Source organism: Variovorax monticola (assembly GCF_051216855.1).
Lineage (GTDB): Bacteria > Pseudomonadota > Gammaproteobacteria > Burkholderiales > Burkholderiaceae_C > Variovorax.
Map to the genome: position 1 here is coordinate 503123 of NZ_JBPJZP010000007.1, position 57671 is coordinate 560793.

Annotated in this window: 44 protein-coding genes (2 of these 44 running past the window's edge); 33 read left to right on the top strand and 11 right to left on the bottom strand. The window is 70.0% G+C overall.

The genetic code is table 11. The features are described from left to right. The 3 genes from ACSFA5_RS26360 to ACSFA5_RS26370 form a co-directional block, all read right to left on the bottom strand. A protein-coding gene (locus ACSFA5_RS26360) for a hybrid sensor histidine kinase/response regulator (protein WP_435447000.1) crosses the window boundary here: on the bottom strand, nucleotides 1-556 show its 5' end (the start). It extends 1409 nt beyond the left edge of the window; the window shows 556 of its 1965 coding nt (coding positions 1-556); the start codon lies at nucleotides 554-556; the stop codon falls past the left edge of the window. Next, on the bottom strand, nucleotides 553-1623 hold the full coding sequence (locus ACSFA5_RS26365) for an ABC transporter substrate binding protein (RefSeq protein ID WP_435447001.1): 1071 nt from the start codon (nucleotides 1621-1623) through the stop codon (nucleotides 553-555). Before ACSFA5_RS26365 ends, ACSFA5_RS26360 begins: the two co-directional genes overlap by 4 nt. Before the next feature lie 154 nt (nucleotides 1624-1777). After that, complete coding sequence (locus ACSFA5_RS26370) at nucleotides 1778-3727, bottom strand: ATP-binding response regulator (protein ID WP_435447002.1); 1950 nt, start codon at nucleotides 3725-3727, stop codon at nucleotides 1778-1780. 161 nt (nucleotides 3728-3888) lie between these two features. Between ACSFA5_RS26370 and phnD the strand changes: the two genes are divergently transcribed. The 31 genes from phnD to ACSFA5_RS26525 all read left to right on the top strand — a co-directional run bounded on the left by phnD (nucleotide 3889) and on the right by ACSFA5_RS26525 (nucleotide 48401). Then, nucleotides 3889-4929 carry a phosphate/phosphite/phosphonate ABC transporter substrate-binding protein gene (gene phnD, locus ACSFA5_RS26375; RefSeq protein WP_435447003.1) on the top strand — a complete coding sequence of 347 codons (1041 nt, stop codon included), beginning with the start codon at nucleotides 3889-3891 and terminating at the stop codon, nucleotides 4927-4929. Next, nucleotides 4926-5999: a phosphate/phosphite/phosphonate ABC transporter substrate-binding protein gene (locus tag ACSFA5_RS26380; protein WP_435447004.1), complete on the top strand. Its 1074-nt coding sequence runs from the start codon at nucleotides 4926-4928 to the stop codon at nucleotides 5997-5999. Before phnD ends, ACSFA5_RS26380 begins: the two co-directional genes overlap by 4 nt. Nucleotides 6000-6138: 139 nt before the next feature. Next, a complete protein-coding gene (tssK, locus tag ACSFA5_RS26385) occupies nucleotides 6139-7470 on the top strand; it encodes a type VI secretion system baseplate subunit TssK (protein WP_435447005.1) in 1332 nt (443 codons plus the stop codon). A 4-nt stretch (nucleotides 7471-7474) separates the two neighbouring features. Continuing rightward, on the top strand, nucleotides 7475-8812 hold the full coding sequence (locus ACSFA5_RS26390) for a DotU family type VI secretion system protein (RefSeq protein ID WP_435447006.1): 1338 nt from the start codon (nucleotides 7475-7477) through the stop codon (nucleotides 8810-8812). Next, nucleotides 8809-12411 carry a type VI secretion system membrane subunit TssM gene (gene tssM / locus ACSFA5_RS26395; RefSeq protein WP_435447007.1) on the top strand — a complete coding sequence of 1201 codons (3603 nt, stop codon included), beginning with the start codon at nucleotides 8809-8811 and terminating at the stop codon, nucleotides 12409-12411. The genes ACSFA5_RS26390 and tssM overlap by 4 nt, the downstream gene beginning before the upstream one ends. Continuing rightward, nucleotides 12408-13073 (top strand): type VI secretion system-associated protein TagF, encoded by a 666-nt coding sequence (gene tagF / locus ACSFA5_RS26400; protein WP_435447008.1) that lies wholly within the window; start codon nucleotides 12408-12410, stop codon nucleotides 13071-13073. Before tssM ends, tagF begins: the two co-directional genes overlap by 4 nt. Before the next feature lie 742 nt (nucleotides 13074-13815). Beyond that, on the top strand, nucleotides 13816-15762 hold the full coding sequence (locus tag ACSFA5_RS26405; protein ID WP_435447009.1) for a protein kinase domain-containing protein: 1947 nt from the start codon (nucleotides 13816-13818) through the stop codon (nucleotides 15760-15762). A gap of 57 nt (nucleotides 15763-15819) precedes the next feature. Next, nucleotides 15820-17400, top strand: a complete 1581-nt coding sequence (gene mltA, locus ACSFA5_RS26410; RefSeq protein ID WP_435447010.1) for a murein transglycosylase A — start codon at nucleotides 15820-15822, stop codon at nucleotides 17398-17400. A 23-nt stretch (nucleotides 17401-17423) separates the two neighbouring features. Next, complete coding sequence (locus tag ACSFA5_RS26415; protein ID WP_435447011.1) at nucleotides 17424-18182, top strand: hypothetical protein; 759 nt, start codon at nucleotides 17424-17426, stop codon at nucleotides 18180-18182. A gap of 27 nt (nucleotides 18183-18209) precedes the next feature. Beyond that, on the top strand, nucleotides 18210-19370 hold the full coding sequence (locus ACSFA5_RS26420) for a hypothetical protein (RefSeq protein ID WP_435447012.1): 1161 nt from the start codon (nucleotides 18210-18212) through the stop codon (nucleotides 19368-19370). Between the two features lie 155 nt (nucleotides 19371-19525). After that, nucleotides 19526-21529, top strand: a complete 2004-nt coding sequence (locus ACSFA5_RS26425; protein WP_435447013.1) for a caspase family protein — start codon at nucleotides 19526-19528, stop codon at nucleotides 21527-21529. Nucleotides 21530-21581: 52 nt separating this feature from the next. Beyond that, a complete protein-coding gene (locus tag ACSFA5_RS26430; RefSeq protein WP_435447014.1) occupies nucleotides 21582-22139 on the top strand; it encodes a type VI secretion system tube protein Hcp in 558 nt (185 codons plus the stop codon). Between the two features lie 32 nt (nucleotides 22140-22171). Next, nucleotides 22172-23005, top strand: a complete 834-nt coding sequence (locus ACSFA5_RS26435) for a type VI secretion system accessory protein TagJ (protein WP_435447015.1) — start codon at nucleotides 22172-22174, stop codon at nucleotides 23003-23005. Next, nucleotides 22998-23510: a type VI secretion system baseplate subunit TssE gene (gene tssE, locus ACSFA5_RS26440; RefSeq protein ID WP_435447016.1), complete on the top strand. Its 513-nt coding sequence runs from the start codon at nucleotides 22998-23000 to the stop codon at nucleotides 23508-23510. Before ACSFA5_RS26435 ends, tssE begins: the two co-directional genes overlap by 8 nt. 111 nt (nucleotides 23511-23621) lie before the next feature. Further along, entirely contained in the window at nucleotides 23622-25514 is a 1893-nt protein-coding gene (tssF, locus tag ACSFA5_RS26445) for a type VI secretion system baseplate subunit TssF (protein WP_435447017.1), read from the top strand. Then, nucleotides 25511-26629: a type VI secretion system baseplate subunit TssG gene (gene tssG / locus ACSFA5_RS26450; RefSeq protein WP_435447018.1), complete on the top strand. Its 1119-nt coding sequence runs from the start codon at nucleotides 25511-25513 to the stop codon at nucleotides 26627-26629. Before tssF ends, tssG begins: the two co-directional genes overlap by 4 nt. Before the next feature lie 72 nt (nucleotides 26630-26701). Then, nucleotides 26702-29428, top strand: a complete 2727-nt coding sequence (gene tssH, locus ACSFA5_RS26455; RefSeq protein ID WP_435447019.1) for a type VI secretion system ATPase TssH — start codon at nucleotides 26702-26704, stop codon at nucleotides 29426-29428. A gap of 391 nt (nucleotides 29429-29819) precedes the next feature. Further along, nucleotides 29820-32747, top strand: coding sequence for a type VI secretion system Vgr family protein (locus tag ACSFA5_RS26460; protein WP_435447020.1), 2928 nt, complete (start codon nucleotides 29820-29822; stop codon nucleotides 32745-32747). Between the two features lie 27 nt (nucleotides 32748-32774). After that, nucleotides 32775-35369 carry a DUF2169 family type VI secretion system accessory protein gene (locus ACSFA5_RS26465; protein WP_435447021.1) on the top strand — a complete coding sequence of 865 codons (2595 nt, stop codon included), beginning with the start codon at nucleotides 32775-32777 and terminating at the stop codon, nucleotides 35367-35369. Next, nucleotides 35366-36418, top strand: coding sequence for a pentapeptide repeat-containing protein (locus ACSFA5_RS26470; RefSeq protein ID WP_435447022.1), 1053 nt, complete (start codon nucleotides 35366-35368; stop codon nucleotides 36416-36418). Before ACSFA5_RS26465 ends, ACSFA5_RS26470 begins: the two co-directional genes overlap by 4 nt. A gap of 47 nt (nucleotides 36419-36465) precedes the next feature. Continuing rightward, entirely contained in the window at nucleotides 36466-37110 is a 645-nt protein-coding gene (locus ACSFA5_RS26475) for a DUF3540 domain-containing protein (protein WP_435447023.1), read from the top strand. A 29-nt stretch (nucleotides 37111-37139) separates the two neighbouring features. Further along, a complete protein-coding gene (locus ACSFA5_RS26480) occupies nucleotides 37140-37535 on the top strand; it encodes a DUF4150 domain-containing protein (RefSeq protein WP_435437781.1) in 396 nt (131 codons plus the stop codon). Nucleotides 37536-37623: 88 nt separating this feature from the next. Beyond that, complete coding sequence (locus ACSFA5_RS26485) at nucleotides 37624-39969, top strand: type VI secretion system Vgr family protein (RefSeq protein WP_435447024.1); 2346 nt, start codon at nucleotides 37624-37626, stop codon at nucleotides 39967-39969. Nucleotides 39970-39971: 2 nt separating this feature from the next. Further along, nucleotides 39972-40445 (top strand): DUF6484 domain-containing protein, encoded by a 474-nt coding sequence (locus ACSFA5_RS26490; protein ID WP_435447025.1) that lies wholly within the window; start codon nucleotides 39972-39974, stop codon nucleotides 40443-40445. Between the two features lie 9 nt (nucleotides 40446-40454). Beyond that, the gene (locus ACSFA5_RS26495) at nucleotides 40455-41489 is read left to right on the top strand and encodes a DUF2169 family type VI secretion system accessory protein (protein ID WP_435447026.1); all 1035 of its coding nucleotides are present in this window, start codon (nucleotides 40455-40457) and stop codon (nucleotides 41487-41489) included. After that, a complete protein-coding gene (locus ACSFA5_RS26500) occupies nucleotides 41486-42568 on the top strand; it encodes a beta-ketoacyl synthase N-terminal-like domain-containing protein (protein ID WP_435447027.1) in 1083 nt (360 codons plus the stop codon). Before ACSFA5_RS26495 ends, ACSFA5_RS26500 begins: the two co-directional genes overlap by 4 nt. 3 nt (nucleotides 42569-42571) lie before the next feature. Beyond that, a complete protein-coding gene (locus ACSFA5_RS26505) occupies nucleotides 42572-43537 on the top strand; it encodes a DUF4150 domain-containing protein (protein ID WP_435447028.1) in 966 nt (321 codons plus the stop codon). A 4-nt stretch (nucleotides 43538-43541) separates the two neighbouring features. Beyond that, complete coding sequence (locus ACSFA5_RS26510; protein WP_435447029.1) at nucleotides 43542-44489, top strand: type VI immunity family protein; 948 nt, start codon at nucleotides 43542-43544, stop codon at nucleotides 44487-44489. Next, complete coding sequence (locus ACSFA5_RS26515; RefSeq protein ID WP_435447030.1) at nucleotides 44486-45748, top strand: TIGR02270 family protein; 1263 nt, start codon at nucleotides 44486-44488, stop codon at nucleotides 45746-45748. The genes ACSFA5_RS26510 and ACSFA5_RS26515 overlap by 4 nt, the downstream gene beginning before the upstream one ends. A 122-nt stretch (nucleotides 45749-45870) precedes the next feature. Next, nucleotides 45871-47592, top strand: coding sequence for a type VI secretion system-associated FHA domain protein TagH (tagH, locus tag ACSFA5_RS26520; RefSeq protein ID WP_435447031.1), 1722 nt, complete (start codon nucleotides 45871-45873; stop codon nucleotides 47590-47592). A gap of 14 nt (nucleotides 47593-47606) precedes the next feature. Next, a complete protein-coding gene (locus ACSFA5_RS26525) occupies nucleotides 47607-48401 on the top strand; it encodes a PP2C family protein-serine/threonine phosphatase (protein WP_435447032.1) in 795 nt (264 codons plus the stop codon). Between the two features lie 25 nt (nucleotides 48402-48426). Here ACSFA5_RS26525 and ACSFA5_RS26530 read toward each other — a convergent pair whose 3' ends face one another. The 6 genes from ACSFA5_RS26530 to tssA form a co-directional block, all read right to left on the bottom strand. Continuing rightward, the gene (locus ACSFA5_RS26530; protein ID WP_435447033.1) at nucleotides 48427-49425 is read right to left on the bottom strand and encodes a peptidoglycan-binding domain-containing protein; all 999 of its coding nucleotides are present in this window, start codon (nucleotides 49423-49425) and stop codon (nucleotides 48427-48429) included. Between the two features lie 4 nt (nucleotides 49426-49429). Next, the gene (locus tag ACSFA5_RS26535; RefSeq protein ID WP_435447034.1) at nucleotides 49430-50290 is read right to left on the bottom strand and encodes a hypothetical protein; all 861 of its coding nucleotides are present in this window, start codon (nucleotides 50288-50290) and stop codon (nucleotides 49430-49432) included. A gap of 15 nt (nucleotides 50291-50305) precedes the next feature. Beyond that, a complete protein-coding gene (locus ACSFA5_RS26540; RefSeq protein WP_435447035.1) occupies nucleotides 50306-50779 on the bottom strand; it encodes an Hcp family type VI secretion system effector in 474 nt (157 codons plus the stop codon). A gap of 204 nt (nucleotides 50780-50983) precedes the next feature. Then, nucleotides 50984-52477 (bottom strand): type VI secretion system contractile sheath large subunit, encoded by a 1494-nt coding sequence (tssC, locus tag ACSFA5_RS26545; RefSeq protein ID WP_435447036.1) that lies wholly within the window; start codon nucleotides 52475-52477, stop codon nucleotides 50984-50986. A 58-nt stretch (nucleotides 52478-52535) separates the two neighbouring features. After that, nucleotides 52536-53051 carry a type VI secretion system contractile sheath small subunit gene (gene tssB / locus ACSFA5_RS26550; protein ID WP_435447037.1) on the bottom strand — a complete coding sequence of 172 codons (516 nt, stop codon included), beginning with the start codon at nucleotides 53049-53051 and terminating at the stop codon, nucleotides 52536-52538. Nucleotides 53052-53109: 58 nt separating this feature from the next. Further along, a complete protein-coding gene (gene tssA, locus ACSFA5_RS26555) occupies nucleotides 53110-54147 on the bottom strand; it encodes a type VI secretion system protein TssA (RefSeq protein ID WP_435447038.1) in 1038 nt (345 codons plus the stop codon). Nucleotides 54148-54218: 71 nt separating this feature from the next. Between tssA and tssJ the strand changes: the two genes are divergently transcribed. Next, nucleotides 54219-54731 carry a type VI secretion system lipoprotein TssJ gene (gene tssJ, locus ACSFA5_RS26560; RefSeq protein ID WP_435447039.1) on the top strand — a complete coding sequence of 171 codons (513 nt, stop codon included), beginning with the start codon at nucleotides 54219-54221 and terminating at the stop codon, nucleotides 54729-54731. A 22-nt stretch (nucleotides 54732-54753) separates the two neighbouring features. On the opposite strand, the gene ACSFA5_RS26565 is transcribed toward tssJ, so the two are convergent. Continuing rightward, nucleotides 54754-55902 (bottom strand): type VI secretion system protein, encoded by a 1149-nt coding sequence (locus ACSFA5_RS26565; RefSeq protein ID WP_435447040.1) that lies wholly within the window; start codon nucleotides 55900-55902, stop codon nucleotides 54754-54756. Between the two features lies 1 nt (nucleotide 55903). Next, nucleotides 55904-57232 carry a DotU family type IV/VI secretion system protein gene (locus tag ACSFA5_RS26570; RefSeq protein WP_435447041.1) on the bottom strand — a complete coding sequence of 443 codons (1329 nt, stop codon included), beginning with the start codon at nucleotides 57230-57232 and terminating at the stop codon, nucleotides 55904-55906. 241 nt (nucleotides 57233-57473) lie between these two features. On the opposite strand from ACSFA5_RS26570, the gene ACSFA5_RS26575 reads away from it, so the two are divergent. Continuing rightward, nucleotides 57474-57671: the start of a LuxR C-terminal-related transcriptional regulator gene (locus tag ACSFA5_RS26575; protein ID WP_435447042.1), read on the top strand. The gene runs 489 nt beyond the window's last position; only the first 198 of its 687 coding nucleotides appear in the window; its start codon is at nucleotides 57474-57476; the stop codon falls past the right edge of the window.

Here is a 57671-nt window from a genome sequence, read left to right on the forward strand (position 1 = left end):
GCGCGATGCCGATGCCCGCGAACAGCGAGCGGCTGCGCTCGCGCGTGTAGGCCGTGGTGTCGCGAAAAGTCTGCACCAGGCCGATGGGCGTGTCGCCCGCCGCGGTGGAGCCCGCGGGCGCGAAAGCGCTGGCGCGCGACGCCTCGCGCAGCGTGACCGGCGAGGTGAACATGCGCAGCTGCGCGAGCGACCCGGTCTTGGGCCCGGCCGTGACGTACACGCCAGCGCTGTTGCTGATTTCGACCCGCGTCACCTGCCCGCCGCGCAGCGCCGCATTGGCCACGTTCTGCAGCGCCGGCAGGTCGCCCGCATACAGGCTCAGGTCGGACATGGCCGCCACCTGGCGCGCCACGGCCTGGCCTTCGGCGTCGAACGCGGCTTCCAGGGTCTGCAGGCGGTTGTGCGTGAACCAGCCGGTGAGCGCCAGCGCCACCGCGGCGCACGGCACCACGCCCAGGCGGAACAGGTCGCGCTGCAGGTTGCCGCGCACCACCAGCGTGTGCGCGCCGGCGGTCCCTGCGGACCCCGGGCCTTCGGTGGGCGCGCCGGTGCTCATCGCGGGGCCGCGAGCCGCTCGGTCAGTTCCCGTTCCTCCGGCAGGCGCAGGCCGAGTCCGCGTGCCACGGTGGCGTTGACGCGCACGGTGGCGGGCGTGGCCGCCTCCACCAACGGAGCGTTGTTGTTGCCGTTGCCGGCCGTGGCCGCGCTCGCCACTTTCTGGCCGAGCAGCCGCGCCTGCTGTGCGAGCTGCGACGGCGTGGACACGGCCGCGGCCAGGCCGCCCGAGCGCACCATTCCCTCGCTGGCGCCGAACACCGGCAGGCCGGCACCCGCGCCCGCGCGCAGCACCGACAGCGTGGCCGCCTGGCTGTCGCCGATCAGGTCGGGCAGCACCATCAGCGCGTCGCTCTGCGGCACCACCTGGCGCAGGGCCTTGGCCAGGGACCCGGCATCGGGCGCGTATTCCACGCGCACGTCCCAGGCCGGGCTCGCGCCCTGCGCGGCGCGCTGCAGTTCGCGCACCAGCGGCTCCGACTCGGGCGTGGCCACCACGCCGATGCGGTGCTTCTGCGGCAGCACCGCGTTGATCAGCGCGAGCTGGTCGGCCATGGCCGGGTCGCGCAGCAGCACGCCCACGCGGCGGTCGCCGCGCCGCAGGGCCGGGCTGCTGGCCTTGAGGGTTTCGTAGTCGAGCCGGCTCAGCATCGCCAGCACCAGCGGTTCCTGGCCCGGCCGCTCGACGGCGGCGCGGGCGGCGGCGGGGCCCACCGCCATGGTGAGGGGCGCGTCGGCGGCGGTGCGCAGGCTGCGCGTGCGCACGCCGGCATTGGCCGCGCGTTCGATGTCGGAGCCCACGATTTCCGTGGCAGGCTGCGGCTCGGCGCCGCCGGGGGACAGCCGCACCAGGTCGAACTTGCCGTCCGGTCCCTGGTCCGCGCGCAGCTGCTGCACGAACTCCGACGACGCCGCGGCGTCGTCGCCCATCAGCACCGTGAGGCTGGTGGCCGAGGCGGCGCCGCCCAGGCATGCCGCGCCCACGGCCAGCGCCACGCGCACCGTGTGCGCGGCACGGCGCAGCCTTCCGGCAAAGGGCGACAGGACAGGGTTCAGGGCAACAGGCATGGACTGCTTTCGCAGCGAGGGGCGATGGTCCAATGTACGGACGGGCCCCGCGTCGCGCGATAAGGCAGAGGGCTTATGTCAGGCCCCGCGAGGGCCTGCCCGCGTGATGAATTTCACAGCGCGGCAGCCGCACGGCCTATGTCCGACGGACTACCTACGCCCCTACCTTCGGACCGGCATGCGCGCCGGCAGGCACGACGAGCTGCACGACGGCGACCGCGCCGGCCCCCTGCGCGGCCGCCGCGCGCTGCGCCTGGATGGCCTGGCGCAGCACGCGCGGCGACACCGGCTTGTAGAGCACCGTGATGCCCGCGCTCGCCACTTCGCGCAGCCGGTCGGGCTTGGTCTCGCCCGTCACCAGCAGGCGCGCGGTGTCGGCGCCGATGCCGCGCGGATGGCGCTCCAGGGCCGCAATCACGTCCAGCCCGTTGTCCCCGCCCTGCAGCAGCAGGTCGCTGATGACCACGTCGGGCGGCTGCGCCCAGGTGTCGGCCAGCGCCAGCACCTCGGCGCGGGTCTGCGCGGCCAGCACCTCGGCGCCCCAGTTGGCCAGCACCACGCTCAGGCCTTCGAGGATGGTGCGCTCGTCGTCGATGATGAGGATGCGCACCTGCGCCAGGCTTTCTTCCTCCTCGATGGCGGCCGCCGCGAGCGAGGCGCCCGGCGCGGGCAGCACCGCCTGGGCCGCGCGTACCAGCACCCGCACGCAGGTGCCCTTGTTGAGCGTCGAGCTGAGCGCCACGCGCATGTTCAGCAGCTGCGCGAGCCGCTGCACCGTGGCCAGGCCCAGGCCCATGCCGCGCGCCCCGCGTGCCGCCTGGCGGCCGGTGGGCTCCACCTGGTAGAACTCCTCGAAGACCCGCGCCTGGTGTTGCCTGGCGATGCCCACGCCGGTGTCGGCCACGTCGATGCGCACGCCCTTGCCCCGGCGCCGCGCGCCGATCAGCACGCCGCCCTCGATGGTGTGGCGCAGCGAGTTCGACACCAGGTTGTTCAGGATGCGCGAGAGCATCACGTAGTCGCAGCGCACCCACGCGTCGGTCTTGCGCACCACCAGCCGCAGGCCCTGCTGCTCGGCCATCGATCGAAAGTTGCGGCTGATCTCCTCGAACAGCCGGTCCAGCGGAAAGTCGGTCCACTGCGGCTGCAGCACGCCGGCGTCGAGCTGCGACAGGTTGAGCAGTTCGGAGAACAGCCGGTCGAGCGAATCGACGCATTCGCGGATGTGGCCGATGCGCTGCAGCTTCACCGGGTCGGTCTCGCCGTTGGCCAGGCCGTCGGAGAACAGCGTGAGCGCATGCAGCGGCTGGCGCAGGTCGTGGCTGGCAGCGGCCAGCAGGCGGGTCTTGGCCTGGCTGGCCACTTCGAGCTGCGCGTTCTTGCGGGCCAGCTCGGCCGTGGCCTCGTTGATGCGGCTTTGCAGCAGGCCGCGGCTTTCGGCGAGCGCACGGGCGGCCTGGTTGAAGCCGTGCTGCAGGTGGCGCACCTCGGACGTGCCCTCGATGGCCACGCTGGCGTCTTCGCCCGCGCCCAGGCGGTCGACCGCCTCGCCCAGCGCGCGGATAGGCTCGCTGATGCGCCGCGCCGCCCACCAGCCCGCCAGGCCCACGCCCACCAGGCTGATGGCCAGCACCAGCCCCACGTTGAGCCACACCGAGCGCCGCGCGCCCTGCACGGCGGCCAGACTCATCTCGACCATCACCTGGCCGGTGTGCACGCCGCTGTCGCTCACGATGGGCACCACCACCTGCAGGCCCTCGCCACGCGCGCGGTCCACCGTCTCGGAGTTGGCGACGATCTCGCCGTCCTCCGTCCAGATCTGCACCTGCTGCACGTTCGGCTGGTAAGTGCCCGACTGGGCGGTGCGCTGCAGCGCGCGGCGGTCCATGCGCGCCAGCGGGGCCTGCGCCACCGTGGCCACCTGCATCGCCACCGTCTGCGCGTTGGCGCGCATCAGCTCCGTGAGATTGCCCAGGTGTTGCCGCGTCAGCACGGCGATGGCCGCCAGCGTGGCCAGCGTCGCGGGCACCAGCGCCAGCAGGATCAGCTGCTGCGCGAAGGTGAGGCGGGCCAGGCCGCGCAGGACGCGGAAGTTCCAGTTCATGGGGGCAGTGCAGGCATGGGTGCCGAGCTTAGGGGGGTTCCCTGTCACAGGGAAGACATGAAAACATCACCGAAGAAGTTTGCATTTGTTATCTAATTGCAGCCGCTCTGACTTTGCCCGGTCCCGGCAGCCGTCGGGTTCCTGGGTCTTCCGGTTCAAAAATGCAGCCTTTCGCGCGCCGCTTCACCGATGCCCTGCGCACCCCGCGCAAGGCCATGCTCGCGCTGCTGCTGTGGCTGGCTGTTCCGCTGTGGGCCGGGGCGCAGGCGGGTGCGGCCGACACCGCCGTGCGCTTCGGCATCCTCCCGCTCGGCGGTGCGTTCGAGTCGCGCAGCGACTGGGACCCGCTGCTGGCCGAGCTCAGCCGCGCCATCCGCCGCCCGGTGAGCGTGTTGTCGGTCAACTCGTACGAGGCGCTGGAGCAGGCCATCCAGCGCGACGAGGTCGACATGGCCTTCCTGTCGGGAAAGATGGCGCTCGACGCCGTGACCCAGCGCCGCATGAAAGTGGTGGCGCAGGTGGTGCGCCACGACGGCCTGCCCGGCTACCGCGCGCTGCTGCTGGCGCGCAAGACGCCGCCGCTGAACACGCTCAAGGGCCTGCTGGCGCAGCCGGAGAACTGGCGCCTGGCGCGCGGCGAGAAGCAGTCGGTGTCGGGCTTCATCGTGCCGCAGCTGCAGCTTTTCTTGCCGAACCACATCGCCATGGAGACGCGCTTCCAGAGCGAGCTCGTCGGCACGCACCAGACCACCGCGCTGGCCGTGGCCAACAGCGAGGCCGACGTGGCCACCAACAACACCGCCGACTTCGAACGCTTCAGGCTGCGCTTTCCGGCCGAGGCCGAGCGGCTGCAGGTGCTGTGGGAGTCGGAGCTGATTCCGCATGCGCAGATCGTGGTGCGGCGCGAGTACCCGCTCGATCTGCGCAAGGCCCTGCAGGCCTTCCTGACCGGCTACGGCCGCGCCAAGGGCCCGCGCGGCGACGCCGAGCGCGTGGTGCTCAAGTCGCTGCACGACCTGGCCGGCTTCGTGGCGGCCGACAACAGCTCGCTGCAGCCCGCTGCCAAGCTGGCCTACCAGCTGGCGCGGCAGAACGCCATGACCGCGCAATGGGTGAACGACGCCGCCCGCGAGGCGCGCCTGCAGCGCATCGACAGCGGCTATGCGCAGCAGGTCGGCGTGCTGCAGGACGTGTCGCCTTGACGAAGACCGCATCGCGTCTGCGCGCGGGGCTGCCGGCGCTGGCGGCGCTGGCGGTGATGTGGGCCGGCATGTCGAGCGCCATGGCGCAGGGCGCCGGCGGCGCGCAGGAGAAAGCCGAAAAAGCCGAAAAATCTGCGCCGGCCTCCACCCGGCTGATCCGCTTCGGCGTGCTGCCGCTGGGCGGCACCGTCGAGTCGCGTGCGCTGTGGACGCCGCTCATGGCCGACATGAGCCGCGCCCTGGGCATTCCGGTGAGCGCCTATTCGGTGCCGTCGTACGAGGAGCTCGACCGCGCCATCGGCCGCGACGAGATCGACATGGCCTTCCTGTCGGCCAAGATGGCGCTGGACGCCGTGATGCAGCGGCGCATGAAGGTGGTGGCGCAGATCGCGCGGCACCCCAGCGTGCCCGAGCACCGCGCCGTGCTGCTGGCGCGCAAGGCGGGCCCGCTGAACACCATCGAAGGCATGCTCGCGCAGCCCGAGAAATGGCGGCTCGCGCGCGGCGACAGCCGCTCGGTCACCGGCTTCATCGTGCCGCAGAGCCAGCTCTTCCTGCCGAACCGCATCGAGATGGAGACGCGTTTTCGCAGCGAATTCGTCGGCACGCACCAGGCCACCGCGCTGGCCGTGGCCAACGGCGACGCCGACGTGGCCACCAACAACACCACCGACTTCGAGCGCTTCCGCCAGCAGTTCCCGGTGGAGGCCGAGCGGCTGCAGGTCATCTGGCAATCGGAGCCGCCGCCCGGCGCGCCGATGGTGGTGCGGCGCAACTACCCGCCCGAGTTCCAGGCGAAGCTGCAGAACTTCCTGACCGGCTACGGCAAGGGCAAGGGCGCGCGCGCCGATGCCGAGCGCAAGGTGCTGGAGACCCTGCGCGCGGCCTACGGCTATGTGGCGGCCGACGACAGCGCGCTGCTGCCCGAGGCGCGGCTGGAGTACCAGCTGGGCAAGCAGCGCGCCATGGCTGCTGCGTGGGTCAACGACGCGGCGCGCGAGCAGCGGCTGCAGCGCATCGAGAAGGTCTATGTGCAGCAGGTCGAGGCACTGCGCGGCACGCCCCCCTGACGACCGAAGCGCGCTTCCTACTCCCTTCGCCGTAGCTCCAAACCCCCCCGCCTAGACCTTTAGGCGGATTTGCCTCCTGCCCCCCGCGCCGGAAACTTCGTGTTTCTTTTCAGGCACCCTTGCCGTTGACGGAGTGCGGATGAGTTGGCGAACCAAAGTGGTCTGGAGCGAGGGGATGCTGCTGCAGCCTCAGCACCTGCAGCAAAGCGAGCGTCACGGCGACCATGCGCGGCATGTGCTGTTGCGCTCGACCACCCCTTGCGCCTGGGGCTTTGCCGAGCTCGAGATCGACACCGCCGCGCTCACGCTGGGCAAGCTGGCGCTGGTGCGCGCCGTCGGCATCTTCGGCGACGGCACGGTGTTCGACATGCCGGCGGTCGATCCGCTGCCCGAGCCCATCGACATTTCCCCTTCCATGCGCGACGAGGTCGTGGTGCTGGCACTGCCGCTGCGCCGCGCCGGCGCGCGCGAGGCCGACGCCGAAGACTACGAAGAGCTGGTGCGCCACCGCGTGCTCGAGTCGGAGGTGCCCGACTCCAACACCGCCGGCGAGCGCACCGCGATGCTGCAGCTCGGCCAGCTCCACACGCGCCTGATGCGCGCGGGCGAAGCCACCGACGCCTGGACCACGCTGGGCGTGGTGCGCGTGGTGGAGCGCCGCGTCGACAACCAGGTGCAGCTCGAGCGCGCCATGCTGCCGCCGCTGCTCGACGTGGCCGGCCACGCGGTCCTGCGCGCCTGGCTCGACGAACTGCTGGGGCTGCTGCGCCAACGCGGCGAGGCGCTGGCCGGACGCATGACGCAGGGCGGCACCGGCGGCGTGGCCGAGATCGCCGACTTCATGCTGCTGCAGGCCGTGAACCGCAACGAAGCCGTGTTCGCGCACCTGGCCCAAAGCGCCATGCTGCACCCGGAACGCTTCTTCGCGCAGGCGCTGGCGCTGGCCGGCGACCTGTCGAGCTTTCGCGACTCGCGCCGCGTGGCGCGCTTCGGCCCCTACATCCACGACGACCTGGCGCTGAGCTTCCGCCCGGTCATGGACGACCTGCGCCGCAGCCTGTCGATGGTGCTGGAGCAGTCGGCCATCCGCATCGACCTGCACGACCGCAAGCACGGCGTGCGCGTGGCGGTGGTCACCGACGTGGAGCTGCAGCGCAACGCCACCTTCGTGCTGGCGGTGAATGCGCACATGCCCAGCGAAGCCCTGCGCGCGCGCTTCCCCACGCAGGTGAAGATCGGCCCGGTCGAGCGCATCCGCGACCTGGTGAACCTCGCGCTGCCGGGCGTCACGCTGATGCCGATGCCCGTGGCGCCGCGGCAGATTCCGTTCCACGCGGGCGCCAGCTACTTCGAGCTCGACACGCGCAACAGCGACCTGTGGCGCCAGCTGGAGCAGTCGGGCGGCATCGCGATGCACATCGCGGGCGACTTCCCCGGCCTGGACCTGGCCTTCTGGGCAATACGGGCATGACCCCATGAGCACACCTCCCGATCCCTTCGCGGCCTTCGAATCCGAGCGCACGGTCATCAAGCCCAAGCCGCGCACGCCGGGCGGCATGCCGGGCGCACCGGCACCGGCGCCCGCGCCGTTCTTCGGCGGTGCCGACCCGACGCCCGCCGCCGAAGTCGGCGAGCTCGGCCTGCTCAATCCACTGGTCTCCGCCGCCGGCAAATTGCTGGTGCTCATCGGCAAACTGCGCAACCTTGCGCAGCCGCCGAACGTGCCGGCGTTGCGTGCGTCCACCGCCGACGCGGTCAACCAGTTCGACGCCGGCGCGCGCCGCGCGGGCGTGGGCAACGAATCGGTGCTGGCCGCGCGCTATGTGCTGTGCACCGCGCTCGACGAAGCCGTGGCCAACACCCCGTGGGGCGTGCAGGCCGGCTGGAACAAGCAGAGCCTGCTGGTGCAGTTCCACAACGAGACCTGGGGCGGCGAAAAGGTGTTCCAGCTGCTGGCCAAGCTCGCGCAGGACGTGCCCACGCACCGCCAGTTGCTGGAGCTGATCTACAGCGTGCTCGCGCTCGGCTTCGAAGGCCGCTACCGCGTGGTCGACAACGGCCGCGCGCAACTCGACTCGGTGCGCCAGCGCCTGGCCGACCTGATCGCCAAAGACCGTCCCGCCGTGGAGCCCGAGCTCTCGCCGCACTGGCGCGGGCAGGGCGCGGGCACGGTGCGCCTGCGCGAGTCGCTGCCGCTGTGGGTGTTCGCGGCCGGCTTCGCGCTGCTGCTGGCGTTCGCGTGGTTCGGCCTGCGGCTCACGCTGAACTACCGCTCCGACACGACGTATGCCGCGGTGTCCGGCCTGCGCGCGCCCAACCTGCAGATCGCGCCGCCTGCGCTGCCGGCGAAGACGCCGCGCCTGGCGCGCTTTCTGGAGCCCGAGATCAAGCAGGGCCTGGTCACGGTGACCGACGAGGCCGACCGCAGCGTGGTGCGCCTGCGCGGCGACTCGTTCTTCGGCTCCGGCAGCGCCGAGCCCATGTCGCAGTCGCTGCCCGTGCTGCGCCGCATCGGCCAGGCGCTGGCCGAGGTGAAGGGCGAGGTGCTGATCACCGGCCACTCCGACAACCAGCCGATCCGCTCGCTGCGCTACCCGTCGAACTGGCACCTGTCGGCCGCGCGCGCCGATGCGGTGAAGGGCGCGCTCACCACGCTGGTCGACCCCGCGCGCATGCGCTCCGACGGCAAGGCCGACGCCGAGCCGGTGGCCGCCAACGACACCCCTGCCAACCGCGCGAAGAACCGCCGCGTCGACATCGTGCTGCTGAGCGAGCCCGACCGTGTTGCTGCCTCCAACGGAGCGACGAAATGATCAAGAAAATCTTCGGCTTCCTGTTCAGCCCGTTGCTGCTCACGCTGCTGGCGTTGCTGGTCGTCGCGGTGCTGGTGTGGTGGATCGGGCCGCTGGTGAAGATCGGCTCGCTCGCGCCGCTGGAAAGCGAAACGGTGCGCGCCGTCGTCATCGGCGTCATCGTGCTGGTCGTGGTGCTGCGCGCGCTGTACCGCCGCTGGCGCGCGCGCCGTGCGAGCCGGCACCTGACAGACGGGCTGATGAAGGCGCCCGCCGCCAGGACGGGCGCTCCCGTCGATGGTGAGCAGCAGATTCTCGACACCCGCTTCAGCGAAGCCGTCGCCACGCTCAAGCAGATGCGCATGCACGCCGCCGGCAAGAAGCCGGGCTGGCGCGACTGGATGTCGATCTCGGGCGGCAGCTACCTGTACGACCTGCCGTGGTACGTGTTCATCGGCGCGCCCGGCGCGGGCAAGACCACCGCGCTCGTCAACTCGGGCCTTTCGTTTCCGCTGGCCGAGAAGTTCGGCCCCGGCGCCATCCGCGGCGTGGGCGGCACGCGCAACTGCGACTGGTGGTTCACCGACGAGGCCGTGCTCATCGACACCGCGGGCCGCTACACCACGCAGGACAGCCACCAGTCGGAAGACAAGAGCGCGTGGGAAGGCTTCCTGGGCCTGCTGAAGAAGGCGCGCCCGCGCCGGCCGCTGAACGGCGTGTTCCTGACCGTGAGCGTGGCGGACCTGCTGAGCCAGGGCCCGGAGGCGCGCACCCAGCTCGCGGCCTCGATTCGCGCGCGCCTGCTGGAGCTCGACAGCAAGCTCACCACCCGCCTGCCGGTGTACGTGCTGGTCACCAAGAGCGATTTGCTCTACGGCTTCACCGACTACTTCGACGACCTCGGCAAGGAGCAGCGCGCGCAGGTCTTCGGCTTCACGCTGCCGGCCACGGAGAACGTGCAGCTGGAAGAGAAGGGCCTGTCCGAGGCCTTCCAGCGCGAGTTCGCGCTGCTGCACAACCGCGTGAACGACGGCCTCATCGCGCGCATGCAGCGCGAGACCGACGGCACGCGCCGCGCGGCCATCTTCGGCTTTCCGGCGCAGTTCGGCTCCATCGGCTCGCTGCTGTCCGACCTGCTCGACCAGGTGTTCACCGGCTCGCGCTTCGCGCAGCCGCCGTGGGTGCGCGGCGTGTACTTCACCAGCGGCACGCAGGAGGGCAGCCCGATCGACCGCGTCATGGGCAGCCTGGCGCGCAGCTTCGGCATCGAGCGCGCGATGCTCGCGCCGCAAAAGAGCAGCGGGCGCAGCTACTTCCTCACCGCGCTGCTGCGCGAGGTGGTGTTTCCCGAGCAGCGACTGGCCGGCGCCGACGTGAAGCTGGAGCGCCGCCGCCACACGCTGCGCGTGGCCGGCGTCACCGCGATGACGCTGCTCACCGTGGGCCTGCTCGCGGCCTGGGGCTACAGCACGCTGCAGAACCTCAATTACCTGAAGTCGGTCGAGGCCCGCGTCGAGCCTGCCAGGCAGAACCTGGCCGCGCTGCCCGCGCGCGTGCAGAACCTGGTCGAGGTCGCGCCGGTGCTGCAGAGCCTGCGCGACATCTGGAAGACGCCCGACAACCGCCAGGGCGACGAGCCGTTGTCGATGACGCTGGGCCTCTACCAGGGCGACAAGCTCGACGCCGCCGCCATGCTCACGCACCAGCGCGCGCTGAACGACGCCTTCCTGCCGCAGATCGCCAAGCGCATCGAGGACCAGCTGCGCACCGCGCAGAAAGACAACCTCGAGTTCACCTACGAGGCGCTCAAGAGCTACCTGATGCTCTACCAGCCCGAGCACTTCGACCCTGAGGCGCTGAAGGCCTGGATCACGCTCGACTGGTCGCGCAACCTGGACCGCGGCATTCCCGAGGACCAGCGCAAGGCGCTGGAAGACCAGCTCGACGTGCTCATCGCCCAGGGCCCGCCGCGCTCGCCGCTCAAGATGGACGAGAACCTGGTGCGCAGCGTGCGCGCCGTGCTCGCCAGCTACCCGCTGGAGCAGCGCGTGTTCAGCCGCCTGAAGCGCCAGCGCGCCACCAAGGACATTCCGGGCTTCAGCGTGGCCACGGCCACCGGCCCCTCGGGCCCCCTGGTGTTCGAGCGCATCAGCGGCAAGCCGCTGACCGAGGGCGTGCCGGGCATGTTCACCTACGACGGTTATCACAAGCGCTTTCAGAACGAGGTGACGGTGCTCACCGGCCTGCTGGCCAACGAAGACCCGTGGGTGCTGGGGCAGGACCGCAGCGCCGCCGACCGCCTGCGCGACGTGGCCGCGCTCGGCGCGCTGACCGACCGCGTGCGCCGCCTGTACCTGGAGGAGTACGTCAAGCAGTGGGAAGCGCTGCTGGCCGACGTGCGCCTGATCCGCGCCACCGGCCTGGAGAAGAACATCGAGACCGCGCGCATTCTTTCGGGCGTCGATTCCCCGCTTGCGAACTTCCTGCGCGCGGTGGTCAGGCAGACCACGCTCATTCCCGCGGCCGATGCCGGCAAGGACGTGGTCAGCAAGGCGACCGAGACGGTGCGCAACACCCGCAAGGGCCTGGAAGACCTGTTCGGCAGCGACCCCGGCCGCCAGGTGGCACCGGGCAGGCGCATCGAGAGCATCGTGGACGACCGCTTCGAGCCGCTGCGCCGCCTCGTCACGGCCGGCGGCCCCAACCAGCCCGCGCCCATCGACGACGCGCTCAAGCTCTTCAACGAGGTGTACGTGTACCTCAACGCGGTCGACACGGCCGTGAAGGGCCGCACCTCGCCGCCGCCCGGCGACGTGGCCGGCAAGCTCAAGTCCGACGCGGGCCGGCTGCCAGAGCCCGTGCGCTCGATGGTCGAGAACCTGAGCCAGTCGGGCGCCGCGCAGGCGCAGACCGCCGAGCGCGGCAACCTGAGCCAGGACCTGCGCCCCGTGGCCGAGTTCTGCGCGCGCGCCATCGCGGGCCGCTACCCCTTCGTGGGCACCAGCAAGCGCGACGTGCTGCCCGAAGACTTCGGCCAGATGTTCGGCCCCGGCGGCCTGATGGACGACTTCTTCCAGAAGCGCCTGGCCGCGCTGGTCGACACCAGCACCAAGCCCTGGCGCTACAAGCCCGTGGCCGAGCGCGGCGCCGTCACCACGCAGGCGCTGGCGCAGTTCGAGCGGGCGGCGCGCATCAAGGACATCTTCTTTCGCGGCGGCGGGCGCGGGCCTGCGATGCGGCTGGACTTCAAGCCGGTGGAGATGGACGCGGGCATCACGCAGTTCATCCTCGACGTCGACGGCCAGCTCGTGAAGTACGCGCACGGCCCGGTGGTGCCGATGGCCGTGCAGTGGCCGGGGCCCAAGGGCAGCAACCAGGTGCGCATCCAGGTGAGCCCGCCGTCGGCCACCGGCAGTTCGGGTTCGGCGGTGGACGGGCCGTGGGCGCTGTTCCGTGCGCTGGACGACGGGCAGCTGGAAGCGGGGGATGCGCCGGAGAAGTTCTTCATCACCTTCCAGGTGGGGGCGCGCAAGACGCGCTTCGAGGTGACGACGAACAGCGTGCAGCATCCGATTCGCTTGCGTGAGCTGCGGGAGTTTTCTTGTCCGGAGGGGCTGTGAACTTGGCCTCTTCTTCTTTTTCTTCTTCTTCTTCGCTCTTCGTTTCGGCGGAGCTGCCCGGGTGGTACGGCAAGTTGCCGGGCATGGGGGACTTTGCGCACCGGCGCTTGCCCGAGTCGTTTCGCTCGGTGTGGGACGCGTGGCTGCAGCGCGGGTTGGCGCGGCTGCGGGATCGGCATGCGGACTGGACGGAGCGGTATCTGGAGGCGCCTGTCTGGTGCTTTGCTTTGGGGCCCCTGGTGGTTGGCGAGCGCGCTTGGATCGGGGTGCTGATGCCTTCGGTGGATGGGGTGGGGCGGTACTTTCCTTTCACGCTGGCTGTGGAGCTGGATGCGGCGGTGGGGGAGTCGCTTCAGGGTGAGGTGCTGGGCGTTGCGCTGCGGTGGTGGTTTCTTGCTGCACGGGCTGCGTTGGAAGGGCTCGAAGGGGATCTGGATGGGGTGCGGTTCGATGCTGTGCTGCAGAGGTTGTTTGTTGCTGCCGAGGCTTCTGAAGCCTTGAAGAGCAGCGTTGAGTTTGTTGCTTTGCCTGCTGCTGGGGATTCTGTTTGGTTGGGGGATCCTTCGGGTGTCGATGGGGTTCGGATGGGTTGTGCCGGGTTGCCTTTGGGGGCGGAGTTCGATGGGCTGTTCCTCGGCTTTGGGGGGGAGGGGTCTAGATGACGGGCTGTCTTCGTTTTTGCTTTCGAGGCCGGGTCTCGCCCCGGCGGGCGACCTACTTTTCTTTGCTTCGCCAAAGAAAGGTAGGCAAAAGAAAGGCGACCCCACTGGCTGCGACCCTCCGCTGCGCTACGGGCAACCTGCGGTGCTCGCGTTTCGCGGGGTCTCGCAGAACTCGCTGCGCTCAAACAGCTGCGAGCCCTCATCCGCGAAACGCTCCGCTCCTCGGCGCAGCCAGAGGGGAGGGAACCACACGGGCCATCGCTGCGCTCGGCACCGGAGTTGCCAACAGCCTTCAGCACCGGCACCAGCACCAGCACCAGCACCAGCACCAGCACCAGCATCAGCATCAGCATCAGCACCAGCACCAGCATCAGCATCAGCATCAGCATCAGTGCGAGCACCCTCGATACCAACCGTTGCAGGCGCAAAGCGCCTGCAACGGCTTGGTGGCCGAGCGAAGCGATGGCCTGTGTGGTTTGCAGATCCCCTCTGGCTGCGCCGAGGAGCGGAGCGTTTCGCGGATGAGGGCTCGCCCTTGTTTGAGCGAAGCGAGTTTGGGCGAGACCCCGCGAAACGTGAGCACCGCAGGTTGCCCGCAGCGAAGCGGAGGGTCGCAGCCAGTGGGGTCGCCTTTTCTTTGGCAACTTTCTTTTGGCGAAGCAAAAGAAAGTAGCTCGCCCGCCGGGGCGAGACCCGGCCCCGGGAAGCAAAGCCAAGCCAACGCCCAAAAAGGAGCCAGTCGATGACCGACTCCAACAAGCAAGACGACCGCACCCGAGTAGTGCCCCGGCCGGCGCAGCCCATAACCACGTCGAGCGACACATCCGCCACAGTCATCACAGCCGGCACCCCCACCAGCATCCCAGGCAGCCAGCAAGCAAACACAAGCCACGACGCAGGCCTCCTCCCCGTAGGCAGCCGCCTCGCAGAATTCGAAGTCACCAAAGTCATAGGCCAGGGCGGCTTCGGCGTCGTCTACGAAGCCTGGGACCACACGCTGGAACGCGTCGTAGCCATCAAGGAATACCTCCCGACGTCGTTGTCCACAAGACAGCACGACGGCACAGTCGCCCCCCTGTCGGAAAGACACAGGGAAACCTTCGACCTCGGCATGCGCAGCTTCATCAACGAAGCCCGCCTGCTCGCCCAGTTCGACCATCCGTCGCTGCTCAAGGTCTACCGCTTCTGGCAGGAGAAGGGCACCACCTACATGGTCATGCCCTTCTACCGCGGCGACACGCTCAGGGAGGCCCTGGTCGCCATCCCGGCCGGCGTGGACGAGGCCTGGCTCATCCGCATCATGGACGGCGTCACGCAGGCGCTGGCGGTGATGCACAACGCCAACTGCTACCACCGCGACATCGCGCCCGACAACATCATCCTGCTCGAAGGCTCGGGCCGCCCGGTGGTGCTCGACTTCGGCGCCGCGCGCCGCGTGATCACCGACAAGACGCAGGCCATCACCGTCATCCTCAAGCCCGGCTACGCACCCATCGAGCAGTACGCCGAGATGCCCGAGATGTCGCAGGGCGCGTGGACCGACGTGTACGCGCTCGCGGCCGTGATGCACGTGGCCGTATGCGGCCGCGCGCCGCCACCCTCCGTGGCGCGCCTGCTGTCCGACAGCTACGTGCCGCTCGCGGGCAACGAGATCCTGCGCCAGCGCTACAGCCTGGGCCTGCTGCAGGCGATCGACGCGGGCCTGGGCGTGCGGCCCGAGCAACGGCCGCAGTCGATGGCCGAGCTGCGCGAAGCGCTCGCCCTCGACGCGGGCCACAGCATCGCGCCGACACCGCGCACGCAGCCGCCGCGCCACACCGGCGCGACGAACGCCGAAGCCGCGACCGTCATCGCCGGCGGCAACAAGGCCATCAGCAAGGCGGGCGGAAAGACGCCGCCGCCGGCACCTGCGCCCGCAAGCAGCAACAGCAACGCAGGCAAGAAGGGCAACAAGACGATCGCAGCGCTCGCATCGGTCGCCGTCCTCGCGGCGGCAGCCGGCGGCGGCTGGTGGTGGCTGCAGGGGCGCGCGGGCGGTGGTGCGGACGCCAGCGGCGGCAAGCCGACCGTCGCCGTCACGCCGCCGCAGCAGCAGCAACAGCAACCCGACACCAAGGTCGCCGAAGCCCCGCCACCTCCAGCGCCACCACCACCTCCCCCGCCGACACCGCGCACGCCCACCGAATCGCTGCAGTCCCTCGCGGCCGGCGCCGCGGCGGGCTTCGACGTGACGGCCGCGCCGAAGAAGCCCGAGGTCGCCATCGGCAAGGACCGCCTGGCCTTCGAGGTGCGCAGCAAGCGCGAGGGCTTCGTGTACGTGTTCCTGCTGTCCAGCGGCGGCGAGATGTTCCTGCTGTTCCCCAACCTGCTGGACAAGTACAACAAGATCGCCGCCGGCGGCGCGCTCTCGCTGCCGCGCGCCTCGTGGCCGATGGACGCGGGCGGGCCGGCCGGCACCGACCAGTTCGCGGTGCTGGTGAGCGAGCACGAGCGCGACTTCAGCGCCGCGGGCGTGCGCAACGACGGCGTGTTTCCGGTGTTCCCGCTGCCGGTGCTCGCCGCGCTGGAGGCCGCGCGCGGCACCGGTCCGTCACCGCTGCTGGGCAAGCCCGTGTGCGGGCCTGGCGCGCCGGGCGCCCCATGCAACGACGTGTACGGCGTCGCGAATTTCAAAATCGTCGAGAAGTAATCGTCTGCAGAGGGTCGGCCTCTTTCGGGCCGCCGTTCTTTGGACAAGGAGGCTTTCATGAACACCCGGCAGCAGCAGCATCTCGTCACCTCAGCGCTTCGATGGGCCTCGGTCGCGGCCATGGCCTGCCTGGCCGGCTGCGCCGTGCCGCCACCGGCGGGAGGCGACGCCACGGCCACCGCGCCCGACGCCGCCACCCCGCGCCCGTCGGCGCCCGCCGGCGCCAGCGTGGCCGGCCAGGCGCGCACCTTCTCCACGCAGCTGGCCACCTACACCTCGGTCGGCTTCGACGCGGTGCCGGGCTGGTCGCGCGACGACTTCTCCGAAAGCTGGCCCGCCTTCCTCGGCAGCTGCAAGGTGCTCACCGGGCGCGGCGCCGAATGGAAGGACGTGTGCGCCCGCGCGCTGAAGATCGACGGCAAAAGCACCAACGCCATCCGGGGCTTCTTCGAAAGCGAGTTCTCGGCCTACCAGATCCGCGACGACGACCGCCGCCCCGACGGCGTGGTCACCGGCTACTTTGAGCCCGAGATCGCAGGCGCCCGCCAGTACGGCGCGCCATTCATCTACCCCGTGTACGGCCAGCCGGAAGACATGCTGTTCGCCGATGCGCGCAAGCTGCCCGCAGGCAACGGCACGGTGGCCGCGCGCGTGGAAGGGCGCAACGTGCTCGTGCAGACCGGCCTGAGCACGCGCGACATGGGCGCGCCGGGCCTGTACGCGCTCGACCTCTCGGGCGTTGCGCGCGACACGCTCGACCGCAAGGTGCGCCTGCGGGTCGAGGGCAAGCAGCTGCTGCCGTACTACACGCGCGAAGAAATCGAGACCAAGGGCGCGCCCAACGCCAAGGTGCTGGCCTTCGTGAGCAGCGCCACCGCGCTGTACGAGATGCAGATCCAGGGCTCCGGGCGCATCAGGATGGCCAACGGCGACGTCGTGCGCGTGGCCTATGCCGAGCAGAACGGCCAGCCCTTCCGCCCGACCATCGCGCAGGCCGCCAACGGCAAGCCGCGCAGCGCGGTGAAGGTGCGCGGCTCGTCCATCGAGCTGCAGCTGGACGACGGCAGCGACGACGACGACGCGGGCGCCGTCGACAGCAGCGCGATCCGCACGCGTGGCTTCACGCTCGCGCGGCCGGTGGCCAGCGGCCCGGTCGTGGTGCCGGGGCGGCGCACGGCCGGTGCGGTGGCGGGCTCGGGCATCAAGGACCCGAGCTACGTGTTCTTCAAGGAGGCCACCTCGCCCGTCGGCGGGCCGGTGGGGGCCTTCGGCGTGCCGCTGTCCGCCGGGCGCTCGATTGCGGTGGACCCGCGCAGCACGCCGCTGGGCTACCCGGTGTTCGTGTCCACGCGCACGCCCGGCAGCGGCGCGCCGATGCAGCGCCTGACGATTGCGCAGGACACCGGCGGCGCCATCCGCGGTGCGGTGCGGGCCGACTATTTCTTCGGCAACGGCCAGCAGGCCGCGACCAACGCGCGCCGCATGAAGGAGCGTGGCCAGCTGTGGATTCTTCTGCCGCGCGGCCTGGCCGTGGCGCAGGCCGCGGTGTCGTCCACCATCCGCACGCGCGGCGCCGCGGTGGGTGCGGACCTGCCGCAATGCCTGGTGCCTTCGGAAGGCAGCTGCGTCGACGACTGACCGATCGGGCGCTTCGAATCCCCATGCAAGAGACGCTCTCGTCCGCGGAAAGCTCCGAACTCGTCCGCCTCTGGCGGCGCAGGCAGACGCTGTCCCCGAACGACATGGGCTCGATGTACCGCATCGTGGGCGAGGCGCTGGGGGCCTGCAACCCGCCCGAGCTGCAGGTGCTGGGCGAGGGCCGGCAGGAGCTGGTGGCGCAGTTCATCTACGTGAAGGTGCTGCGGCTGAACACCGACCCTGCCGATCCCGACGAGGCCGAAGAGCGCGCGGGCCACAGCGCGCCGTCCACCGCCTTCGCCCTGTGCGCGTACTTTCGCCGCTACCTCATCGACTGCACGCGCGCGAGTTCGTTTCGCCGCAAGCTGTCCATCGGCGACCAGATCACCGAGGCGCAGCTCGAAGACGAAGTCGGCGCGGGCGAAGACCCCGAGGGCTGCCTGGCCGAGCACGGCCTGAGCGCGCAGCAGGTGCAGCTGGCCGCGCGGGCCTTCATCGCCGAACTGCCCGAACCCGAACGCCTGCTGCTGTGCGAGGGCTTCGGCAAGGAGGCGGAGGGCGGGCTGTCGGGCATCGCGTCTCGCCACGCCATTGCGTCGTACCACTACCGCGCGGGTCGCCTGGGCCTGGTGCACAAGCGCGAGGGGCTCACGGCCGACTACGCGAAGACCCGGCTCGGCGGCTGGCTGCAGCAGACGCTGGGCATTGCGCTGGAGCCCGGCAACATGGACGCGATCCTGCAGGTTTTCAAAATCCTGGGTGCTGAAGCGTCTTATGCCTGAAGACATAGCCATTCAGGAACAGACGCCATGACCCACGACCTCTGGCCCCCGCTCAGCGTGATCCGCAACGCGCTGGAAACCGGCGCGGCCGTGCCCGATGCCGAAGCGGACGACGGGCCTCTTGCCTCCGGTTCGGTGGTCGTGGCCATGCCGGGTGCGGCTCCCGGGACCAGGACCCCATCCGCATCGATGGCCACCGCCTCCGACCTGCTGCTGCCTTTGGCCGAACTGGCCCGGCGCCGCGAGGCGGTCGCGCGGCGCGCTTTCCCGGCGCGTTGGGCACCGGGGCGGCTCGTCAGCGTGGTGCATGAAGGCCGGCTGCTCGGCGTGCTGCTCGACCGCTGCATCCACCGCGAGCTCTGGCAGGGCTGGATGGCCGCGGGCGAGGCCGACTGGGCCGGCGTCTTCGACGTGCTGCTGGAGCCTGAGGACGAGCCCTTCGAGCCGATGTTCGGCGTCGTCCAGACCTGGAACGTGCTCACGCTCGAACCCCGGGCGCAGCTGTGCGCGCGCGTGCTCGGCGAGCTGTCGGCCACGCGGCTGGCGGCGGTCCGCGCGGTGCACGACGAATGGGCCGCGCACGCCGCGCCGGACATCGCGCCCGAGCCGGGGCGCATCGCGCTGCGCACCGTGGGCGGTGTGTTCTCCGTGCTGTCGGGCACGCCGCTGGGGCCGCAGGACCCGCGGGCCGACTACCAGGGGCTGTACCGCAACGCGGGGCTGCAGCTGGCCGGGGCGCTGGTGCCGCCGCCGGAAGAGGGCGCCGAGCCGTCCGTGCGTGCACGGCCGCAGGCTCGGCCCGAAGGCGGCTGGTGGGGCAGCATCCGCCGCTGGTTCGGCGCGGAAGGCTGGGCGCGCCCGGCGTTCGCGGTGCTGGCGTTGTTCGTGCTGGTGCAGAACATCGGGCTGCTCGGCGGGCGCGATGTGGCCGAAGACGACGAGGTGCGTTTTCGCGCCGTGCCGAGTGCACCCGCGCCCGCAAGGGCCGACCTGGTGGTGCGCTGGAAGGACGGCGTGCGCATGGACGAGGCCGACCGGCTGCTGCAGTCGATCTCGGCGGACGTGGTGGGCGGGCCCGGCGGGGGCGGTGCATGGCTCTTGCGCGTGCCGGAGCCGGTGGACGCGCTGGCGGTGCTGGCGGATTCGCCGCTGGTCGAGTCGGCCGGGCCGGCGTCGGAGCGGCCATGAGTTGCCGCGCCCTGCTTTTGTCTTTCTCCCTCCCCTTCCGGGGGAGGGTCGGGGTGGGGGCCAGCGGCGTATCCGTTGCTGTCGGCCCGTCCAACGCCGCCTGCCCCCATCCCAGCCTTCCCCCGGAAGGGGAAGGAGCAAGGCAGCAGCGTCTCTTGCAGGCCCTGCTCGTGCTGTGGCTGCTCGCCTGCGGCAGCCTCGCCTTCGCCACGCCGCGCGCGCTGCTCGTCGGCGTCTCCGAACTCGTCAACCAGCCGCAGGCCCTGTGGCTGCAGGCGCCGCGCAACGACGTGATGCTGATGCGCGACGCCCTGCTCAAGCAAGGCTTCGCCGCCCCCGACATCACCGTGCTGGCCGACGGCGTCGGCGGCGCCGCGTTGCCCGAATCGCAAGCCATCCACGACGCCCTCGCGCGCCTGCTGGCCCAGTCGAAAGGCGGCGACTTCGTGCTGCTGTATTTCTCCGGCCATGGCACCCGCCTGCGCGACACCGCCAAGCGCTACCAGGAGCCCGACGGCCTGTCCGAGAACTTCCTGGCGCGCGACGTGCGCGGCACGCTCGGCGCCGACACGGTGCTCACCGGCGACCTGCGCGATGTCGACTTCGATGCGTGGATCCAGTCCTTCCTCGCGAAGAACGTCTTCATCGCCTCGGTGTTCGACACCTGCTCCGCCAACTCCATGACGCGCGGCACCGCCGACGCACCGGCCACCGCCGAAGGCCCGCCCGGCGACGAGGTGCGCTGGCGCGGCCTGCGCGCGACGCAGCTTGCCGGCGGCAACGCACCCGCGCGCCTCATGCCGGTGCCCATGCCGGCAGAGGCCGTGCCGCGCGCCCGCTACGTCGCCTTCTTCGCCTCCGAGAGCCACCAGATCACGCCCGAGCTGCGCCTGCCCCGCAACGCGCGCAATGCCCGTCCGCAGGGCCTGCTGACCTGGGCCGTGGTCGAGGCGCTGTCGCGCAGGCCCGCCACCTGGCGCGACCTGTTCGAAAGCGTGCTCGCGCTGTACCCGCCGGTCATCGACGAACTGGCGCAGCGCTTTCCCACGCGCGAGCTGCCGTCGCCCGTGGCCGAAGGCAACCTCGACGCGCCGCTGTTCGCCAACAGCGGCGCACCCGCGTCCACGCGCCCGGTGTGGCGCGCGCAGCGCAGCGGCGACAGCCTGTCGGTCAAGGCCGGCCTGCTCGACGGCCTGGCGCCGCAACAGGAGGTGCGCGTGCTCGCCACGCTCGACGACGGCACGGTGCGCAGCGCCGCGGCCACCGTCGCGCAGATCAAGCTGGGCGGTGCGTGGCTCGCGGTGCCCACGGCGTTGAAGGAGGTGCCGGGCAGCGCCTTCTGGAGCGTCACGCCCTTGGGAGAACCCGCCGCCACCGCCTTGCGCGTGCGCACCGACAAGCCCTTGCCCGCCGGCCTGAGCCTGGATTACCCGGCTGCGATCCGCACGGCCGACGAGGCATCGGGTGCCGACGTGCGCTGGACCGACCAGGGCGCCTCGGGCCACCGCCTCGAACTGCTCGCGCCGATGTTCGGCGCCGCGCTGTCCACCGTGGCTGTGCCCGCTGTGCTCGTGCCCGACACCGCCGCGCTGCGCCGCCGCCTGCAGGCCCTGGCGCAGCTCAAGTGGCTCGGCCAACTGCAGGCCTACGGCAGCGGCGGCCAGCTCGACGGCTTCGATGCCGCGCTCGAAGTCTGGAACGGCGACACCCTGCTGCGCAGCACGAGCGTCGCGCAGGCCGCCAGCGTGCTGCCTTCGCTGCGCGCGGGCGAGCGCATGCGCCTGAGCGTGCGCAACACCGGCGGCCGCTCGCTCGACCTCGTCGTCGCCGGCATCGACGCACGCGGCACGCTGCAGTCGGTGTACCCCGACGCACTCGGCGACACCAACCGCTTCAAGCGCGGCACACCCGAACAGCCCGCGGTGCAGCGCTTCGAGCTGCCCTGGCTCGACGCGGCCGGCGACGCGCGCCTGCTGGTCATGGCCGTGCCGGTCGTGCCTTACAGCGCCCCGCGCCTGTTCGGCCTGAGCTTCGCGCAGGCCGATGTGTCGCAGGTGCGCGTGCGCGGCGGGCAGCCGCCGCCCGAACGCGGCGAGCGCGAGGTCTTCGCCGCGCTGCTGCGGCGCGACGGTACTGCAGGCAGCGGGGCGCGGCCATGAGGCCGGTGCCCCGGAGCCCGGTTCAGTCTTTTTTCCGAACACCGGAGGTGATATGGCTTTTCTCGACGACGGCTCCTGGAGCCCTGAAGACGCGCGGCAGTTCTACGAGTTGGTGGGTGCGGGCTCGGCCGACACCGACCTGGTCATGATGATCGAGAGCAAGGGCGCGCCGGTCGAAGGCGAGCTCGAGCGTTCGTTCGAGGACGGCAAGGCGCGCCTGAGCATCGGCGGCTACTACTGGTCGGTGCAGGTGCCCGAGTCGTCCGCGCAGAACCAGGTGGTGCCCAACAACCTGATCGTGGCGCGGCGCAGCGACGCGGCCACCGGCACCATCGCCAGCCTGCTGCGCGCGCAGGAGAAAGACCTGAAGGTGGTCATCAGCGCCTTCAAGTCGGGCGGCGACCAGCGCGCGCCCGACGCTCAGTCGACCTTCGAGATGGTGCTGGAGAACGCGCGCATCTGCCGCCTGGTGCTCAACTCCGGCGGCAACTGGGGCGTGCCCTCGGAGCTCATCTCCATCAGCTACCGCACGGTGAAGATCAAGTCGGCCCCGCAGAAGGCGACCGGCGCGCGCGGCGCGGTGCGCGAATGCCAGTTCACCCGCGCCTGAACGCATCAGGCACGCCGCAAGGACCACACGCCATGACGACCGCCGCCCAATTCCTCAAGGCCGCCGATCCGGTGGCCGCCCTCCAGGCCCTGAGCGACGATGTGCGCGCCAAGCCGGCCGACAGCAAGCACCGCGTGTTCATGGCGCAGCTGCTGTGCGTGCTCGGGCAGTGGGAGCGCGCGCTCAACCAGCTCACCGTCGCGGCCGAACTCGACGCGCTGGCCGTGCCCATGAAGCAGGTGTATGGCGAGGCGGTGCGCTGCGAAGGCCTGCGCGCCGAGGTGTTCGCCGGCACGCGCACGCCGATGATCTTCGGCCAGCCCGACGAGTGGCTGGCGCTGCTCATCGAGTCGCTGCTGCGCCAGGGCCGCGGCGAAAGCGCGCTGGCCGAAGACCTGCGCCAGCGCGCCTTCGACGGCGCGCCCGCCATCGCCGGCACCATCGACGGCGCGCCCTTCGAATGGCTGGCCGACGCCGACATGCGCCTGGGCCCGGTGCTCGAGGCCTTCGTCAACGGCAAGTACTACTGGATTCCCTACGCACGCCTTGCGCACATCAAGATCGAACCGCCCGAAGACCTGCGCGACTGCGTGTGGATGCCCGCGCACCTGCAGTTCGAGAACGGCGGCGAAACCCTGGCGCTCGTTCCCACGCGCTACGAAGGCACCGAAAAAAGCGAGGACGGCGAGCTGCGCCTGGCGCGCAAGACCGAGTGGCGCGAACTGCGCCCCGAGGTGTGGGCCGGCCACGGCCAGCGCGTGCTCGGCAGCGATGCCGGCGAGTACGCGCTGATGGACGTGCGCGAGATCCTGTTCACGCCGGCGGCCGATGGTGTCGAGGGCGCCGGGGGCCTTGTCGATGGCTGAGCTCACCGCGCAGGAGCGCCTGCAGCCCTCGCTGCTCGACCGCCTCGTCGACCATGCGCCCACCGAGCAACGCGAGGGCGACGACAAGCGCACGTTGACAAAGCAGGCGCTGCGCCAGGCCGTGCTGCGCGACCTGGGCTGGCTCTTCAATGCCACCGGCCACGGCCTTGCGATGGACGACAAGCAGTACCCGAACGTGGCGCGCTCGGTGCTGAACTACGGATTGCCTATGCTGTCTGGCCAGTTCACCTCGTCGGTGCAGCGTGTCAGCATGGAACAGGCTTTGAAGAACGCGATCCTGCAGTTCGAGCCGCGCATTTTGTCCCGCACCCTCGAAGTGGAACTCGTCATGGAAGGCGCCGCACTGGACTCCCACAACAGCATCGGCCTGCAGATCCGCGGCATGCTGTGGGCGCAACCCGTGCCGCTCGAGTTCCTGATGCGAAGCCGCGTAGACCTCGAAGAAGGCCGCATCGAGATCGTGGACATGGCGCAGAAATCATGAGCCCCCCGGCTTTTCACTGCGCTGCGCTCCGTGTAATTCGCCACCCCCCGAGGGGGAGGCGCGGCTCGCCTTGGGGCGGCCCGGCGGCGGCCGCCTTCCCGGAGAAATGACATGGACCCTCGGCTGCTGAGCCTGTACGAGCAGGAACTGCGCTACTTCCGCGAAAGCTCCGCCGAGTTCGCGCGCGCGTTCCCGAAGATCGCGCACCGCCTGGGCATCGAAGGCCAGGAAGTGGCCGACCCGTATGTGGAGCGGCTCATCGAGGCCACCGCATTCCTGTCGGCGCGCGTGGGCCTGAAGCTGGACGCCGAGTACCCGCGCTTCACGGGCCACCTGCTGGACATCGTCTACCCGCACTTCCTCGCGCCCACGCCGGCGATGGTGGTCGCGTCCTTCGTGCCCGACCCCGACGACGCGAACCTCGCGACCGGCCCCACGCTGCCGCGCGGCAGCGGCCTGCGCGCGCGCCAGGCGGTGGGGCAGAACACGCACTGCGAGTTCCGCACCGCGAGCGCGCTGCGCATCTGGCCCGTGGAGATCCAGCGCGCGCAGTACTTCACCTACGCGCCCGACCTGCCGCTGAACACGCACCCGCAGTCGCGCGCCATTCGCGGCGGCCTGCGCATCGCGCTGCGCGCAACGGCGGGCCTGAACTTCAGCCAGATCGCGCTGGACGACCTGGTGCTGCATTTCAGCGGCGCGGAAGACGTGGCCTGGCAGCTGCACGAATGCGCGCTGGGCCAGCCCGTCGGCGTGCTGGTGCGGCCGCTCGCGCCCGGCGGTGCATTGCAAGGCACGGCCCGAAGCCTGCCGGCCAGCGCCATCGGCGCGGTCGGCTTCGAGGAAGACGAGGCCTTGCTGCCCACCACCGCCACCGGCTTCTCGGGCTTTCGGCTGCTGCAGGAGTACTTCGCGTTTCCCCAGCGCTTTCAGTTCGTGCGCGTCGGCGGGCTGAAGGCACTGCTCGCAGCGATGCCGGTGACCGAGGTCGAAGTCGTGCTGCTGTTCTCGCGCGGCGATGCGGCGCTCGAAAAGCTGGTGAGCGCCGACAACGTGCAGCTGCACTGCGTGCCGGCCGTCAACCTGTTCACCAAGCGGCTCGACCGCGTGCCGCTGAGCGAGGGCGTGAGCCAGTTCCACCTGGTGCCCGACCGCACGCGCCCGCAGGACTTCGAGGTGCACACCGTCACCGAGGTCGTCGGCCACGGCGCGCCCGGCGCCGACGCCACCGCGGCGGAGCAGGCGTTCCGGCCCTTCTATTCGGCCTTCCACGGCAGCCGCAACAGCCACCCGGCCTACTTCACGACCACGCGCGAGCCGCGCATGCTGTCGGTCCGCCAGCGCACCGAGGGCCACCGCAGCAGCCACATCGGCTCCGAGGTCTACATGCAGATCGTCGATCCGCAGCAGGCGCCCTATGCGGCCACGCTGCGGCAGCTGGCGGTGACCGCGCTGTGCACCAACCGCGACCTGCCGCTGTTGATGCCGCTGGGCCGCGAGAACGACTTCGACTGCGTCGACTCCTTCCCCGTGCAGCGCGTGCGCATGGTGCGCGGGCCGTCGCGGCCGGTGTCGCCGGTGGTGAGCCAGGGCCTCGGATGGCGTGTGGTCGACCACCTCGCGCTCAACTACCTGTCGCTGTCCGACAGCACGCCCGAGCAGGGCGCCGCCGCGCTGCGCGAAACGCTGATGCTCTACGCGGTGCATGCGGACGAGATGCGCCAGGGCCAGGTGCGCGGCCTGCTGTCGGTGAAGAGCAAGCCGGTGGCGCGCCGGCTGCCGCTGAAAGGGCCGATCGCCTTCGGACGCGGCCTCGAAGTGACGCTCGAGGTCGACAAGGACGCCTTTCACGGCCACAGCGCCTTCCTGTTCGGCGCCGTGCTCGCGCGCTTTCTGTCGCGCCATGTCGAGGTGAACCATTTCGTCGAGACCGTGCTGCGCGTGGCGGGCCGGGGCGAGACCATGCGCTGGAGACCGCTGTGCGGGACGCGGCAGATTCTGTGAGCGCCGCCCGGCCGCCCGAAGGCGCTCGCTCCCTCGCTTGCGAGGGGGGAGGCGAAGTCCGCGAAGCGGCGAGCCCGGGGGAGTCGGTACGCGCAAGGGTCGATGCCGCGCTGCGCGCGTGGTCGGCGCAGCCGTGGGCCTTCGACTACTTCGCGGTGATGCGCCGGTTGGAATCGGTCGCCGCCACCACGCCGCGCTGGGGCCGCGCGCTGCTGCCCGGTGCCGAGCCGGTGCGCGTAGGGCAGGAGCCGTCGCTGTCCTTCGCGCCTGCCAGCCTCAGCCGCTTCGAGCCCGCCACCGCGCATTCGCCGCCGCGCCTGCGCCAGCAGTTCTTCGGCTACATCGGACCCAACGGGCCGCTGCCGGTGCACCTGAGCGACTTCATTCGCGAGCGCAGCCTGAACCACGGCGACCCGACGTGGCTGGCCTTTCTGGACAGCTTCTCGCACCGCTTCTCGCTGCACTTCTACCGCGCCTGGGCGCAGTCGCGCCCGGCCGTGGCGCTCGACCGGCCGGGCGAAGACCGCTTTCGGCTGCAGGTGGGCGCGCTGGTGGGCATCGGCACGCCGGGGCGCACCGACCGCGACGAGATCCATGACGACGCGCGCCTGCATTTTTCAGGCTGGCTCGCGCGCCGCGTGCACAACGTGGAGAGCGTGGAGCGCGTGCTGTGCAGCTACTTCGGCGTGCCCGTGACGCTGGAGCGCTGGGTCGGCCACTGGATGCGCTTGCCCACCGAAGAGCTCACGCGGCTGGGGCAGGGCGAGAGCTCGCGCTCGATGGGCATGGGCGCGATGCTGGGCACGCGCGCATGGGACCGCCAGCACCGCGTGCGCCTGCACCTGGGCCCGCTGACCATCGCGCAGTACCGCATGTTCCTGCCGACGGGCGATGCACGGCCCGTGCTGCAGCGCTGGATGCAGCAGCTGCTGGGCGACGAGCTCGAATGGGACGCCGAGCTCGCGCTCGAAAAGGCCCAGGTGCCCGCCACGCGGCTGGGCAGTGCCAGGGGCAATGCACCGCGCCTGGGCTGGGTCTCGTGGCTCGGCGAGCGCGCGCGCAGCCGCGATGCGGCCGATGTGCGCATCGGCAGCCAACCGGTGGGCGCGCGTTGATGCGGCCCGGTCTTTCAGCACGTCTTTCAATCCACCCAGCGTCATTCGTCCAGAAGAGATACGGAGTCCTCCATGAGTGAAATCAGCCGCGCCGCCCTGTTCGGAAAACTCAATTCGCTGGCCTACAAGGCCATCGAAGGCGCCACGGTGTTCTGCAAGATGCGGGGCAACCCCTACGTGGAGCTGGAGCACTGGTTCGCCCAACTGCTGCAGGCACAAGACTCCGACCTGCACCGCGTGATCCAGCACTACGGCCTGGACGTGTCGGTCGTCGCCAAGGACCTGACCGCCGCGCTCGACCGCCTGCCGCGCGGCGCCACCGCCATCAGCGACTTCTCGCCGCACATCGAGAACGCCATCGAGCGCGCGTGGACCTACGCCACCCTGCAGTTCGGCGAGGCGCAGGTGCGCACCGGCTACATCGTGGTGGCCATGCTGAAGACGCCGAGCCTGCGCAACCCGCTGTTCAACCTGTCGAAGCAGTTCGAGCGGGTCAAGGCCGAAGACCTGGCCGACAACTTCGCCAGGATCTGCGATGCGTCTCCCGAATCGCAGATGCGCGCGCAGGACGGCACCGGCTTGGGGCAAGGCGCCCCCGGCGAAGACACGGGCGCGATGGCGCCGGCTGCCATGGGCAAGGGCGACGCGCTGAAGAAGTTCGCGGTCGACCTCACCGAAAAGGCGAAGAAGGGAGAGATGGACCCGGTGACCGGGCGCGACGAAGAGATCCGCCAGATCGTCGACATCCTCATGCGCCGCCGCCAGAACAACCCGCTGCTGACCGGCGAGGCCGGCGTCGGCAAGACGGCGGTGGTGGAAGGCTTCGCGCAGCGCCTGGCGCGCGGCGACGTGCCGCCGCAGCTGAAGGACGTGAAGCTGCTCACGCTGGACATCGGCTTGCTGCAGGCCGGCGCGAGCATGAAGGGCGAGTTCGAGCAGCGCCTGCGCCAGGTGATCGACGAGGTGCAGAGTTCGCCGACACCGATCATTCTTTTCATCGACGAGATCCACACGCTGGTGGGCGCGGGCGGTGCTGCCGGCACCGGCGACGCGGCCAACCTGCTGAAGCCCGCCTTGGCGCGCGGCAACCTGCGCACCATCGGTGCCACGACCTGGGCCGAGTACAAGAAGTACATCGAGAAAGACCCGGCGCTCACCCGCCGCTTCCAGGTGGTGCAGGTGCCCGAGCCCGACGAGGTGAAGGCGATCTTGATGCTGCGCGGCGTGGCCAGCGTGCTGGAGAAGCACCACCGCGTGCAGCTGCTCGACGAGGCCATCGAGGCCGCGGTGAAGCTCAGCCACCGCTACATTCCCGCGCGGCAGTTGCCCGACAAGGCGGTGAGCCTGCTCGACACGGCGTGCGCGCGCGTGGCCGTGAGCCAGCACGCCACGCCGCCCGAGGTGGAAGACTGCATGCGGCGCATCGAGGGGCTCGCGGTGGAGCAGGAGATCATCGGGCGCGAGGAGGCCATCGGCATCGACGTGACCAAGCGCGCGGCGCAGGTGGTGGCGCTGCTGGCCGAATCGAATGTGCAGCTCGATGCGTTGAATGTGCGGTGGAAGGAAGAGAAGGGGCTGGTCGACCGGTTGCTCGAGTTGCGTGCGTTGTTGCGCAAGGGGAGCAAGCCGGTGGATGCGAAAGGCGAGGGCGATGCCAGCGCCGTCGTGCCCCCACCCCAACCCTCCCTCAGCGGGGGAGGGAGCGAAGACCGGGCGGCGCTGCTGGTTGAACTGCATGCGCTGCAGGCGAAGATCCAGGCGGTGCAGGGCGATAGCCCGCTGATTCTTCCCTCGGTCGACGAGCAGGCGGTGGCCTCGGTGGTTGCCGACTGGACGGGCATTCCCGTCGGACGCATGGTGAAGAACGAAGTCGAGGCGGTGTTGAAGCTCGCCGACACGCTCAACCTGCGCGTGATCGGCCAGAAGCACGGGCTGGAGATGATTGCGCGGCGCATCCAGACTTCTCGCGCGCGGCTGGACAACCCGCAAAAGCCCATCGGCGTGTTCATGCTGTGCGGCACCTCGGGCGTGGGCAAGACCGAAACGGCGCTGGCGCTGGCCGAGGCGCTGTACGGCGGCGAGCAGAACATCATCACCATCAACATGAGCGAGTTCCAGGAGGCGCACACCGTCTCCACGCTCAAGGGCGCGCCGCCGGGCTATGTGGGCTACGGCGAGGGTGGCATCCTGACCGAGGCGGTGCGCCGCCGCCCGTACAGCGTGGTGCTGCTCGACGAGGTGGAAAAGGCCCACCCGGACGTGCACGAGATTTTTTTCCAGGTGTTCGACAAGGGCTGGATGGAAGACGGCGAGGGCCGCATGATCGATTTCAAGAACACGATCATCCTGCTGACCACCAACGCGGGCAGCGAGCTGGTGATGAGCATGTGCCGCGACCCCGAGCTGCTGCCGGACTCCAATGCGTTGGCCGACGCCCTGAAGGCACCGCTCATGAAGGTGTTCCCGCCCGCGCTGCTGGGCCGCATCGTCACCATTCCCTACTACCCGTTGTCGCCGGACATGATGAAGAAGATCGTGCGGCTGCAGTTGGGCCGCATCAAGAAGCGCGTGGAGGCGAACCATGGCGTGCCGTTCGACTACAGCGAGGCGGTGGTGGACCAGGTGGTGGCGCGGTGCCAGGACCCGGAGTCGGGGGGGCGCGTGATCGACGCGATCCTGACCAACACGGTGTTGCCGACGATCTCTGTCGAGTACCTGCAGCGGCTGGCTTCCGGTGGAGAGATTCGCCGTGTTGCGCTGGATGTGAAGGACGCAGACTTCACTTACGCGTTCGACTGACATGGACTGCTGTTTTCCTGTTTGTCGCTGTAGGGGGCATTCGAGGCGCGCTCACGCCGACGGGGTACCTTGCTCCGCGAATGTCCCCCGGGGCTGCGCCCCTCCTCCTTTATTTCGCTGCGCAAGGCACCCCATCGACGTGAGCGTCTTCAGAACCGTCGTTGATCGCCGATCACCAGCAGCGAGCTCAGTGCTCAGAGCAGTCGTTGATCGGGACGCACCAACAGCGTGTCTCGTGAACAGGGCGTCGGGTACTCCCCGCAGCGAAATAAAGGAGGAGGGCGAAGCCCGGGGGACATTCGCGGAGGGGAGTACCCGGCGTCCTGTGCACACGCCCTGAACAGCAGATCAAAGAACAGCAGCGCAAAGAAGCACAGCAAATGAGAAAACAATGGCCGACAACGAGTTCCGCATAGACAGCGATTCCCCCGCCAAGGACGAGCTCATGTTCTGGCGCATCGTGGGCCACGAGGCCCTGGCGCGTGCGTCTGCCTACGAGCTCACGGTGCTGTCGAAGAACAAGGCACTCGACGCCAAGGACATTCTTGGCCATGCCTTCGACATCGTCATCGAATTCAAGGACGAAGACGGCGGTACGCACGAGCGGCACTGCCAGGGCCACGCCGTGCGCTTCGTGCGGACGGGCCACGTGGGCCGGCACTGCGAGTACCGAATCACCCTGCGCTCCTGGTTCTGGCTGCTCACCAAGCGCGTCAACTCCCGCATCCTGCAGGACAAGAAGATTCTCGAAGTGCTCGACGCCGTGTTCGAAGACAGCCCCATCCAGCGCTTCAAGAAAACCCGGGCCGACAACGTCATCGGTACGCACAACCCACGACGCTACTGCGTGCAGCACCAGGAAAGCGACTACCAATTTTTGTCGCGCCTGCTCGAGGACGAAGGCATCTACTACTGGTTCGACGCGCACGATGCGCCCGGCACCATGCACCTGTCGGACGCCAGCGACATCGCGCACGACAAGCTCCCCGCGGCCGACACCCTGCGCCACATGGCCACCAACGCCGCCGAGCCGCGCTTCAATGAAATCTCGCGCTGGGTGAGCGCACGCCAGTTCGACACCGGCAAGCATGCCTCGCGCGACAGCGACTTCAAGGCCATCAAGAAAAAGCTCGGCGCCGACATCGATTCGTCCGACGACCACGAGCTGGCCAACCTCGAAGTGTTCGAGTTTCCCGGCGGCTACTTCAGCGGCGACGACGCCGAAACCCGCGCCAAGCTGCGCGGCGACGAACTCAACGCGCGGCGCGACCGCCACTGGGCCGTGACGCCCTGGCCGGACGTTGCCGCCGGTCGCGGCTTCACGTTCGAGGGCGACCCCGACGGTACGCGCAACGGCGACTATGTCATCGCGGCATGCACCTTCGTGGCCAGCCACCGCGGCTACGAAGGCGTGAGCGCCGCGAACACCGCGGCGCGGTCGGTGCACGACGCGCTGGCCGACGTGCTGCGCGACGACGCCGTCAACGCCGACACGCTGCCCGTGCTGCAGGAGCTGATGGCCGCCACGCCCGCGCTGGCCGCCGCGCAGACCGGCGTCAGCATCTTCCTGCTCACCGTGATGCCGGCGCAGCGCCTGTTCCGCGCGCCGCGCCTCACGCCGCGCGTGACCATGCCGGGCCCGCAGACCGCCATCGTGGTCGGCCCCAAGGGCGACGAACTGCACGTGGACGACCACGGCCGCGTGAAGGTGCACTTTCACTGGGACCGCTACGACGAGAGCAACGAAAAGTCGACCTGCTGGGTGCGCGTGTCGCAACCCTGGAGCGGCAAGGGCTGGGGCGGGTACTTCATTCCGCGCATCGGGCAGGAGGTGATCGTCGACTTTCTGAACGGCGACCCCGACCGGCCCGTCATCGTGGGCCGCGTCTACAACGACGACCAGCCCATTCCCTACAAGTCGCCCACGCAGAGCGGCTTCAAGACCCGCTCCACGCCCGGCGGCGGGCCCGCGAACTACAACGAGATCATGTTCGAGGACAAGAAGGGCGAGGAGAACATCGTCATCCACGCCGAGCTCGACATGAGCCGCAGCGTGGAGCGCGACGACGGCACCACGGTGGACCGCGACCAGAGCATCACCGTCAAGCGCGACCAGACGAACCACGTGGACCGCGACCGCAAGAGCACGGTGACGCGCAACGACACCAACATGGTGGCGGTCGACCAGAAGAACACGGTCAAGGGCAAGCAGAACAACCAGGTGGTGGGCAACCGCGACAGCTTCGTCGACAGCAACGACACGCTCACGGTGACCGGCACGCACACCACCGACGTCACCGGCGCGCGCAAGGACACCTCGCGCGCCGGCGAAACCCGCAGCGTGATCGGCAACCAGACCGTCACCGTGAGCGGCAACCTGACGTACAAGGCCGCGAAGATGAGCTTCGAGGCCGGCCACATCGACTGGCTGGTGACGGGCGCCAGCTCCAAGTACATCACCGTGCCCACCGGGCCGCTGGGGCTGATGGCCAACAAGATCAAGATGATGAGCAACACCGGCATCGAGATGATGGCGGTGGGCAGCATCGACGCCACCTCGGTCGGGGCGAACACCACCATCCTCGGGCCCAACACCAGCGGCTACATCGGCATGAACAGCGAGGCCAACCTGGGCATCGCGCGCTCCACATTCATGGGCATGAGCATCGAGAGCGCGCTGGCGATCTCCATCTCCAACTTCGTGGGCGTGGCCATCGAGAACTCGCTGGGCGTGAAGCTGCTGAACGGCGCGGCGCCCGAGATCAAGTCCTTCGCCATCGACCTGCAGCAGGCCGGCCTGCACACCTTCACGCCGGGCGTGGGCGCGGGTGCGGGTGACGCGGCCGCCGTGGCGGGCATCCTGGGCGCGGTGGTGGGCGCGGCCGGTGCCGACGCCGACATTGCCGCCACGCTGAAGCAGTACGCCGACGCGGCCACGGCGCTGGACCAGGCCGCGCAGGAAGCGGCCGGCCAGGGCCTGCCGGGGCTCGCGGGCCGGCTCGCGAGCCTGGCCGGCGTGACGCGGGGGCGGCAGGCGGCCGGCCGGTTCGGCTCGGACTCGCTGTTCGGCACGGTCGGCATGATCGTGGGCGAGGGCGCCATGGCCACCTTCGGCATCGACACGCCGGCAGAGACGCTGGGCAAGGAGCCGTCGACCAACGCCGACGGCTCGGCCATTCCCCCGCCGCCACCGCCCGCTGGAGGCGGCGCCAGTGCCGGCGCCGGGGCCAGCGGCAGCAGCGATGGCGGTGGCGGTGGCGGTGCGGGTGGCTCCGGCGGCGCGGGTGGCGCCAGCGGCGGCAACGGCAGTTCGTCCTAGCAGGCAATCCACGGGCACACCCAGGCCATGCAGATCCTCAAACCCCAGGCACTCGGCCTCTCCACGCGGCCCATCGAGTTCCGCAAGCGCTACGGGCTCAGCATCAGCGCGTACCTGCACCTGCCTTTCGCGCAGGGCGAGCGCGGCTGCCTGTGGGCCGAGCAGTCGATGTGGTCGTTCCTTGCGAAGGAAATGGCGCAGCCGCTGATCGACGAAGGCGTGGTCAAGCTCACGCCCGAGTTCCTGGTGCACGGCCAGGCCTTTCCGCCTGCGGACCGGCCCAACGCCTGCGCGGTGCGCGCGCGCTTCGCCGCGCAGGAAAAGACCCTGCTGGTGTTCGGCGACCGCTACTGGAGCGGCGCGCAGCCCAGCACGCCGCAGCCCTTCAGCGCCATGCCGATCGGCTGGGCCGCGGCCTACGGCGGCCCCGGCTTCGCGCCCAACCCCCAGGGCAAGGGGCGCGAGGCGCGCGACGGCCTCACGTGGCTGCCCAACATCGAGCTGCCCGGCGACCGGCTGCTGCGGCCCGACCAGGCCGTGGTGCCGGCCGGCTTCGGCGCGCTCGACCTCATGCACCCGCAGCGCGCGCAGCACCGCGGCACCTACGACGCCGAGTACCTCAAGCAGCACGCTCCGGGCTTCGCTCCCGACACCGACTGGCGCTTCTTCAACCTCGCGCCCGCCGACCAATGGATGGGCGCCGCGCTGGCCGGCGACGAGAGCTTCGCCTTCGACCACATGCACCCCGACCAGCCGCGCATCGAAGGGCGCCTGCCCGGCCTGCGGGCGCGCGTGTTCGTCGGCTACCGGGTCGAAGGTGCCGAGCCGAAGGTGCGCGAGGTGCCGCTGCGCCTGACCACCGTGTGGTTCTTTCCGCATGCGCTGCGCTGCATCGCCATCTTCCAGGGCCTGGCCGAGGTCGGCACCGACGACGGCAGCGACGTGCTCAGCCTGATGGGCGCGGTCGAGCGCAACGGCCAGGCGCGCACCGACAGGCACTACCTCGACGCTGCGGCCAAGCGCGCCGACCCGAAGACCGGGCCGCTGTATGCCATCGTCGACAGCGACCTGCTGCCCGAAGGCGTGAGCACCGCCGACCCCGACGTCGAGGCCGCCAAGGCGCCCTTCGCCATGGCCGGCCTGCAGGGCGAGGCGCAACGCCGCCGCGCGCAGGTCGATGTCGAGCTCGCGCGCCAGAAAGCCCGCGACATGGGGCAAGACCCCGACGCACTGGGCATTCGCATGCCGCCGCGCGAAGAGGTGCCGCAGGGCGACGCCCTGCCGGCCTACCTCGACAAGGTGGCCAGGGAAATGCAGGCACAGCAGTGGGCCGCCGTGGAAGACGCCGTCACCGTGCTGGAGAAGGCCTACGCCATGTCGGCACAGCAAAAGATCGACCTGGGCGCGCTCAAGCACCGCGGCCCGCCGCTGTACAAGGCCGACCAACACCTGGCCGCGCTGCGCGCGCAGGCTGCGGTGGGCTCGCGCCCGCCCGACCTGGCGCCGCTGCTGCCCAAGCTGCAGCAGCTGGAAGACACGCACCGCCAGGGCTACCTGGAGACCGCGCACATGCAGCCGCCCGCCTTTGCCATGGCCATGGCCGAGGCGGCCGCGCTGCGCCTGGAAATGCCGCGCGCCATCGCGGCGGGCATCCGCTTCTTCGCGGGCATCGACTTCACCGGCGCCGACTTCTCGGGCCTCGACCTGCGCGAGGTCGACTTTCATGGGGCGTGGCTCGAGAGCGCGGACTTTCGCAACGCCAACCTCTCGGGCGCGGACTTCAGCGGTGCGGTGCTGGCGCACGCCAAGCTCGAAGGCGCCATCGCCATCGGTGCGAAGTTCTGCAAGGCCAACCTCGGCAAGGCCGCGCTCGCACGCGGCGTGTTCGACGAGGCCGACTTCGCCGGGGCCGTGTTGATGCATTGCGCGCTGGCCGGCACGCAGATGCGGCGCGCAAAGTTCGCCGGCACCAACCTGCTCGAAACCACCTGGGGCCCGGCCGACTGGGAAGGCGCGTTGCTCGCGGGCCAGACCTTCTACAAGCTCGACCTGCGCGGCATGCGCTGGCCCGCGGCCGACCTGTCGGTGTGCAACTTCATCGAGTCGGACCTGTCGGGCGTGGACCTGCAGGGCGCGAAGCTGGAAGGCGCGACCTTCGTCACCTGCAAGCTGGCCGGCGCCAACCTGCGGATGGCGCGCTGCGCCGGTGCGGTGACCGTGAAGGGCACCACCCTGGCCGACGCGGACCTGGGCGGTGCCGACCTGCGGCGCTTCAACTTCGGCGGCGCCGACCTGCGCGGCGCGACGCTGGTGCGCGCGGTGCTCGACGGCGCCAACCTGTGCGATGCGCGGCTGGACGGCGCCGACCTGCGCCTGGCCAGTGCCAAGGGCGCGCTGCTGCGCATGAGCGCTTGCGCCGGCGCGCTGCTGTCGGGCGTGAACTTCAGCGACGCGGTGCTGCAGAAGGCCGACCTGCGCGGCGCCGACCTGCGGCGCAGCAACCTCTTCGGCGCCGACCTGAGCCGCGTGCGGCTCGACGGCGACACCCGGTTCGACGGCGCGCTGCTGACGCGCGCACGCACCTGGCCGCGCCTGACCCCCGAACAGCAGGCGGCCCCATGACCCCGACGCTGCTGGCCCTGGCGGTGCGCGTCGGCGAGACGCTGGAGGGCCTCGACCTGGGGCAGGGCCACTTCGCCGGGCTGGCGCTGGGTGGCGGCGTGTTCTCGCGCGTGCGCTTCGCCGAAGCCGACCTGCGCGGGGCCGACCTGCGCGAGGCGGTGTTCGACCAGTGCGACCTGCGCGGCGCGCTGGCGGCCGGCGCCAACCTGCGCCGCGCGGTCTTCAACCGCTGCCGGCTCGACCATGCCGATCTGCGCCAGGCCAACCTGCACGGCGCGGTGTTCACCGAGTGCGACCTGCAGCATGCGCAACTGGCGCAAGCCGTGCTCACCATGGCCACGCTCGCCAAATGCACCCTGGCACACGCCAACCTGCGCGGCGCGCAGCTCGGCTCGGCGGTGTTCACGCAGTCGGTGCTGCTCGACGTGTGCGCGGACGACACCGACTGGCCCTACACCACCGTGAACGAATGCGACCTGTCCCACCTCACCTGGACCGGCGCGCGCATGCAGCGCAACGTGTTCTTCAAGACCTCGCTCAAGGGCATGTCGTTCGCGGGCCTGGCGCTCGACGGCTGCCAGTTCTCGTCCGCCGACCTGAGCGGGGCCGACTTCAGCGGCATCGTGCTGCGGCAGTGCAACTTCCAGGGCGCGACGCTCGAGGGCGCGAAGTTCGTGAAGGCGGTGGCCCCGTCGGCCATCTTCTGCGAGGCCACCGGCCGGGGCGCCGACTTCTCGGGCGCGCGGCTGCGGCAGGCGCTGTTCACGGGCGCCGCGCTGCCGCAGGCCAACTTCGCGGCCTGCGACCTCTACCAGACGCACTTCGCGGGCGCGAAGCTGCAGGGCGCCAACCTGGTGGGTGCCGACCTGACCTACGCCGACTTCCGGCATGCCGACCTCGGCCGCGCCGACCTGCGGCGCGCCACGCTGCAGCGCACCGTGCTGCACGGCGCGAACACCGAAGACGCGCAAATGACCGACCGCGCGCGCGCCATCGAGAGCGACCCCGAGCTGGCGGCGGCCGAACGCTGGCAGCCGCTGGCCGCATGACACGCGAACGCCTCCAGACACAACGAAGCACCACGAAGGGATTGGCCATGAACGACACCACAGCACCACGAACGGCACCACGCAAGGCAACGCCGGCCCCGGCGTCCTCGCGCGGGCGAAAGCGCCAGCCCGCCGAAGCCATCGGCGGCACCTGGTGCGTCGGCATCCTGGCCTTCGATGCGGCGGGAGAGAGCGTCGTCACCAGCGGCGCGCTGCGCCTGCATGCCGTGCGCGCGGCCAGCTGCCTGCTCGAACCGGCCGCCGGCGACAGCGTGGCCTGCCTGCGCATCGCGCCCGACGAGGTCTGGGTCATGGCCGTGCTGCAGCGCGAGGAAGGAACGGCCAACGTGCTGAGCTGCCCCGGCAACCTGCGCATCGCCGTGGAAGGCGGCGCGCTCGACATCGACGCGCGGCAGCTGCGCGTGAGCGCCGACACCGCCGAGCTCGTCGGCCGGCAACTGAGCGTGGTCGGCACCGGCATCCAGCTGGTGGGCTCGGTGCTGTCCTCGGTGATGGACCGGGTGCAGCACTTCAGCCGGCACTACCTGCGCACCACCGACGGCATCGACCGCGTGGCCGCCACGCATGTCGAGGTCGAGGCGAAGCAGTTGCTGCGCCTGGAGGGCGAGCACGCGCTGGTGAACGGCCGCGAGCTCATCAAGGCGCGCGGCGCGCAGATCCACTTCGGCTGAAGCCACGACGCCACACGGGAGCAAGGAAGATGTTCGCCAACTGCCAGCTGATGGGCACCGACATGGGCTTTCCCGATGTCTGCATCACGCCCGCCGCGCCGTCGCCCATTCCGGTGCCGTACCCCAACATCGCGATGGGCCCGATGGCCATTCCCAACTGCCCCACGATCCTGGTCATGGGCGCACCGGCCCACAACCTGGGCACCAGCATCCCGATGACCAACGGCGACAACCCCGGCGTGCTGCTGGGCGTGGCCTCGGGCACCGTGATGGGACCGAGCCGCCATCTCACGGGCGCCTTCACGGTGCTGTGGAACGGCATGCCCGCCACGCGGCTCACCAGTGTGTCGCTGCAGAACAGCACCAACTGCCCGGGCGTGCGCACCGTGCCGAGCCAGCCGCTGGTGGTGCTGCTGGCGCCCTAGGGGCACACCCGCAACACAACGGCAGGCTGCAAGGCCCGCCTGTGGAGGAAGAGGACAACCGTACAACGAGGGGCACGCGCCTGCACACATGGCCGACCACGAATTCAGCATCCACAGCGACTCGCCCGTCGGCGAGCAGCTCATGTTCTGGCGCATCATGGGCCACGAGGCGCTCGCGCGCCCGTCGGCCTACGAACTCACGGTGTTGTCGGCCAACGAGAAGATCGATGCCCAGGACATCCTGGGCCGGTCCTTCGACGTGGTGATCGGTTTTGCCGACGCCGACAAGGGCCGGCACGAACGGCATTGCCAGGGCCACGCGGTGCGCTTCACGCGCGCCGGAAAGGTCGGGCGCTACTTCGAATACCGTATCGGCCTGCGCTCATGGTTCTGGCTGCTGACCAAGCGCGTCAATTCGCGCATCCTGCAGGACAAGGCCGTGCTCGGTGTTCTGGACGCCGTGTTCGAGGACAGTCCCATACGCAGTCTGAAGAAGATCAAGTCGGGCGACGTGATCGGCGCGCACCCCGCGCACGGCTACTGCGTGCAGTACCAGGAGAGCGACCACCGGTTCCTTTCGCGCCTGATGGAAGAAGAGGGCATCTACTACTGGTTCGACGCGCACGAGGCCCCCGGCACCATGCACTTGTCGGACGCGAGCGACCTGGCGCACCGCAAGCTGCCAGCCAACGGCACGCTGCGCTTTGCGGGCATCGACGCCTCCGAGGGGCGCTTCAACGAGATCACGCGCTGGGTGAGTGCGCGCCAGTTCGAGCCCGGCAAGTTCGCCTCGCGCGACCGCGACTTCAAGGTCATCGGCAAGGAGCTGCGCGCGGACAAGGGCGACCCCGACACGCACGAGCTGTCGGACCTGGAGGTGTTCGAGTTTCCTGGCGGCTACGCCTCGGGTGACGACACCGACCACCTGGCGCGTGTGCGGCTCGACGAGCTGATCGGCCGCCGCCAGCGGCACTGGGCGATCACCTCCTGGCCCGACGTGGCGGCCGGCGCCAGCTTCAGCTTCGAGGGCGACCCCGACGGCACGCGCAACGGCGACTACGTCATCGGCGCCTGCACTTTCGTGGCCAGCCATCCGGGCTACGAAGGCGCGCCATGGGGCGACGCGCGGCGCTCGGTAGGCAGCGTGCTGCACGAGGCACTGGCCGACGATCCGGTGAACGACGGCCTGGGCGAGATGCTCGACGACCTGATCTCCGGGACCCCCGCGCTGCATGCCGGCCAGCCCGGCACCACCACCTTCCTGATCACCGCGCTGCCGCTGGAAGTACCTTGGCGCCCGCCGCGCCTCACGCCGCGCGCGACCATGCGCGGGCCGCAGTCGGCCATCGTGGTGGGCCGCAGCGGCGAGCAGATCTGGACCGAGGAGCACGGCCGCGTGAAGGTGCAGTTTCACTGGGACCGCTACGGCAAGAACGACGAGAACAGCTCCTGCTGGGTGCGCGTGTCGCACCCCTGGGCGGGCAAGGGATGGGGTGCGATCAGCATCCCGCGCATCGGCCAGGAGGTGGTGGTCGATTTTCTGGACGGCGACCCCGACCAGCCCATCATCGTCGGGCGCTTCTACAACGGCGAATCGATGGCGCCCTTCGGCCTGCCTGCCGGTGCGGTGGTGAGCGGCATCAAGTCGAACACGCACAAGGGCAAGGGCTACAACGAGCTGTCGATGGACGACACCGCGGGCAAGGAGCGCGTCACCCTCCACGGCCAGTACGACATGAACACCACGGTGGAGCACGACCAGACCACCACGGTGCACAACAACCGCACCGACACCATTGACGTCGACGACGCGGAAAGCGTGGGCAACAACCAGAAGCAGCACGTGGGCGTGAACCAGACCGTCTCGGTGGGCTCGAACCGCATGGAAACCGTGGGCGGCACCGAGACCGTCACCATCACGGGCCATCGCACCGAGACCGTGAACGGCGGCGAGACGGTCACGGTCACCGGCGGGCGCAGCCACACCGTCAACGGCGTTCAGACCACCACCATTTCGGTGGCGGAGGTGCACTCGGTGGGCGCGGGCCGCATGCACAGCGTGGGCGCTGGCGAGGCCGTGAACGTGGGCGGTGTGCAGACCGTGAGCGTGGGCGGTGCGCAGATGGTCAGCGTGGGCGGCGTCCAGAAGGTGAACGTGGGCGCGCTGCAATCGATCACCGTGGGCGGGCCGCACAAGCTCTCGGCCGCTGTGATCGCCGAGACATCGAAAGGGCCGATCAAGATCAAGGCCGGGGCCGTCTGCATGGTCGAGGCGCCGACCATCATGCTCAAGGCGGGTGGCAGCAAGATCGTGATGAACGCGAGCGGCATCACCATCCAGGGGGCCAAGATCACGATCAAGGCCGACGGCAGCGCGTCGTTCAAGGCCGGGGGCTCGATCAAGATCAAGGGCGCCAACCTGGGGGAGGACTGACCATGCAGGACACCGACATGCAGAGTGCGCGCGATGTGCTGGCGGGCGCGGCGGCCTGGTCGAGGCTTTCGGGACAGGGCGTGATGCTGGCGGCCTTCGCGGGCTTCGACGAACAGGGCCGCTTCATGGTGACGCTCGCCGATGCGATCGCACCCGTGCAGGCGCTGTCGACGGTCGGGCTGGCCGAGCGCGACACCGGTGCGGCCGTGGTGGTCGCGTTCGAAAAGGGCGAGCCGCGGCACCCCGTGATCGTCGGGCGCGTGCAACCTGCGCGGCGCGAGGACGTGTCCGACATGCAAGCGAGCGTCGACGGCGAGCGCGTCGTGCTGCGGGCGCGCGAGCGCATCGAGCTGCGCTGCGGCGACGCCAGCATCGTGCTCACGCGCGCGGGCAAGGTGTTGATCAACGGCACTTATGTGCTCTCGCGATCGCGAGGTGCGAACCGGGTCAGGGGTGCGCACGTGGACATCAATTGAAGGCCCGTCATGTGGCAGCTCGACAACCGCACGCCCTACGCCGCCGAACGCACCTGGGTGCGCGACCGCGACGGTGCGGAGATCTGGCTGGTGGCGGTGAAGTGCAGTTTCGACGTCGCCCCTGACGGCGAGGTGCGTGTGGCGTCGGTGCAGTTGCCGGTCGAGACGGCGCCGGGCCCGGTGCTCGAGACGGACCTCGTGCGCACCAAGCTCGCCACCGACGTGGTGTTGCTGGGCCATGCGCATGCGCCCGGCGGCCGGGCGGTGACGCAGCTCGACGTGGGCCTGCGCGTGGGGCCCGTCGCAAAGCGGTTGCGCATCACCGGCGACCGGGCGTGGATCGGCGGTTCGCCATCGCAGCCGGTGCCGTTCACGGCCATGCCGCTGGTTTGCGAGAGGGCCTACGGCGGCATCGATCCGTGGACCCGCGACACGCCCGACCCGCAGTGGGATGTTCGCAACCCCGAAGGCACCGGCTTCGCGCTGGAGGCGTCGCACACCGAGGGCCTGCGGCTGCCCAACATCGAGTACCCCGACCAGTGCATCCGCCGGTGGGACGACCGCCCCGTGCCTGCCCTCGTCGGACCGCTGCGCGCCCACTGGCAGCCGCGCGCGGCACTGGCGGGCACGTACGACGACCGCTGGCAGCGGCAGCGGCAGCCGCTGTTGCCGCTGGACTTCGACGACCGCCACTACCAATGCGCGCCCGAGGACCAGCAGACGCCGCAGTTTCTGGTCGGGGGCGAACCGGTGGTGCTGATCCACCTGTGGCCGCACGGCGAGCTGCTGCGCTTCGATCTGCCGCGCGTGATTCTCGGTTTCGAAAGTTTTTTCTCGGATGGCGAGCGCCGCCTGCACCAAAGGCCGAAGCTGCACACGGTGATCGTCGAGCCGGACATGCCGCGCGTCTCGCTCGTGTGGCACAGCGCGTTGCCGTGCCACGCCAAGGTCAACAGGCTGCAGTCGACGCGCATCGTCGAGAAGCGGCTCGTGCGCTTCGGCGGCAACGCGTCGCCGCACCCGGTCGGGCTGGAGGCCCCATGAGCACGCGCAATGCACCGCCGCTGCAAGTGGCCGGCTTTGGCGCCTGCACACCGGTCGGGCGCAGCGTCTGGGCGAGCGCGGCCGCCGCACGCGCGGGCGTTTGCGGGTTTTCGGAGCATCCCTTCATGGTCGACACGGCAGGCGAGCCGATGCGCATCGCCCGTGCGCCGTGGATCGGCATCGATGTGGAAGGTGTGGACCGCTGCGCCGCGCTGCTGCTGCCTGCCATCGACGAAGCCATGGCCGCATGGGTCGCGGCGGGAGTGCATGCGACGGGGCGCCCGTGCCTGGCGCTCGCCTTGCCGCCGCACCGGCCCGGGCGGCCGCCGGCGCTGGCCGAGGCGCTTCTGGCACGCATCGAGGCACACTGTCCGGGCTGCTTCGGCCCTGCGCTCGCCTTCGAGGCCGGGCATGCCGCCGGCTATCTCGCGCTCGATGCGGCGGCCAGGAGTTGCGCCGCCGGATCGATCGATGCGTGCATGGTCTGCGCCGTCGACTCGTACCTGGCCCCCGAAACGCTCGAATGGATCGAGGCCTGCGACCAGTTGCACGGGGGCGGTCCGTTGAACAACGCGTGGGGCTTCATTCCCGGCGAGGCCGCGAGCGCGGCGCTGGTGGGCACGGAGCGTTTCATGCGGCAGTGCGGTGCCGTGCCGATGGCCGACGTGCTGGCCGTGGGCATCGGCCACGAGGACAAGCGCATCAAGACCGACACCGTGTGCATCGGCGAGGGCCTGACGCAGGCCCTGCGCTCGGCGCTCGATGCGCTTGCGCCCGGCGAGCGCGTCGACAACGTGTTCTGCGACATGAACGGCGAAGCCTACCGGGCCGACGAGTACGGCTTTGCGGTGCTGCGCACCGGCGACGGGTTTCGCGCCGCCACCGACTTCGTGGCGCCGGCCGATTGCTGGGGCGACGTGGGCGCGGCGGGCGCACCGCTGCACATGTCGATGGCCGCCATCGGCCAGCTGAAACGCTACGGCCGCGGACCGCTGTCGGTGACGTGGGCGAGCTCCGAATCGGGCGAGCGCGGCGCCGCGCTGATGCGTGCCGGCGCTGATCACGCGCACGGGGAATGACACATGCCGGTCACCATCAAGGTCAACGGCACCACGCTGTCGCTCGTGCACAAGTTCAGCACCGGCATCACGACCGCGACCCTTCCGGACGTGTGCAAGACACCGAGCCCGGGCGGGCCGGTGCCCGTGCCGTACCCGAACATCGCCAACTCGATCACCTTGTCGGACGGCACCACCACCGTCAAGGGCGACAAGGCGATGGCGGCCAACAAAGGCTCCGGGTTTTCGCTCTCCAACGGCGACAACGCGGGCGTGGCGGGCGGCGTGAAGTCGAGCACGTTCATGAAGGAGGCCACGTGGATCCTCTACTCCTTCGACGTGAAAATGGACGGCAAGAACGCCTGCCGCCTCGGCGACAAGATGTTCCACAACGCGGAGAACGCGGCCAACCTGTCGGGCTGCCTGAATCCGCCCATTGCCGTGCCGGATTTCGAGGCCATCCTGCAGGAGTGCATGAACAAGGCGGCGGACGACTGGGAAGCCCGGAACGGCCCGACCGACTACAAGCAGTTCTGCAAATCTCCGGGTGCACGCAAACGGCGTGGCGACGAGATCGGCGAGGACGCCTCGGCCTGCGTTGCCGCGGCGATGGAAAGCCAGGGCCGTTCGAACCAGGTGGCGCTGGACCAGTCGTTTCGCAACACGGCCGGCGGCGGACCGGGCGCGATACAGGCCGTGGGCAGCCCGGGTCAGGTGGTGGCCAACACCGTGCGGCCCGACGTGGTGCTGCATGCGCCCGGTCCGTTGTCGGGCGTGGCGGCGGCGCGCGCCGTGTACGACTTCAAGGCCCCGTGCCCACCGGGCTCCAACAACCCGAGCTGGTCCGGCAACCAGGGCGCCGACTACCTGGCCACTTTCCGTGTGGTCGCGAGGCTGGTGTCGCCCCACAACGCGATGATTGCGGGTGCCGCGAGTTCCGCGCTGCGGGTCGCCGCGCAGTTGCTGAACATCCGGCTGCCGTTCCTGTGATGCCATGGCAACGTTCGAACACATCGCGGTGAACCTGACCGACGGCTTCGGCAACGAGCTGCTGCGCACCGGCATGGTGGTCACGTACTTTCTCGACGACGAGCACGCGTCGCATGCGGGCGTGGCCGGGGCCGCGATGCTGGATTTCGCGCAGCGGTTCATGGCCGGGCGGCCGGTTCACTTTCCCGACGACGATGTCTTCGCCCAGGCCGACGCCACCGACCTCCGCGCGTTGCTCGACGACAGGGTGGTGCGCGCCGCGGTGCCGCCGAAGTTCACGCTGGTCGATTCCGCGGTCGCGGCGCCTCGCTTCTCGGCGACCTATTGCGGCATGGACCGCGCGCACCTGGCGAACATCGGCTGGCCGCACACGGCCTGCGGCCTGCGCTTCACTTTCTCGCTGGAGGACATGGACGAAAACGGCCTGTTCGACATTTTCGAATTCGCGGGCCGATGGGCTCGCGCGCTGCCGCTCGCCAGCGGCTACGTCGCGCCTGCGTTCGTGTGCCGCGAGAGCGCCGAAGAGATCGTGGCCTTTCAGGGCATCGCGCGGCTGTGCCGGCGTTACCGGTGCATGGACATTCCCGCGTTGCTGGTCGATTGCTTCGAGGTGGGTGCCGGTGTGAAGGGCGCCTACTGGTGCAATTTTCTCGGCCGGCGGGCGCTTGCGGAGGTTGGCGGCGAGGCGCGGCTGCGCGCGGCCTTTGCCGGCACCGGGGCGCGCGTGGAAAGCATCGGCGGCATTGGCGGCATTGACGAGGAGCGGCTGTCGGTGGCGCTGGAACCGCTGCCGATCTTCGGCGACGTCAACCGCCGGCAAGACCTGGGCCTGTATCGATGGGCTCACGGGTTGTTCGCGCCCGCCCTGCGGCCGCGAACGGTGGCCTACCTGGGCTTCGACGAGGAGTCGATGCAGGCCTGGCTGCATCGCTTTGCGCAAGGCGACGCATGACGGCATCATCCGCGCAGCCCCTGGCTTCGATGGTGGAGGAGCATGCCGACGAGGCCGGTTTTCTCTGGCTGCAGCGCAGCAGCGCCGTGCACGCGCCCAACTACGGGCCGCCCCAGCTGGCCGACCTCGACGAACGTCTGTCCGCGCACATCGACGGACTGAGAGTGGCCGCCGACGCAGGCTGGGCACAGGCGCAGGCGATGCTCGACAACGAAGGCGCGGAAGATTTCTTCGTGGCCGGCGTGCTCGCCATCGAGGCCGTCGACGGTCGCTTCGACGCGCTGGTCGCACGCGCCAAGGACCTGCCCGAGGTCGTGCCCGGCCTGATCTCCGCCCTCGGCTGGGTCGAGCCGCAACACCTCGGCGGCCGCGTCAAGGCGCTGCTCGACGATCCTTCGCCGCTGAAGCGCAAGCTCGGCGTGGCTGCCTGCGCCCTGCACCGCCGCGACCCCGGCCCGGTGCTCGACGAGCTGGTCGTCGCCGCGCCCGACAGCGTGCGCATCCGCGCGCTGCGCGCTGCAGGCGAGCTGGGCCGGATCGACCTGTTGCCCGCCGCGCAGGCCGTGCTTGGCGAGGTCAAGGCCGAACTGCGTTTCTGGGCCGCGTGGTCGGCCGTGCTGCTGGGCGACCGGGCGCAGGCCCTCGAAACGCTCGCCGCATTCGCGCTCCAGGCCGGCCCGCGGCAGCCGCGCGCGTTCCAGCTGGCGCTGCAGGCGATGGACGTGGCCGCCGGGCACGAGCTGTTGCTGGCCGCTGCCGGACTGCCCGATGCGCAACGCCTGCGCATCCTGGGCGCAGGCTTCATCGGCGATGCACGCTATGTGCCGTGGCTGATCGAGCAGATGGCGCAGCCGGCCGTGGCGCGCATCGCGGGCGAAGCCTTTGCCACGATCACGGGCGCGGATTTCAACGGCGAGCAGATGGAGATTCCCCCACCCGACGACTTCGAGGACGGACCCACCGACGACCCCGACGACGAGAACGTCGAGCTGCCGCAAGACATCGCGCTGCCGTGGCCCGACGCACCGAGGATCCACAGCTGGTGGCAGGCGAACCAGCCGCGCTTCTTGCAGGGCACGCGCTCCTTCATGGGGGCGCCGGTATCGGCGGACTCCTGCGTCGGCGTGCTGCGCAGCGGCTTCCAGCGCCAGCGCGTGGCGGCGGCGCTGCACCTGTCGCTGGGCGTGCCGCAGGCGCCGCTCTTTGCGACCGGCGCGCCGGCCTGGCGGCAACGCCGGTGGCTCGACAAGGTGGCGTGAATGGCGTGCACGCCCGCCCATGGCCCATGGCATACCTCTTACGGCGAGATTGCCAACCCGCCCCCCGGAATGAATACTCCTCGTGAGATTTTTCGCTCGCGCCGAGCCACAGGGGCCGATTCATGATCCATATCGCTGTCATCACCCGGCAAGGCGCTCCGGCGGGGCAATCCATCGCCGCGGACTTCGGGCCCGACGGCGGCACCATCGGGCGCGCCGACACCAACACGCTGGTGCTCGACGATCCCGACCGCACCGTGTCGCGCGTGCATGCGCAGGTGCTGTGCCGGGGCGGCCAGTACTTCGTGATCGACCGCGGCAGCAACGCGATGCAGTGCAACGGCGTGCCGCTGGGCTCGGGCAAGGAAGCCGCGCTGGCCGACGGCGCGCGGCTGGTGGTCGGCAGCTTCGAACTCGCGGTGCGCGTGCAGGCGCTCGCGGCAGCCGCGGGCCCCGCGCCGGCGATTCCGAACACGGTACTGGGCGGGCCCGCAGGGGCGCCGTCCAGCGACGATCCCTTTGCCGACCTGCTGGCGGGCCTGGGGTCGCCGCCATCGCCGATCGCGGCGCCTGCCTCGGCACCGTCCGCCGCGCGGGCCGCACAGCAGAACGCAGACGCGCTGCTGTTCCCCGACCCGATGGCCAGCGGCTCGCGCAATGCGCAGGCCGACAAGGTCGACCCGTTCGCGAACCTGCTCGGGCCGGAGGCCTCTTCCAGGCCTCCGCCTGGCGCCGTCGCACTCGACGATTTCTCCGACCTCGGCGCACCGCCCGCGCACGGCAAGGCCGCGGGCATCGACGATCTCTTCGGCGGCATGGGCGGTGGTGGTGCCGGTGGCGGCATAGGCGGCGATCCGCTCGCGCTGTCGCCGCTGGCCGATCCGCTGCTGCAGCCCAACACCGCCTCCGCCGCCGACCCGCTGGCCGCGCTGCAGCGCGCGGCGCACGCCACGCCGGCGCCGCGCGCCGACCATCTGCCGATCGACCAGTTCGGCTTCAACCCGCCGAAGGCCATCACGCCGACCACGCCTCCCACGCCCGCTCAGGCTGTCGCGCAGTTCGACGACATGACCGGCCAGCCGATCCGCATCGTCGGCCCCGAGGGTCCGGCCAAGGCCGTCGAGTCGCCACGGCCACCTTCTTCCCCACCTCCTTCCCCACCTCCTGCTGTCTACGTTGCGCCACCGCCGCCGGTTCAGCGCCCGGCCGCGCCGCCCGCCGATCGCACCGCCACCGACGACGAACTGCTCGCGGCCTTCCTGCGCGGCCTCGCCAGCACGCACCAGCCGCCCACGATGCTCACGCCCGGGCTGATGGAGCGCGTCGGCGCCATGCTGCGCAGCGCCACCGAAGGCACGCTGCAGCTGCTGCTCACGCGCCAGGAGTTCAAGCGCGAGGTGCGCGCCGAGGTCACCATGATCGCGGCGCAGGCCAACAACCCGCTGAAGTTCTCGCCCACGGTCGAGGTGGCGCTCGCGCACCTGCTGGGCCCCGGCGTGCGCGGCTTCATGCCGCCCGAGGCCGCGATGCGCGACGCCTTCGACGACCTGCGCGCGCACCAGTTCGGCGTGATGGTGGGCATGCGCGCGGCGCTGGCCCATGTCATCGGCCGCTTCGAGCCAGCGGAGCTGGAGAAGAAGATCAGCGCGAAGACCGCGCTCGACGCCCTGTTCAGCGCCAACCGCAAGGCCCGGCTCTGGGACCAGTTCGTGTCGCTGTACGGCGGCATCGCGAGCGAGGCCGAGGACGACTTCCACAACCTCTTCGGCAAGGCCTTCCTGCAGGCCTACGAAGAGCAGATGGCGCGCCTGAAGCACAACGACAACGGCAACCCCCACAGCTGAAGCGAGGCACCCGCTTGGAAATCGAAATCGTCACGCTCTCCCGGCAGGGCGGGCGCAGCTACAACGAGGACGTGCACGGCCATTGGCACGACGAGCGCCATGTCGCCTGCCTGGTGGCCGACGGCGCGGGCGGCCATGGCGGCGGCGACGTGGCCGCGGCCACCGCGCGCGCCAGCGTGCTGGCGGGCTTTGCGGCCGCGCCGGGGCTCGACGAGCCCACGCTGCGCCGGCTGGCGGAGCAGGCCAACCTCGACGTGGTGGCGCGCCAGGCCGAGGGCGGCAAGCTCGCGGGCATGCGCTCGACCCTGGTGTTCGCGGCCATCGACCTGCAGAGCCAGTCGCTGGCCTGGGTGCACAGCGGCGACAGCCGGGCCTACCTGTTTCGCGGCGGCGCCATCGTGGCGCGCACCACCGACCACAGCCTGGTGCAGCAGATGGTGGCCGGCGGCATGCTCGACGAAGAGGGCGCGCGCCTGCATCCGCAGCGCAACATGCTGCTGTCGGCGCTCGGCTCGGTGGAAGAGGCGCCCGACATCGCCGTGTCGGACCGCATGCGCCTGCTGCCGGGCGACGTGCTGCTGCTGTGCAGCGACGGCGTGTGGGAGCCGCTGGGCGACGAGTGCCTGATCGACACGCTGCATGCCTCGCGCACCCCCAGCCAGTGGACCGAACTGCTCGACGCGCAGGTCAGGGCCAACGCCAAGCCTGGCTACGACAACTACACCGCGCTCACGCTGTGGGTGATCGAAGAGGACGCCGAGGAGACGCGGCTGATGGAGCCGGTGGCCGAGCCGACGCCGATCGCCTGAACGCCTTCAGGTGGCGGCGCGGCCGCTAGGCGCTCACCAGCAGGTGCGCGTTCAGGTCGAACGGGATGCCGGCCGCGTCGAAGGCGTGCTGCGCATAGCAGTCGGCGTTGTGCGTGCGTTGCCAGGGCAGCAGCTTCTGGTACTTACCGTCCTTGCGGTGCGCGTAGGCGTAGTCGGTGACGCTGTTCTGCGTTTGCGCGACCGGGCCGACGTAGTGCGCCGTCTCGTGGATCAGCACGTAGGAAAAGGCGTCGGCGTCGAGGTTCTGCATGCGGGCGCACAGGTAGATGCTGCCCCGGGGGATGCCGTTCCAGCTCTGGTTGCGTTGCGACAGGTCGTAGCCGCCGGCGAAAGTGAAGGCGTAGGCGCCCTCGTTGCTTGTGACCGGCTCGTCCGTCGCCAGCACCAGCCCGCGCGGAACGTACCCGAGCGCCGTCTGCATGTTCAGGTAGATGCTGTCCACGAAGCCCAGGGCGGTGCTCCAGCCGCTGGCACCGGGGAACTTGTCGATCTGGAAGTGCTTCGCGGCCTTGTCCCAGTCGGACTTGCCGATGTCCCAGGTGTTGGGCTTGCCGGTCTTGAAGTAGCGTGCCCGGTCGACCGACATCCGTGCCAGGTTGATGATGTGCATGGCGCGTGCGCGGTGCTTCTGCATTTCGGCGGGCAGGTCGGCATAGGTGCCCGCGGCGCCGCACAGGGCCTTGTCGGTCCGCTTGCCCGGATCGATCACGCCGTCGGCGCCTTCGAGGCCGAAGTGCTTTTTCTGGAAACCGGTGACGCCCTTCAGCGTGAGCGGGCCGAACTTTCCGTCCACGACCAGCGCGGGGCCGGGGCCGCCTTCCAGGGGCGTGAAGCGATTGAGCGCCTCCTGCACCTTGCGCACGTCGGGTGCCGTGTTGCGGCAACGCGCCGCCGAGCCGACCGGGGCGCTCAGCCCCAGCACGGTGCCGGTGGAACTGCCGAGGCTGTCGAATTGCCTGCAGCCGTCGGTTCCACAGAATGCCGTCATGCCTGTGTTGCTCATGGGGTCAGACCTTCTGCGCAGTGAGCGCGCCGCCGCGGTTGGAGCTGCCCGTCATCGCGCTGCCCGAGCCCTTGAAGGTCTCCACCGTCGCCACGTTGGAGGTGAGCGGCGTCCAGTTGATCTTCAGCCCGTCGCTGCCGGTGAAGGTGCAGGCGCCGCCGTTCTGGCGGTTGCTCATGGGCGTGGCGGGCGTCATGGGCCGTGTGTAGGTCCAGCTCGCGCCGCTCTGCGCGTCGATGAAGTAGTAGTAAACCTGCCCCTCCTGCTGCACCTGCCACCAGCCGCGCGCCCACTCGGGCGTGGGCGTCTTCGGGGCGCTCACCGGCAGGTTCGCGAACATGGTGTCCAGGATGGCGTCGACCTCCGCGTCGCTGGCCGTCCGCAGGAAGATGCCGAGCGCGGCATCGAAGCCCGCGAGCTTCGACGCGCCCGACTGCTGGTAGGGGTTGACGGTGTACTCGGCGCCGGTGTTCTTCATGCTGAAGTTCACCCAGTCGATGTGGATGTGGTCTTCGTGCCGGGTGTCGGCGCTGTAGTTGCCGGCCTGCAGCTTGCGCCCGCCGTAGCCGGTGGCGTCGGCGCCGCGCACCCAGAAATGCACCGGCGAGCCGGTGTTCGGGTTGCGCACGGTGAAGATGAACGCCGACCACTGCATGGCCTCGAAGTTCTTCACCAGCCCGGCCATGATGCGCCGCCCGATGCGCGCGTCGGCGTCCCTCTTGTAGTTCAGCATGATGTCCAGCGCGATGCCCGAGGTGTGCCGCGTTCCGGGCTGGATGTTGTTGCCGGCGTCCAGCTTGACGTTCGGGAACTCGTCCTTCAGCACCGTCATCAGCGTGGCGATGGCTGGCGAGATATCGGCCATGGCGTGCCGGCGCGATCAGCGCGTTTCGGTCGAGCGCGTATCCCAGCCGAACTTGATGTCCCCGCCCATCGTGCCGTCGGGCTTCTGCGGCTTGTAGGCGATCTCGATGTCGCCGTAGGACACGGCCACGCTCTCGTGCACTTCGCCGCCCTGCGCCGCGCTCACGTTGAAGTCGGCGATGCGCACTTCCTTGAAGGTCACCGTCATGAAGGTCTGCTGGCCTTCGCCGGACTTGGCCATCACGAGCGTGGCCTTGTCGAAGTGCTTGCCGTTGGCGCAGGCCTTGGCCAGCGTGGGCGAGGAGCTGTCGAACTTCTTGGTCAGGGTGACCATGCCCGGCGAGCCCTTGCCGACCGACGAGCCGCCGCCGACCGTGCAGGTGGCGTTGTGCACGTTCCAGCTCCAGCTCATGAGCTCGATCTCTTCCTTGTGGTCCTTGTGCGCGGCTTCGCCCTTGACGCCGTCGATCTTGAAATGGCAGTCGATCATGTTGCTTCTCCTGGGTGGCCTTGCGATGCGGCCGGGGTTGCTGAAAATGCGCTTCGAGGCCCATCCTCGAATTCCTTGCCGGCGGGAGCCTCGTGAAGCCCGTCGCCCGGCTGCTTCTAGAACGAAGACGCCGGGCGGGTTTCAAAGGCGGTGCGGCGTGTCTTTCACAAAAAAGATGCGGCCCGTGTGCGGTGCGGACAGCGCCTACTTGCCGCCCTTGGCCGACGGCAGCTTGGACACCAGCCGCAGCGACACCGTGAGGCCTTCGAGCTGGTAGTGCGGGCGCAAAAAGAACTTGGAGGTGTAGTAGCCGGGGTTGCCCTCGACCTCTTCCACCACCACCTCGGCGGCGGCCAGGGGCTTTTGCGCCTTGGTGGTTTCCGACGAGTTGACGGGGTCGCCGTCCACGTAATTCATGATCCATTTGTTCAGCCAGCGCTGCATTTCCTCGCGCTCCTTGAAGCTGCCGACCTTGTCGCGCACGATGCACTTGAGGTAGTGCGCAAAGCGGTTGCAGGCGAACAGGTAGGGCAGGCGCGCGGCCAGGTTGGCGTTGGCGGTGGCGTCGGGGTCGTCGTACTCGGCCGGCTTGTGCAGCGACTGCGCGCCGATGAAGGCCGCGAAGTCGGAGTTCTTGCGGTGAATGAGCGAGAGCAGCCCGGCTTTGGACAGCTCGGCTTCGCGCCGGTCGCTGATGGCGATCTCGGTGGGGCACTTCTGGTCGACGCCGCCGTCGTCGCTCGGGAAGGTGTGCAGCGGCAGGTTCTCCACCGCGCCGCCCGACTCGATGCCGCGAATGCGCGAACCCCAGCCGTACAGCTTGTACGAGCGGTTGATGTTGGTGGCCATGGCGTAGGCCGCGTTGGCCCAGGCGTACTTGCTGTGGTCGGCGCCGGCGGTGTCTTCCTCGAAGTCGAACTCCTCCACCGGGTTGGTGTTGGCGCCGTAGGGCGTGCGCGCCAGGAAGCGCGGCATGCACAGGCCCAGGTACTTGGCGTCGTCCGATTCGCGCAGCGACCGCCAGCCGGCGTACTCGGGCGTGAGGAAGATCTTGGTCAGGTCGCGCGGGTTGGCGAGCTCCTGCCACGACTCCATCTGCATCAGGTTGGGGCTCGCGCCGGTGATGAAGGGCGCATGCGCCGAGGCGGCGATCTTGGCCATCTCGCCGAGCAACTCCACGTCGGGCGGGCTCTGGTCGAAGTGGTAGTCGCCCACCAGCGCGCCGAAGGGCTCGCCGCCGAACTGGCCGTACTCCTGCTCGTAGATCTTCTTGAACATCGGGCTCTGGTCCCAGGCCGCGCCCTTGAACTTCTTGAGGTTCTTGGCCAGGTCCACCTTGGAGATGTCCATCACGCGGATCTTCAGGTGCTCGTCGGTCTCGGTGTTGTTCACCATGTAGTGCAGGCCGCGCCACGCACTCTCGAGCTTCTGGTAGTCGGGGTGGTGAATGATCTTGTTCACCTGGTCGGTGAGCTTGGCGTCGATCGCGGCGATCATGGCCTGGATCGACTTGGTCACGTCCTTGCCGATGACGGTGCTGTTGCTCAGCGCCTGCTGCGCCAGCGTGAGCACCGCGGCTTCGACGGCGCTCTTGGCTTCGTCGCTGCGCGGCTTGAATTCCTTTTGCAGCAGCGACGAAAAGTCGCTGCCCGCATACGCGACATCTTTCAGCGCGCTCTGTTCGAGTGCTTCGGCCATGGTGGGTTACTCCTCGTGTACCGGTGGTTCAGGCGAATGGGGTGGGGCGCAACAGGGTTCAGGCGGCGGGGGCGGCGCCGTCTTCGGGCTTCTTGCTCGCGGCCAGCGTCTGCAGCAGGGCCGGGTCTTCGAGCACCTTGGCCAGCAGGTCTTCGGCGCCGCCCTTGCCGTCCATGTAGGTCACCAGGTTGGACAGCTGCGTGCGCGCCTCGAGCAGCTTGTTCAGCGCACCCACCTTGCGGGCCACGGCGGCGGGCGAAAAGTCTTCCATGTTCTCGAAGGTGAGCTCGACCTTCAGGTCGCCTTCGCCGGTGAGCGAGTTCTCCACCGCGAACGCGGCGCGCGGCTTCATGGCCTTCATGCGCGAGTCGAAGTTATCGACGTCGATCTCCAGGAACTTGCGCTCGGCCACCGCCGCGAGCGGGTCGGCGGGCTTGCCCGACAGGTCGGCCAGCACGCCCATCACGAAGGGCAGCTGCACCTTCTTCTCGGCCCCGTAGAGCTCCACGTCGTATTCGATCTGGACCCGGGGCGCCCGGTTGCGGGCGATGAATTTCTGACTGCTCTTGGCCATGGAGATGCTCCTTGCGATGTGAATGAGGGGCGGGTGTGGAAGGCGTGGGAGGGCGTGCTCAGTCGGACGGGCGGCGGCCCGTGACCGTTTCGATGGTGTCCATCGCGTTCGGCGCGAGGTTGGCCATGATCTCGAGGAAGCTCACGCCGATGAGCTTCTTGGCGCGCTCGATCAGGAGCGGCGCGGGGTTGCCGGGCTCGGCCTGCTCGAGGTAGCGGATCACGCGGTCGAGCATCTGCACGGCGTCCTGGCGGTTCTGGATCTCGCCGCGCGCCGCGGCACGCGGCGACGAAGCGCCTGCGGCCTGCGGGTCGGCACCGTCCAGGGCGGCGCTGTCCGCCGCCGCATCGGCCGGTGCACCGCTCGCGGCGGCGCAGGCCTTGTTCAGCACGCGGGCGATGGCGCGCAGCGGATCGAGGTCGACCACGTCGGCCCGGCCGGTGCGCTCGACGATGAGCTTCTGCAGCCGGTCGACCAGCCCGGCCACGTCGGCGGCGGCGCGGATGGCTTCGGGCCGCTCGGCCTGGATGGTTTCCAGGCCGCCCTGCACCTGCGCCGTCGAGTAGGTGGCCTCGCCGCCGACGGCGGTGAGCGTGTTGTGGGCAATGGCGATGTCGCGCACGCGCACCGGCCCCACGCCGCGCGCCATGCCGACCTGTGCCTCGTACAGGTCGCGCAGGCCCATGGCCTCGTCGGTCAGCGGCGCGAGTGCGTTCAGGCGCATCGTCGGGTCGTTGCCGTCGTCGGCATCGAGCTTTGGATGTATGCCGTCCCAGAAGGTGTCGAGCAATCCGTCGAGCAGCTGCAGCCCGGCGGCGAAGCCGCTCACGCCCTGCAGGTGCGCGCAGGCACGCAGCAGCAGCACGGCGGCGCGCACGTCCTTGCTGCGCCGCAGGATGCCTTCGGCCCGCTCGCCGACGTCGCGCCAGTCGGGTTCGACGGCGGGGATCACGGTGTCGCCGAACTGCTGCTCGGCCTTGCCCTGCGCGGCTGCGACGAGCGCCATGAAGTCCGCGTCGTATTCGAGATCGTCGCCGCACGGCGCGGCCTCGCCGATGGGCGCGCGCAGTGTGGCTGCAAGTTCTGGGGTCAGCATGTTGCCTGTTCGAGTTCGCTGGTGATAATCAAAGAAGCACCTGAACCGGTCAATGCAACGAAGGGAATAGCATGCGCACGCTGGGTACACACCATTCGTCCTATGAAGGCCTCCCTTCCGCTCCCACGCGACGCCGCATCGCCGTTCTTGGCCTTGCTGCAGCGGGTCTTTCGCTGGCGGGCTGCGCGGCCAAGCCGGTGGTCACCACGGTGGCCGTCACGCTCACGGCCGGAGCCGATGCCAACCCCGACGCGCGCGGGCGCGCATCGCCGCTCACGGTGCGCGTGTACGCCATGAAGTCGCCAGGCCCGTTCGAGGGTGCCGACTTCTTCTCGCTGTTCGAGAAGGACCAGGCCACGCTCGGCGCCGAACTCGTGCAGCGCGAAGAAGTGCTGCTGCGCCCCGGTGAAAGCAAAAAGCTCGACTTCAACCTGCCGCCCGATGCCAAGTCCATCGGCGTGATGGCGGCCTACCGCGACCTGGACCGCGCGCGCTGGCGCGAGGTGCGCCCCGTGACCACGGGCAAGGCGCAATCGCTGGACGTGAACTTCGGCGCGCGCCAGATGCGCATCGAAACCAAATAGCCCCCCTCGGGCGCAGGGCGCTTCACGGTGGCACTGCCGACGACGCACGCCCCGGCCGCACTAGCGGCTGGTCGGCGGGCAGGAAGTGCGCGAACAGGTCGTGCACGAACGCACCGCCGGTGGCTTGCGACGCGCAGGCCGTGAGGTACAGCCCGCGCCAGCGCGGCGCGCGCGAGCCCTTGCCGTGGTGTTCGAACAGCACCTGCGCGAACTGGCGCAAGCCGGGCTGCAGCGCGCGCACAGCCTCCACGAATTCATGCGCTGCCAGCCGGCCCGCGGCACCCGGCTGCTCGCGCAGCAGCGCTGCGCGCAGCGCATGCAGCCGCTCCGAGAGCGGATCGAACACGGCGTCGAAGCGTTCGCCCGCCGGTGTCTCGATGAACGCGGAGGCGTCGGTCAACCGGTGGCCCAGCACCTGCGACAGCACCTCGGGCGGCAGCGCGCCGCGCACCGCGGCATAGCCGGTGAGCTGCTCGAGCCCGGTCACGACGAGGTAGGTGGGCAGTTGCAGGCGCAGCGTGTCGCCGGTCTCGTCGAGCAGGCGGCGCGTGCGCGCGGCCAGCGACTTCAGCGTCGCGCCGTCGTCGTGCAGCAGCTCGCCCGCCGCCACGCACACCACCAGGCCGTTGACCGGCAGCCGGTCGCGCCGCTCGGCCAGCGCGAGCAGCGACTGCAGCCACAGGCCGCGCAGCGGCGGCGTGCCGGCCGTGTCGCCGACGGCGCCGGGGTGCACTTCGATGGCCACGGTCGCCCCGGTCAGCCACCAGCGCCACCACGTTCCGTCGAAGGGCGCGCCATCGGCCGTGGGGTCCGGTGCGGGCACGCATTCGCCGTGCGCGGTTGCCAGCAGGCCCTGCAGGTTGGCCGCCGCATCGCCGAAGAACAGGAACCACGGCACCGGCACGTCGGCTTTCGCGCCCGGCAGGCGTGGCGCGCGCGGTGCGCGCCGCAACGCCTGCCGGGCCTGCGCCATGGCGTCGCGCAGTGCTTGGACGGCGCTCTCGTCGGCGCCAGAGGACGGCACACCGAGCGCCGCGATGCGCTTGAGCAGCACACGGCGCCGCGCGCCGCAGCCCGCGTCGCGCACCACCGCATACAGCAGGCCGAAGCCGATCAGGCACAGCGACAGCAGCAGCCAGAAGCGGTGGGCAGGCGACAGCAGGGCGGTCATGTCAGCGCGACACGGTTTCCAGGAACACGAAGTCCGCGATCAGCCGCTCGCTGTTCTTGCTGGCCGCGAGCGCCTCGCGCAGGCGCAGCAGGTAGGCCGAGGCGAGCTCGAAGGGCGGCCGGTCGGCGGCCTCGGCAAAGGGCACCGGCGACGACAGCACGGTGATGAGCACGCTGCCGAAGGGCGGGCTGACCAGCCAGCTCGACGGAATGTCCCGGCCCATCTCCAGCGCTTCGCCGGCGCGCAGCGGCACCGGCGTGTGCCCGGCGTTGAGGTGCATCACCGAGCCGTCGGCGGTGTAGTAGTCGACCCAGATGTAGCTGTCGTGGCGCGGCGCGATCACCTGCACGCGCACGCTGTCGCCCTCGCGCAGCTTGCCCTCACGGGCCGAAGGCGCGTCCACGTCGAGCCCGTAGGCCTTCTCGCGGTTGCGCGTCTGGTAGGGCTTGAGGATGGCGAACACCTCGCAGTGCGGCCACACGCGCAGGCCGACGTCGAACTGCGGCGCCTGCACGCCGGGCATGGCGCCGACCTCGCGCTCGACGCGCGGCAGGTCGTCGGGCAGGGAGACGAAGCCGCTCACGCGGGTGCGGCCCTGCGCGTCCACGGAGGCGCTGAGGTCGGCGCAGGCAAAGGTCTGCAGGTGCTGCTCGATGCGCTGGCCCAGTCCGGTGGCGACGGGCGGCGGCCCGGTGGACCAGAGCCACAGCAGGTAGAGCAGGGGCAGCATCAGCGCCAGCGCGGCGCTGCTGCGCAACAGGGTGCGGTCGCGCCGGCGCGTGTCGTTGGGGCCGCGCGGGTCGGGCACGCCGTAGGGCTGCGGCGTGATGCGCTCCTGCGCCAGGCTGCCGGGTGGCGCGGGGCGCAGCGCCAGCTGGCGGCCGTGCAGGTCCTTCAGCTTGCCGAGCTCGCCCCGGTCGCCGTCCTCGAAGTAGTACTGGCCCTTGAAGCCCAGCACCAGAGAGTGCCAATACACCTCGCGCACCGCATCGTCCTCGGCGCCCAGGGCCGAGAGGTGATGGAAGAACTCGCTGTGCGCGTTGTTCGAGTTGAAGAGCTGCACCTGCAGCGGCGGCGTGCCGTTGGCGCCGGGATGGCGCGCAAGGACTTCGTCGATCCAGGCCACCATGGCGAAGGCCGCCAGCTCGACCTGCGCGGCGGGCGTGCCCGCCTTCTCGGCGGCGCCGCGCGCCGCTTCCAGCAGGCGGCGCGCTTCCTGCTGCGCCGCACCGTGCGCAAGCATCGGCATCGGTGCTCGGGCCGCCACCGAGGCGTCGAGCGCGAGGCCGAACGACACGAGGGCGGAGAAGCAGTCGTACAGGCGTGCCATGGGCGTCGCCCGCTCAGGCGTGCGTTGCGAAGGATGCCTTGCACCGGCGTCTGCTGCGATGGCACATGCCCATGTCCCCGGTTCCTTCGAGTAGGCATTCATTTTTCAAAGGGCTCGCCGTGAGCGCCATACCGCTTGGGGCCTATGCCGTTGGTACGGCGGGCGCACTTGTGGTGCGGGGCAATCGCCGGTATCTTCGGCGGCTGCAAGTGCACTGCACGCTGGGACACGGGAAACTGCCATGAAAATCCTGATCGCCGACGACCACAGGCTCGTCCTCGAGGCAGTCAAAGCCAAGTTGTCGGAGCTGGCGCCCGGCATCGAATTCGTTCTGGCGATGAGCGTCGACGAATTGCTCGCCGGCGCAACCGACGACCTCGACCTGGCCCTGATCGACCTGAACATGCCCGGTGCCGACGGGCAGGCCCACATCGACGCC

Excerpts from the sequence above, each read along its gene's own strand:
- ACSFA5_RS26370 (WP_435447002.1), bottom strand. The coding sequence starts at position 3,727 with ATGAACTGGAACTTCCGCGTCCTGCGCGGCCTGGCCCGCCTCACCTTC.
- ACSFA5_RS26405 (WP_435447009.1), top strand. The coding sequence starts at position 13,816 with ATGACCGACTCCAACAAGCAAGACGACCGCACCCGAGTAGTGCCCCGG.
- ACSFA5_RS26430 (WP_435447014.1), top strand. The coding sequence starts at position 21,582 with ATGGCTTTTCTCGACGACGGCTCCTGGAGCCCTGAAGACGCGCGGCAG.
- ACSFA5_RS26490 (WP_435447025.1), top strand. The coding sequence starts at position 39,972 with ATGCAGGACACCGACATGCAGAGTGCGCGCGATGTGCTGGCGGGCGCG.
- ACSFA5_RS26500 (WP_435447027.1), top strand. The coding sequence starts at position 41,486 with ATGAGCACGCGCAATGCACCGCCGCTGCAAGTGGCCGGCTTTGGCGCC.
- ACSFA5_RS26510 (WP_435447029.1), top strand. The coding sequence starts at position 43,542 with ATGGCAACGTTCGAACACATCGCGGTGAACCTGACCGACGGCTTCGGC.
- tssC (WP_435447036.1), bottom strand. The coding sequence starts at position 52,477 with ATGGCCGAAGCACTCGAACAGAGCGCGCTGAAAGATGTCGCGTATGCG.
- tssE (WP_435447016.1), top strand. The coding sequence starts at position 22,998 with ATGGCTGAGCTCACCGCGCAGGAGCGCCTGCAGCCCTCGCTGCTCGAC.
- ACSFA5_RS26515 (WP_435447030.1), top strand. The coding sequence starts at position 44,486 with ATGACGGCATCATCCGCGCAGCCCCTGGCTTCGATGGTGGAGGAGCAT.
- ACSFA5_RS26530 (WP_435447033.1), bottom strand. The coding sequence starts at position 49,425 with ATGAGCAACACAGGCATGACGGCATTCTGTGGAACCGACGGCTGCAGG.
- tssJ (WP_435447039.1), top strand. The coding sequence starts at position 54,219 with ATGCGCACGCTGGGTACACACCATTCGTCCTATGAAGGCCTCCCTTCC.
- ACSFA5_RS26535 (WP_435447034.1), bottom strand. The coding sequence starts at position 50,290 with ATGGCCGATATCTCGCCAGCCATCGCCACGCTGATGACGGTGCTGAAG.
- tagH (WP_435447031.1), top strand. The coding sequence starts at position 45,871 with ATGATCCATATCGCTGTCATCACCCGGCAAGGCGCTCCGGCGGGGCAA.
- ACSFA5_RS26495 (WP_435447026.1), top strand. The coding sequence starts at position 40,455 with ATGTGGCAGCTCGACAACCGCACGCCCTACGCCGCCGAACGCACCTGG.
- ACSFA5_RS26465 (WP_435447021.1), top strand. The coding sequence starts at position 32,775 with ATGCAGATCCTCAAACCCCAGGCACTCGGCCTCTCCACGCGGCCCATC.
- tssK (WP_435447005.1), top strand. The coding sequence starts at position 6,139 with ATGAGTTGGCGAACCAAAGTGGTCTGGAGCGAGGGGATGCTGCTGCAG.
- ACSFA5_RS26480 (WP_435437781.1), top strand. The coding sequence starts at position 37,140 with ATGTTCGCCAACTGCCAGCTGATGGGCACCGACATGGGCTTTCCCGAT.
- tssH (WP_435447019.1), top strand. The coding sequence starts at position 26,702 with ATGAGTGAAATCAGCCGCGCCGCCCTGTTCGGAAAACTCAATTCGCTG.
- phnD (WP_435447003.1), top strand. The coding sequence starts at position 3,889 with ATGCAGCCTTTCGCGCGCCGCTTCACCGATGCCCTGCGCACCCCGCGC.
- tssM (WP_435447007.1), top strand. The coding sequence starts at position 8,809 with ATGATCAAGAAAATCTTCGGCTTCCTGTTCAGCCCGTTGCTGCTCACG.
- ACSFA5_RS26505 (WP_435447028.1), top strand. The coding sequence starts at position 42,572 with ATGCCGGTCACCATCAAGGTCAACGGCACCACGCTGTCGCTCGTGCAC.
- ACSFA5_RS26390 (WP_435447006.1), top strand. The coding sequence starts at position 7,475 with ATGAGCACACCTCCCGATCCCTTCGCGGCCTTCGAATCCGAGCGCACG.
- ACSFA5_RS26485 (WP_435447024.1), top strand. The coding sequence starts at position 37,624 with ATGGCCGACCACGAATTCAGCATCCACAGCGACTCGCCCGTCGGCGAG.
- tssB (WP_435447037.1), bottom strand. The coding sequence starts at position 53,051 with ATGGCCAAGAGCAGTCAGAAATTCATCGCCCGCAACCGGGCGCCCCGG.
- ACSFA5_RS26435 (WP_435447015.1), top strand. The coding sequence starts at position 22,172 with ATGACGACCGCCGCCCAATTCCTCAAGGCCGCCGATCCGGTGGCCGCC.
- ACSFA5_RS26470 (WP_435447022.1), top strand. The coding sequence starts at position 35,366 with ATGACCCCGACGCTGCTGGCCCTGGCGGTGCGCGTCGGCGAGACGCTG.
- ACSFA5_RS26365 (WP_435447001.1), bottom strand. The coding sequence starts at position 1,623 with ATGCCTGTTGCCCTGAACCCTGTCCTGTCGCCCTTTGCCGGAAGGCTG.
- ACSFA5_RS26420 (WP_435447012.1), top strand. The coding sequence starts at position 18,210 with ATGACCCACGACCTCTGGCCCCCGCTCAGCGTGATCCGCAACGCGCTG.
- tssA (WP_435447038.1), bottom strand. The coding sequence starts at position 54,147 with ATGCTGACCCCAGAACTTGCAGCCACACTGCGCGCGCCCATCGGCGAG.
- ACSFA5_RS26415 (WP_435447011.1), top strand. The coding sequence starts at position 17,424 with ATGCAAGAGACGCTCTCGTCCGCGGAAAGCTCCGAACTCGTCCGCCTC.
- ACSFA5_RS26460 (WP_435447020.1), top strand. The coding sequence starts at position 29,820 with ATGGCCGACAACGAGTTCCGCATAGACAGCGATTCCCCCGCCAAGGAC.
- ACSFA5_RS26540 (WP_435447035.1), bottom strand. The coding sequence starts at position 50,779 with ATGATCGACTGCCATTTCAAGATCGACGGCGTCAAGGGCGAAGCCGCG.
- ACSFA5_RS26565 (WP_435447040.1), bottom strand. The coding sequence starts at position 55,902 with ATGACCGCCCTGCTGTCGCCTGCCCACCGCTTCTGGCTGCTGCTGTCG.
- ACSFA5_RS26570 (WP_435447041.1), bottom strand. The coding sequence starts at position 57,232 with ATGGCACGCCTGTACGACTGCTTCTCCGCCCTCGTGTCGTTCGGCCTC.
- tssF (WP_435447017.1), top strand. The coding sequence starts at position 23,622 with ATGGACCCTCGGCTGCTGAGCCTGTACGAGCAGGAACTGCGCTACTTC.
- ACSFA5_RS26475 (WP_435447023.1), top strand. The coding sequence starts at position 36,466 with ATGAACGACACCACAGCACCACGAACGGCACCACGCAAGGCAACGCCG.
- mltA (WP_435447010.1), top strand. The coding sequence starts at position 15,820 with ATGAACACCCGGCAGCAGCAGCATCTCGTCACCTCAGCGCTTCGATGG.